Here is a 54038-nt window from a genome sequence, read left to right as displayed (position 1 = left end):
GGGCCAGTAGACCTTCGTGAAGATCTCCAGCGATTCCCGGCGCTGCCCGGCGAGCGCCTTGCCCAGCACCGTCTCGGCGCCGGTGTTCGCATACGTGTCGGCGGTGTCGAACGTCGTGATCCCCGCATCCAGTGCGGCGTGGACGGTCGCGATCGCGTCGGTGTCGTCCACCTGCGATGCGTGGGTCACCCAATTGCCGTAGGTGATCTCCGAGACCTTGAGTCCGCTGTTGCCGAGATATCGATAGTTGACCATCCCTCAACGGTAGCGGCGGTGCGGCGCTCCCTGCTGCGGGTCAGTCCTCGGCCGGCGTCGCCGCGGCGGCGGCCGCGTCCTCGGTGGTGGCCACCAGCTGGCCGCACGCTCCGTCGATCTCCTTGCCGCGCGTGTCGCGCAGCGTCGTCGGGATGCCGGCGTCGTTCAGCCGGCGGACGAACTCGTTCTGAACGCTGACCTCGGAGGCGGTCCAGATCGAGCCCGGCGTCGGGTTCAGCGGGATCGGGTTCACGTGCACCCACCCCCGGCCGCGCGCGTTCAGCTTGTCCGCGAGCAGATCGGCGCGCCAGGCGTGGTCGTTCATGTCCTTGATCAGCGCGTACTCGATCGACACGCGACGTCCGGTCTTGTCGAAGTAGTTGCGGGCCGCGTCCAGGGCCTCATCGACCTTCCAGCGGGAATTGACCGGAATCAGCTCGTCGCGCAGCTTGTCATCGGGGGCGTGCAGCGACAGCGCGAACGTCACCGGGATGTCCTCGTTCGCGAGCTTGTCGATCGCCGGCACGAGTCCGACGGTCGACACGGTGATGCCCCGCGCGCTCATCCCGAGCCCGTGCTTCTTGTCGGTCATGACGCGCACCGCCTGCATGACGCGGGCGTAGTTGGCCAGCGGCTCGCCCATCCCCATGAACACGATGTTGCTGACCCGCTCGGCGGAGTGGTCGTCCTTCTTCTTGCCGCCCAGTCCCCCGTCCGCGATGAGCCGGTTGGCGCGGACGATCTGCTCGACGATCTCGGCCGCAGACATGTTGCGCGTCAGGCCGGCCTGTCCGGTCGCGCAGAACGGGCAGTTCATGCCGCAGCCCGCCTGCGACGAGACGCACAGCGTGATCCGGCCGGGGTAGCGCATCAGCACCGACTCGACGAGGGCGCCGTCGTGCAGCTTCCACAGGAACTTGATGGTGTCCCCACGGTCGGTCTCGAGACGTCGCACCTCCGTCAGCAGCGGGGGGAGCATCCCGTGGACGAACTCTTCGCGACCCGCCGCGGGCAGGTCGCTCATCGCGGCCGGGTCGTGCGTCCAGTGCGTGAAGTAGTGGGTCTCCAGCTGCTTGGCGCGAAAGCCCGGCATCCCCAGCTCCTGCACCTTGGCGACGCGCTGCTCGGGCGTCAGGTCGGCCAGGTGCACCGGGGGCTTGCCGCGCTTGGGGCTGGCGAACTGCAGGAGCGGACGTCCGGTGGCGTCCTTCTTCTGCGACCAGCCTTCGGTCTTGGGCCGCACCTGCGGCGCCGCGCCGGCCGCCGTCGCCGGACGCACCTGACGAATGGGGGTCTCGGGCGTGGCGGTCATCCTTCCAGGGTAGGGGACGCACCTGCGCAACACCTGGCGGACGCCGGCGACGCCCCGGTCGTCGGCGGCATCCTGCTCACCGACAACGAGCGCCGACGCGCACCGGGCGGCTACCGGGTGGAGGGCTGCGCGCCCAGGTTCACGAGGTTGCCGTCGAGGTCGCGCACCTGAGCGACCCGCTCACCCCAGGGCATGTCGCTCGGCGGCTGCACCGTCGTTCCGCCGTGGCGCGCCCATTCCGCGTGCACCGCGTCCACATCGTCGACGTAGAACCACAGCGCCACCCGGTCCCCCGAGGTCGGCGCGTCCGGCACGCGCCCGATGCCCAGCGCTTCGCTGCCGAGCCGCAGCGAGACGTAGTCGTCCTCGGCGCCGCTGGCGAAGCGGTACTCTACGGTCGCGCCGAGGGCGTCCTGGTAGAACCTCACGAGCCGGGGCAGGTCGCGCGAGTTCAGGATCGGAAACAGGGACCGCACTCCCATGCCGACACCCTACGTCGCCCGGCCCGGCTCCGCGAGAGCGGATGGGCGCCGCGAAACCCAGCGCGTTCACCCCTGTCTCGCGGCAGGTATCCGGTCTCGCCGCCGGCAGCGGGCGCGCGGGGCTACAGGAAGATGTCCGGGAACAGGCGCTCGTCGGGGGTTCCCGGCACGGCCGCGTACAGCGCGAAGTCGGTTATCCCGGCATCCGTGAGCACGTCCTCGACGATGAGGGTCTGTCCGGTGTACTCGCGCGCCGGGCGGGTGAGCACCTCGTACGCGGCATCCGCGTAGATCCGGGGCGTGCGGCTCGCTGCCATGACCTGCTCGCCGCCGAGCAGGTTCTGCACGGCGGCGGTGGCGATGGTCGTCCGCGGCCAGAGCGTGTTGGCCGCGATCCCGTCCGTGGCGAACTCGGCGGCGAATCCGAGGGTCACCATCGTCATGCCGTACTTGGCCAGCGTGTAGCCGGTGTGCGCGCCGAGCCACTTCGGATCCAGGTTCAGCGGCGGGGACAGCGAGAGGATGTGCGGGTTCTCGGCGGCGCGCAGGATCGGCACCGCCGCCTGCGACAGCATGAAGGTGCCGCGCACGTTCACGTCCTGCATGAGGTCGTACTTCTTCGCGGTCAGATCGAGCGAACGCGACAGGTCGATGACGCTGGCGTTGTTCACCACGATGTCGATCCCGCCGAACTCCCCCTGGGTCTTCAGCACCGCCTCGGTGATGTCATCGTCGTTGCGCACGTCGCCGACGATCGGCAGCGCGTTGCCCCCGGCCGCACGGATCTGCTCCGCCGCCGTGTGGACGGTGCCCTCGAGCTTCGGGTGCGGGGAGTCGGTCTTGGCCAGCAGCGCGATGTTCGCGCCGTCCGCGGCGGCGCGCAGGGCGATCGCCAGACCGATGCCGCGGCTGCCGCCGGACATCAGGATCGTCTTGCCGGCCAGGGGCTTGTCTGTCATCGGTCGTCCTTCGGTCAGGGGCGGAGGCTCGACGCCCGGTGATGCCGGGGTCTGGGTTGCATGTCCCACTTGTTGTCGGCTGCCCGGCCCCCGGGCAACAGAAAGTGGGACACGCAGGTCAGGTCATGGGCGGGGGGCGGAGGTGCGGGATGCCGCGGCGAAAGCCGCGACGCGGGCCTGGGCATCCGGCGTCGCCAGGGCGGCCCCGATCGTGCGGGCCTCGTCCTCGAGCTGCGCGACCACCGTGCGTTCGGGCGCGGTGCGGACCAGGCGCTTGGCCTGCCCGTATGCCGCGCCGGCGCCGGCAAGCCAGAAGCGCGCGACGGCCTCGGCGCGCGGCCGCACCTGGTCGGGGGCGACGGCTTCGGCCACCAGACCCCACTCCACCGCTTCGGCGGCGCTGAGCAGCCGATCCTGCAGCACGAGCTGCAGGGCGCGGCGCTGTCCGACCGCGCGACCCAGCTGGGCGGTGACGGACAGATCGGGGGTGAGCCCCATGTTCGCGTACAGACTCCCGATCCGGGAGTCCTCCCCGACGACCGCGTAGTCGGAGGCGAGCAGGATGCCCAGGCCGCCGCCGGCGGTGGTGCCCTGAGCGGCCGCGACGACGGGCTTGGAGGATTCGGTCAGCGACAGGATGCCGCGGTTGATCACTCCGGCCAGCTCGGCGATGCCGTCCGCCGAGAAGCCGCCGGCGGCCATCGACAGAACGTCGCCGCCCGCGCAGAAGGAGGGGCCCTCGGCATCCAGCAGGATCGCCCCGACGTCGTCACGGTCGACGACCTCTGCGGTGATCCGCTCCCACGCCCGCGCGGTCGCCTCGTCGAAGGCGTTGAGCCGCGCCGGGCGGTTGAGGGTGATGCGGCCGAGACCGTCATCGACGGAGAACAGGATGGGTTCGGACATGTGGGCTCCTTAGCTGGGTGCCGTGCAGATCATCTGGGTGCCATGCGGATCGCACCGTCCAGGCGGATGGTCTCGCCGTTGAGGTAGTCGTTCTCCACGATCGCCAGCACCAGTCGCGCGTATTCGTCGGGCCGTCCCAGCCGCGCCGGGTACGGCACCTGCGCGCCGAGCGAGTCCTGGGCGGCCTGCGGCAGCGACGCGAGCATCGGCGTCTCCATGATCCCCGGAGCGATCGTCACCACGCGGATGCCGTAGCGGGCGAGTTCCCGAGCTATCGGCAGCGTCATCGCGTGCACGCCGCCCTTGCTGGCCGAGTAGGCCGGCTGCCCGATCTGGCCGTCGAAGGCGGCCACGCTCGCGGTGTTGATGATGACGCCGCGGTCTGCTACGAGCGCCGAGTCGCCGCCCGCGGCGAAGGGCTCCGTGCGCGACATGACAGCGGATGCCTGGGCGATCACGTTGTACGTGCCGATCAGGTTGACGCGGACGATGCGCTCGAAGGCGTCCAGTGGCGTCGGTGTCCCCTCCCGGTCGAGGACCTTCGCGGGCGGGGCGATCCCGGCGCAGTTGACCAGAACCCGCAGCGGACCTCCGGCGGCGGCCACGCTCACGGCCGCGGCCACCTCTTCGGGGCTGGTCACATCGGCCGGCGCGAATGCGCCGCCGAGTTCTGCGGCCACGTCCGCGCCAGCGGACGAGGGCAGGTCGAGGATCGTCACCGCTGCGCCGGCTGCGGCCAACCGGCGGGCGGTCGCGAGCCCGAGCCCGCTCGCACCGCCGGTCACGAGGGCGGAGGCGCCCGTGATGTCCATGTGCTCTCCTTCGAACCCGCGGCGCGCCGCGGACGGCATTGCGTCCCAGCATAGGTGGAACCGAGTTCCATTCGCGGTCACCGCCGGAAACGGCGATCGCGCGTCTCAGGCTACCCGCAGGTCCCCCGGCCGCGCAGTGCAGCGGATCAGCATCGACGCCTCCCCGGCCGGGGCGGTCGGCGGGGCAGGATGGGTGCATGCCTCAGCGACCGTTCTGGGCGGGCGATCCCCGTGGCGTTGATCCGGGTGCGGCCACCGGCGCGCAGCTCCCGCCGCCCGCCCGCGTGCGGATCCTCGCCCGCGGCGCCGGGCTGGTGCCCCTGTGGCGGAACGAGATCGGCGGAGTGACCTTCCGCACCGACGATGACCGGGTCATCAAGTTCGGCCCCCGCAATGCGGAGACCTCGTTTCGCGATGAAGCGGCGCGACTGAGGTGGGCGTCGGCGTATACATCGGTGCCGCGAGTACTCGAGCTGGGCGGCGACGCGACCCAGGAGTGGATGGTGACGGTGGCGCTGCCCGGGCTCTCGGCGGTGACGCCGCGGTGGCTCGCCGATCCCGCGACGGCCGTGGCCGCGGTGGGGGCGGGGCTCCGGGCGTTCCACGACGCCCTGCCGGTCCGGCTCTGCCCCTTTGTGTGGGATGTGCCCGCGCGAATCGCGAACGCCGCCATGCGCGGCATCCGGGTGCCCGACGCGCTCCACCACCCGCCGCCGGTCGACCGGCTCGTCGTCTGCCACGGCGACGCCTGCTGCCCGAACACACTCGTCGGAGACGATGGGCGGTGGACGGCGCACGTGGATCTCGGTGCGCTGGGGGTGGGCGACCGCTGGGCCGACATCGCCGTGGCGGCGATGAGCACGGTGTGGAACTACGGTCCCGGGTGGGAGGACGCGCTCATCGAGGCGTACGGCGTCGCACCGGATCCGACCCGCCTCGCGTACTACCGGGAGCTGTGGGACGCGACATGAGGCGGCTACACCGGACCGAGGATGAAATTCCACGACCCGGTCAGCACTGCCACCGCCACCGCGGTCGCCGAGATCGCGGCTCCGACGGCCAGCAGCATCCATTCGCGCCAGCCGAATCGCGACTCCCGCGCCCAGGTGCGCGACTCGCTCCCGCCGAAGCCGCGGGCCTCCATCGCCGTGGCCAACGTCGATCCCCGCCGGATCGAGAGGACGAACAGCGCGAACGCCATTCCCACGACCCTGCGCACTCTTCCGCTGTCGGCGACGCCGCGGGCACGCCGGGCCAGGGCGAGCGCGCGCCAGTCGTCGGTGAGCAGGCCCAGCAGGCGCATACCGGCCAGAGCCCCCAGCACGAACCGCGCCGGGAGCTTCAGCAGCTGGGAGAGGCCGTCCGCCAAGTCCGTCGGATCCACCGTGACGAACAGAACGACGGCGGGCAGACCGATCGCCAGCACACGGAAGAACGTGGCCAGGGCGAGCATCAGGGAGCCTTCGCTGATGCGGACCACGAACCATTCGAGGTACACCTCGCCGCTGGACGCGCCGTACAGGGCGATCGTGACCGCCGCCAGCGGCGCGGCGACCCAGATCGGGATGGTCCGCAGCCAGAACTCCCGCGGACGCAGCCCGGCCGCCAGCAGCAGCGGCAGCTCCAGCAGCAGCGCGACCGCGGCCGAGACCGGGTCGATGGTCAGCACGAGCGGCACCGCGATCAGCAGCGCCGCGCCGAGCTTGGCGACGGGGTTGAGGCCGGCGATCGGCCCTGACCGGGCCGGCCGGTCGGTCACCGTCACCCGGCACCGCCCACGGTGAACCGCCGCGCATGCAGGGCTTCCAGCACCGTCTGATCATGCGTGATCGCGACCACGGCGGCACCCTCGTCCCCGTCCGAGCCATCGCGCAGGCGCGCGATGATGTCGACGAGCTCGGCCCAGGTCGCGGCATCCTGCCCGAAAGTGGGCTCATCCAGCACCAGGACCCGTGGACGCGTCGCCAGCATCGCGGCGACCGTGAGCCGCCGCTTCTCTCCCCCCGACAGCGTGTACGGATTCGCATCCGCGAGCGGGGCCAGGCGCAGCCGTTCGAGCAGCTCGTCCACCCGCGCGGCGATCTCGGCCGCAGGCAGTGCGAGCGCGCGAGGACCGACCTCCAGCTCGGCCCGGACGGTGGTGGTCAGCAGCTGGTGCTCGGGGTCTTGGAAGACGGTCCCGATCCGGGTCAGCAGCGCGCGAGAGGGCCACGCGATGGGGTCGCCCGGCACCCCTGCGGACAGACGTGCGGATGCCGCCACCCGCCCGGACTCGGCAGGGATGAGCCCCGCGAGCGTCAACCCGAGGGTGGACTTTCCTGCGCCGTTGGGGCCGACGATTCCGAGCACCTCACCGGCCCTGACCTCCAGATCGACAGGTCCGGCCACCCTGGTGCCGCGCACCCGGGAGACCGCCAGCGACTCCGCCGTCAGGAGCGTGGATCCCGCTCGCCGCGCGGGAGGCGGCGGGAAGGCCGGGGGGATGCCGGGAACCCAGACCCCGCCCGCGGCGAGCTCGTCGCCCCGCGCGCGCAGGACCGCATCGGGCGTGCCGTCCGCGAGGATCCCCTGCTCACCGGACGCGGACGCGCCCACGACCAAGACCCGATCGACGAGCGGCAGCCACACGTCCAGCCGGTGCTCGACCACGACGAGAGTTGCGCCGGTCGCCGCCAGCGCGCGCTCGACCGCATCGCGCACCTCGACGACGCCGGCCGGATCCAGGTTGGCGGTCGGCTCGTCCAACAGGATGACACCGGGCTGCATGGCGAGGACACCGGCCAGCGCGAGCCGCTGCTTCTGTCCGCCCGACAGCGTCGACGTCGACCGATCCAGCGGCACATCCAGCCCCACCGCGTCCATGGCCGCGCGCACCCGCGGCCAGATCTGCGAGCGCGGGACACCGAGGTTCTCGCAGCCGAACGCGACATCATCGCCCACCCGGGCGAGGATCGCCTGGCTGTCCGGATCCTGCAGGACCATGCCCGCGGCACCCCGCGCCCGGCTCGCCGGCGCACCCGCCACCGTCAGTTCCCCGGTGTGCTCGCCCTCATCGTCGCCGCCGAGCACCCCGGCCAGCGCGTGCAGCAGCGTCGACTTGCCGGAGCCGGATGCGCCCAGCAGCAGGACATGCTCTCCCGGCTCGATCCGGAACGAGATGTCGCGCAGTGCCCACCGCAGGCGCGTCGCGTAGCGCCAGCCCCACCCGCGCGCCTCGATCGCCGCGGGAAGGCCGCCGTCCGCCCCCGCCGTCACGTGAGCAGTGCCACGTCAGACCCGCCGCGTCGTGTCCCGGCCCGAGGCGAATCGGCCGAGAGCACCGGTTGCCGCGAGCCCGCGGGCGATGAACCACGAGCCGGCACCGGCGATGAGAGCGCCCGAAACGGTGGTTGCGACGATGTACACGATCGTGAAAGTCGTGTCGGCACCGGCGTACCAGAGGATGCGGTCATTGATGCCGCACGCCAGTCCGGCGCCCGCGCCGGCGAGGACCGCCACCGGCAGCCGCCATACCGCGTAGGCGAAGAGCAGGAACACCAGTTCGGCGCCCAGGCCCTGCACCAGCCCGGAGGCGATCGTCAGCGGCCCCCACTGGTTTCCGATGAGCGCGGAGATGACCGAAGCGACCAGTTCGGTGTACAGGGCCGCGCCGGGTTTGCGGATGATCAGCGCGCCGAGAACGCCGGCGACCAGCCAAGGCCCGGCCAGGAGTCCCTGCAGCCCGGGCAGCAGGGGCTTGAGCAGTGCGCTGGGCGCTTCGTAGCCCACGTTCCAGAGCAGGAACACCAGGGAGCAGGCGACGGCGATGACGCTGGCGACGACGATGTCGACGACCCGCCACCGCCAGACGATTCCCGAGAAACCCCGGCGTGCGGGGCGAGATGCGGACGTGGTGGTACTCAAGGCAGATCTCCTTCCTGCGCTGGCATTACCCAGATCAGGTTCGACGGTCGAAGCGTGTTCGCTTCCTCTCAGCCCGGCACACCGGACTCCCGTGTTGACGCACCGAGTATATAGCCTGGCGCGACACGGGGTAATTTAGGCGAGTGACTCCGGACGACGCCGCCGCACCGACGCGACGTTCCGTGCGCCTGCAGCGCGGTGACGCCCGGTACGCCGACGGCTCATCCGAGACCGCCGCGCCCCCGACCGTCGCCGTGTCGGGCGCTCTGGCCCAGGTGACGGCGGCCGGCCCTCCGTCCTCGTCCACTCCGGCGCCCGCGGTCGGCGCCTCGACCGCCGTCGCGGCGGGATCGCCGATCGGGCCGACGACGACGGCCGCGCTGCGCCAGACCGCCCCGTCCCGGACGGCCAGGCCGACCGCACTGGAGTGGGTGGACGAGCGGACGCTCGTGCTGACGCCTCCTGCCGCTCGCACGCTCGAGGTACCGGCATCCCCGTATGTCGTCGTCGAACCCGATCTGCTCGCAGACGCGCCGCGCCGCTCGCTCTGGCGGGCCGGCGTACTGCTCCCCATCGCGATCATCGCACTCGTGCTGGGCGCGTACTCCGCCACCACGCTGTTGTGGCCGCTGCACGCCGTAGCGCCGACGGTGGAGGCGATGGACGTGCAACCCCTCGCCGCGCCCGCCGCGGCGCTGAGCTGGCCCGCCGAGGGCAGCGCGTCGGTCGCCGTCGCCGGCATCGAGGGCCTTGCCACCTCCACCGTCGAGGCTGCCCCGATTGCGAGCATCACGAAGGTTGTGACAGCGTTGCTGGTGCTCGACCAGATGCCGCTGGCGCTCGGCGAGCAGGGCCCGGAATTCCGCTTCACGGCGCGGGACAACAACGCGTACTGGGGATACCGCGAGAACGGCGAGTCCGCGCTGGATGTGCCGGTGGGCGGCTCGCTCACCGAATACCAGATGCTCGAAGGCATGCTCATCGGCTCGGCCAACAACTACGCCGACCGACTGGCCGGCGCGCTGTGGCCCAACGACGCGGTGTTCGCGCGCGCCGCGAACACCTGGCTTGCCGCGCACGGCGTCCCCGGCGTCACCGTCGTGGAGCCGACCGGGCTGGACCCGCGCAATTCGGCCAGCCCGGACGCGCTGATCGCGCTGGCCCAGCGCGCGATGGCGCATCCGGTGATCGCCGAGATCGTCGCCAAGCCGGCCGTCGAGTTGCCCGGCGCCGGACTGGTGACCAACACCAACGCACTGCTGGCCGATGCCGGGGTGGTCGGGATCAAGACGGGCTCGCTGGACTCCTTCAGCCTGCTCTCGGCGAAGGACATCGTCGTGGGCGAGACGACGGTGCGCGTCTACAGTGCGGTCCTGGGGCAGCCGGACGGCGAGGTCCGGCTGGCCGTGTCGCGGACCCTGTACTCCGAGGTCGAGCTGGCTCTGCAGCCGGTCCCGTCGGTGACCAAGGGCACGGTCGTCGGCCATGTCACCACCGAGTGGGGTCAGAACGTCGCCATCGTGACGGACGACGACGCGAGCGTGATCCTGTGGAACGGCGGTGTCGGCGCCGTCACCACCGACTTCGCGCTGGGCGACGCACGCGAGAAGGGCGCCGCCGTGGGCACGCTCGCGGTGCGCGGTCCGCTGGATTCGACGGGCACGGCACTCGAACTGGCTGCCGACATCGAACCGCCGAGCGCGTGGTGGCGGCTCACCCACCCGCTCGATCTGTTCGGCCTGAACTAGCCGGTCGCACGCACACCGTTCTGCCCGGTGGACCGGAGTGCCAGACTGGGCACCACACTCCGAGGCGCCCCGCATGCGGGCGGACACGGCGAGGGGGACGCGGATGTCCGATGATGGTCAGTCCATGCCGACGACGACACCGCCGCCGCCGACCGACTTCGAGGGAAGACGATCGTACGGGTCGGCAGCGCGCGTGCGTGCCCCCCGATCCAGCCACGGCATCTGGGGTGCCCCGGAAGATCGCGCCGACCCGGTGTCCCTCCTGGAAGATCAGGCCGCCTCCCGCGTCGCAGACCTCGTGCCCGTGCGCCACGGGCGGATGAGCGTCTCGCCCTTCACGTTCTATCGGGGCGCGGCCCTCCTGATGGCGGCGGACCTGGCTCGCACTCCGAGCAGCGGGCTCATCGTCCAGCTCTGCGGGGACGCGCACCTGTCCAACTTCGGACTGTTCGCCTCCGCCGAGCGGAGACTCGTCTTCGACATCAACGACTTCGACGAGACCCATCCCGGTCCGTTCGAGTGGGACCTGAAGCGCCTCGTGGCGAGCTTCGAGATCGCCGGGCGGCACCGCGGCTTCGCGGACGATGAACGGCGGGCGATCCTCCTCGCGGCGGCGCGCGGATACCGCGAGCGGATGCTGGCCGCCGCCGAGGCGACCGTCCTGGACGCGTGGTACGACCATCTGGACGTGGAGGCGTTGCAACGCTGGCTGCGCGAGGAGCAGAGCGCGGAGCGCGCAGAGAAGCGGCAGCTGAAGAGGTTCGATGCCGTCGCGGCGAAGGCCCTCGGCAAGGACCGGATGCAGGCGTTCGCGAAGCTGGTGACCACGGAGGACGGGCGGATGCGGATCACCGCGGATCCGCCGCTGATCGTTCCGGTGGAGGATCTGCTGGAGGGCACCGACATCGACGATCCGGAGGCGGCCGCGCGCGAGATCCTCCGGTCGTATCAGGGCACGCTCCCCCCGGCGGCTCGGCATCCGCTCTCGGAATACACCTACGTGCACATGGCCCGCAAGGTGGTCGGAGTCGGCAGCGTCGGCACCCGCGCGTGGATCGTGCTGCTGCGCGGACGGGACGAATCCGACCCGCTGTTCCTGCAGGCCAAGGAGGCGCAGGCGTCGGTGCTGGAGCGGTTCCTCGAGCCGTGCGAGTACGAGAACCAGGGCGAACGGGTCGTGCGCGGTCAGCGCACCATGCAGGCCTCCGGCGACATGTTCCTGGGCTGGCAGACGGTGAGGGGCGAGGGCGGGATCGAGCGGGACTTCTACGTGCGGCAGCTGCACGATTGGAAGGGCGCGATGGATGCCGAGAAGGCCGTCCCACGGGGCACACTGCTGTACGCGCGAATCTGCGGGGAAACCCTCGCCCGCGCGCACGCGCCGGCGATGTGGCCGAACCCGTCGAAACCCAGTCGATAGGACACCGTCACGGTCACGACTCCGTCGCGGTTGAAGGCGGCGCCGTCGTACCAGGGACTGGCGGGAGAGCCCTCGGTGTACCCGCCGCCGTGGATGTAGACCAGAACGGGCAACGCTGCCGCACCGTCCGGCGACGGTGTGAACACGTTGACGTTCAGGGTGGCCTCGCCGGGCACCGACGGCTCGGGGATCAGCGTCACCTCCCCGGGCTTTTCGCGATGTGCCGTCGCGCCGTACTCGATCGCGTCGCGGACACCGTCCCACGGCTCGGGTGGGACGGGCGCGGCGAAGCGGAGGTCTCCGACCGGCGCCTGGGCGAACGGGATGCCGAGGAAGGCCGCCGAGTCGCCCCGCCAGAAGCCGCGTACCCGGCCGGGTGCGATGGTCACGATCGGGTCGGGATGCTGCGGCACGGGTCGTTCCTTCGGTCGGGAGGTGCAGGGCGGGGGCGGCGGAGTCGGCGCATTCCAGGGCCGCGTCTGAGTCCAGTGTCGCGCGTCCGATCGACCCGCGGGCGCGTCGCCGTCACGTGGTCGCGCGAGCGGCGCGGACCAGCCGACGCTGCCGCATGGCCAGGAACAGCGGGAACGTGAACGCGAACGCCGTGACGGCCGAGCCGAGGACGTACAGCCAGCCGAAGCGCATGCCCAGGCGCCGCGCCTCCACCAGCACGAAGACACTGCCCGCGACCGCCGCGATGAGCAGGTCGACCGTGATGGAGGACACCGCCGGACCGCTGCTGACCAGGTCGCCGATGAAATCGGCCATCTGGATGATGGCCAGCGCGTTGAACCACCAGGTGCCGGCCAGTCCGGCCACCGCCAGCACCAGGTAGGTCAGAGCAAGGGGCGTCCAGTCGCGGGTCATGGCGCCATGATGCCATCCCGGCCGCGCGCGTGTGTCAACCCCTACGCGGGGTGGCGTGGTGAACGTACCGTGGCAGGGTGAACACTCCTGGAGCGACCAATTCCCCCGGCGCGGCACGCCCCTCCGGCAAGCCCCGGTCCCGGGGTGCGGCGGCCACCGGCCTGGATCTGACGCGCCAGATCGCGGTGCTGTGTGCGCTGGGATTCACCCTCGTCGCGGTCCTCGTCGGCGTCGGCGGTCTGGGCGGCACCGAGGTCGACGAGTCGCAGGGCGGCCGGCTCTCGGAGCAGGGGTCCTTCCTCGCCCCGGCCGGGCCCGCTTTCAGCATCTGGACCGTCATCTACGCGGGCCTGATCGGGTACGCGATCTGGCAGGCGCTGCCCGGTCAGCGCGCGTCCGAGCGGCACCGCGCAGTGGGGTGGTGGATCGCCCTGACGATCGTGCTCAACGGTCTGTGGCTGGTGGCCGCGCAGTTCCTCACGATCGAATGGACGGTCGTGGTGATCCTGCTGCTGCTGATCGCTCTGGGCATCACGTTCCACTTCTCGGTGGTCACCCGGACGCCGCGCGCCGGCTTCTGGGATGCGCTCCTGATCGACGGGGTGACCGGCCTTCATCTGGGGTGGGTCACGCTCGCGTCCGTGGCCAACATCGCGGCGTGGTTGACCGGCGTCGTGCCTGAGGCGTGGGCGGATGCCGCGGCGGCGTGGGGGGTCGCGGTGCTGGTCGTCGTCGCCGTCATCGGCCTGGGGATCGCATGGGCGAGCGGATGGCGCATCGCCCCCGGCCTGGCACTGGCGTGGGGCCTGTGCTGGCTGGCCGTCGGCCGGCTGGGCGGGGATCCGCGCAACGGCGCCATCGGCATCACCGCGATCATCGTCGCCGCGATCGTGCTGCTGATCCCGCTCGTGATCGCCGGCCTGCGGCTCCTGCGCCCCGAGCACGACTGAGCCCGCGGCGCCGTCGGCCTCTAGCTGCTGAGGAAGGCGAGCAGAGCCTCGTTGACCTCGTCGGCGTGGGTCCACAGCATCCCGTGCGGAGCCCCCTCGATCTCGACGTAGGTCGCGCCCGGCAGCAGCGTGCGGAACCGGCGCGCCGTGGCATCAATGGGGAGGATCCGGTCGGCCGTGCCGTGCACGATCAGGCTGGGCAGGGCGAGCTTCGCGATGTCGGCGCGGAAATCGGTGGGCCAGGTCAGTGGCGCCGCCGCCAGAGCGGCGTTACCCGCGCGGTTGGCGGTCTGGACGCTGGCTTCCAGCGCCTCCGGCGATATCCGCGAACCCAGGTTCTCGTCCAGGTTGTAGAAGTCGGCGAAGAAGCCGGTCAGGAACGCGTATCGATCGTCGCGGATGGACGTCGCGAAGCCCTCGAAGAACTCCCGCGGCCCGGCGCCCTCGGGGTTGTCGTCCGTCTGCAGCAGGTACGGCTCGAGCGAGCCGAGGAACACCGCTTTGGCCACGCGGTCGCTGCCGTAGTTCGCGAGATACCGGGCGACCTCGCCGGTGCCCATCGAGAAGCCGACCAGCGTCACATCTTCGATGTCGAGGGTTCTCATCAGCGCGTCCAGGTCGGCGGCGAAGGTGTCGTAGTCAGAGCCGCCGCCGGTCTTGCTCGAGGCGCCGAAGCCGCGTCGGTCGTACGCGATCACGCGGTGCCCGGCCGCCACCAGGGCGGCCTGCTGCTTTCCCCAGGACTCCGAGTCCAACGGGAACCCGTGGATGAGCACGACCACCGGACCCTGGCCCTGGTCGGTGTAGAAGAGCCTGATATCGGCGGTGTTCTCGATGCCTACGGTGATGAATCCCACGCGCTCGTCCTCTCCGGCCGAGGCGGCGAATGCTCCGGCATCCCCCCGAACGTATGGGCGTCCGCGCCGTCTGGCCAGGGGCTTGCGGCCGGACCGGCCGCCCGATATCGCGTCCGGCGGAGCGCGGCGGCACGCTGATCCGACGCGCTGCTCAGGCGTCCCGGCCCGCGCCGGCGGAGGGCTCGACCCCCAGGGTGGTGGGAGGAGCGAACCCGGATGTCGCGAAGGCGGTGGCAGCGGCATCCTGCACATCGTCGACCCTGCCCGATGGGACCAGCGCGATCACGGCGCCGCCGAAGCCGCCGCCGGTCATCCGGGCCCCGACCGCGCCCGCCGTCATGGCCGCCTCGACCGCGGTGTCCACTTCGGGCACCGAGATCTCGAAATCGTCGCGCATGGATGCGTGCGATTCCAGGAGAAGCTCACCGATGGATCCGGCACCCCCTGTGCGCAGCGACCGCACCGTGTCCAGCACGCGCTGGTTCTCGGTCACGACGTGGCGGACTCGGCGGTACGTCTCGGCATCCAGCTGCCGGGCGGCGCGCGGCAGATCGGCGACGGTGAGGTCTCGCAGAGCGCGCACCCGCAGAACCTGCGCGCCCCGCTCGCACGCGGCGCGGCGCTCGCGGTAGCCTCCGGTCGCGTGCGCGTGCGTCACGCCGGTGTCGAGGACGACCAGGGCGAGTCCCGCCTCGGCCAGCCGCAGATCGACGACGGTGCCCTCCAGCGAGCGGCAGTCCAGGAGCACGGCGGCGCCCGGCTGCCCCAGCAGCGATGCCATCTGGTCCATGATGCCCGTGGGCGCACCGACCGCATCGTTCTCGGCGGTGCGCGCGGCGGCGGCGAGGGCCACCCTGTCCAGTCCGAGATCCCAGGTGTCGTTCAGGGCGATCGCCACGGCGCACTCGATCGCCGCGGACGAGGACAGGCCTGCGCCGATCGGGACGTCCGAGGCGATCGCCAGGTCCAGGCCGGATGCCGCGTCCGGTCCGGCCGCGTGCAGCAGAGCCCAGGCGACGCCCAGCGGATAGGCCGACCAGGCCGGCACGGTCGGCCGGTCGGCCGTCCCGTGTGCGGGGAAGAGGTCGTCGAGCTCGTCGAGCGCGACCTCCACCGGCGCCCCATCGAAGGTCGAGATGACCCGGATCCGCCCGTCGCCCCGTGCGCCCGCCGCCGCATGAGTGCGCTGCGGGAGGGCGAACGGCAGCACGAAGCCGTCGTTGTAGTCCGTGTGCTCGCCGATGAGGTTCACCCGTCCCGGCGCTGACCAGATGCCGGCGGGCCGGGATCCGAAGGCTTCGGTGAACAGCGTGCGCGCGGCGGCCGAGGCGCTCATCCGGAAACCTCCGCGACCGCCGCACGCAGCGCGGCGGCCGCTTCCTCGGGCAGGACGTCGCCGATCCATGCGCCCATCGCGGCTTCGGACCCGGCGAGGAACTTGAGCTTGTCGGCCGCCCGCCGCGGCGATGTCAGCTCCAGCCTGAGCCGCACGGCGTCCCTGCCGGCGTGGACCGGAGCCTGATGCCACGCCGCGATGTACGGGGTCGGAGTGCCGTACATGACATCGACGCCTCGAAGCAGGCGCAGGTAGAGGGGCGCGAGCTCGTCGCGCTCAGCGTCGCTGGTCGCGGCGAGGTCCGGCAGCGCACGGTGCGGCAGCAGGTGCACCTCCAGCGGCCAGCGGGCCGCGAACGGCACGAACGCCGTCCAGTGCTCCCCGCGCAGGATCACGCGCTCGGAGGCCTGTTCGGACGCGAGGATGCGCGCGAAGAGGTCCGCGCCTTCCCGCTGGATCGCCTCGAGCAGGCGGCGCGTGCGCGGCGGGACGTACGGATACGCGTAGATCTGTCCGTGCGGATGCCGCAGGGTCACGCCGATCTCCTCGCCGCGGTTCTCGAACGGGAACACCTGCGCGACACCGGGCAGCCGGGACAGCACTGCGGTGCGGTCCGCCCATGCCTCGATCACCGTGCGCGCGCGGGTCGGGGTGAGCGATCCGAAGGATCCCTCGTGCGCTGGGCTGAAGCACACCACCTCGCAGCGTCCGACGGCCGTCCGCGCGCGAGCGAGCCCGGGTGCGTCGAGATCGTCGAGCCCGCGCGGTGGATCTGTCGCGGCCGGTGCGCCGGCGGTCGCTTCGGTCAGCGCGGGGCCGAACGCGGGGGAGCGGTTCTCGAACACCGCGACGTCGTACCGCGACGGGATCTCGGACGGATTCGTCGGCGTCTGCGGTGCGAGCGGGTCCAGCTCCGGCGGCGGCAGCACGGCGCGGTCCTGCCGCGCCGCGGCGAGGGAGATCCAATCGCCGGTCAGCACGTCGCGGCGCATCGTGGCCGTGGCAGGCCGGGGCGCCAGGGTGCGGGCATCCACGCCGCGCTCGGCGCCCAGAGCGGTGCCCGGATCATCGAAGTAGAACAGCTCGCGGCCGTCGGCCAGGCGCGTCGTGCGCTTGACGACGCCGGCACCGAGGGTCTCGACCCGCAACGCTCCCGTGTCCACGCTCACACGCTAGTCCGCCGACCCTCCCCGCCCGCTAGCGTGAACCCGTGATCGTCGTCTTCGCCCCCGACTCGTTCAAGGGGACGATCGGCGCAGCGGATGCCGCATCCGCACTGGCGGAGGGCTGGCACTCCGTCCGCCGTCAGGATGAGGCCGTGCTCCGCCCGATGGCCGACGGGGGCGAGGGCACCCTGGACGCGTTCGCGGCAGCCGTCCCGGGTGCCCGGCGCGTGCCGGTGCGCGTCCGGGGACCCGCGGATCTCGAGGTGGATGCGGCGTGGCTGCGGCTGCCGCCGACCGCCCAGGCCCCGGCCGGCACCGCTGTGGTGGAACTCGGTGCGACCTCGGGTATCGAGCTGCTCGAGAACCTCCGTCCGATGGGCGCGCACACCGCCGGTCTCGGGCAGGCGATCGCCGCGGCGCTCGCGGCGGGCGTCTCGCGGGTGGTCGTGGGGCTGGGCTCGTCGGCATCGACCGACGGCGGCACCGGGATGCTGCGGGCTCTGGGGGCCCGCTTCCTCGATGCGCGCGGCGCGGACGTCCCCGCCGGCGGGCAGGGACTCGGGGCAATCGCGGCCGCCGACCTGTCCGGACTGGCCGCGCTGCCGCCCGCGGGTGTGATCGGGCTGGTCGACGTGGTCAACCCGCTGCTCGGCGCCCGCGGTGCCGCCGCCGTGTTCGGTCCGCAGAAGGGCGGCGACCCGGAGCAGATCGCACAGCTGGACGGGGGGCTCGCCCAGCTGGCCCGCCTGCTCCCCGCGGACCCGGGCACACCGGGAGCGGGGGCGGCCGGAGGCGCAGGCTTCGGGTTGCTGGCGTGGGGCGGGTCTCTGGCGTCGGGCGCGGCGACCGTGGCCGAGCTCATCGGCCTGCCCGGGGCGATGCGTGCGGCATCCGTCATCGTCACCGGTGAGGGAGCCTTCGATGGGCAGTCCGCGTCCGGAAAGGTGCCCGCCCACGTCGCGGCGGCCGCCTCCGGTGCGCGCGTCGCGCTGGCGGCCGGACGGATCCAGTCCGGTGCCGACACCTCGGCCTTCGCCGCGGTCATCTCCCTGACCGCGCTCGCCGGAACGCCTGCGTCGGCGATGGCCGATCCCGCCCGGTGGCTGCGGGAGGCCGGCCGGCAGCTCGCGCGCGACCTCGGCTGAGGGCGGCCGTCACCACGGGCGCGTGGTGCTTCCGTCACCACGGGCGCGTGGTGCTTCGCGCGCAGACGGCGTAGACACGAACTGTGAACAGGCAGCGTCCGCTCGAGGTACGGGTGACCGGAGGTGTGATCCGCGGCATCCGCGAGGGCGACACGACCGCGTGGCGTGGGATCCCGTACAGCGCAGCCCCGGTCGGTCCGCTCCGGTTCCGTTCCCCGCGCAGAGTCGCGCCGTGGAGCGGATGCCGGGATGCGGCCGCGTTCGGTCCGGTCGCGCCGCAGGTGCACAAGGGCCAGTTCACCGGCACGCCGCCCGGCGTCCCATCGGCCGAGGACTGCCTGACGGTCAACGTCGTCGCTCCGTCATCGGTGCCCGCCGGCGGAGCGCCGCTGCCCGTGATGGTGTTCATCCACGGGGGCGGGTACACCGCCGGCTCATCACAGGACTTCACCGGCCAGGGGCGCAACTTCGTCGACACGGGCAGGGTCGTCTACGTCAGCTTCAACTACCGGCTGGGGGCGCTCGGCTATCTGGATTTCTCGCGGTACTCGACGCGGCGCCGTCCGATGGAGTCCAATCTCGGACTGCGTGACCAGATCGCGGCGCTGCGCTGGGTGCACCGGAACATCCACCGGTTCGGCGGCGATCCCGGACGGGTCACCGTCTTCGGGGAGTCCGCCGGCGGCAACGCGGTCACCACCCTGATGGGCACACCCTCGGCCCGCGGGCTGTTCGCGCGGGCGATCGCGCAGAGCGCGCCGCCCGATGCGGTGTACTCCCGCGCGACGGCGGCCGGATGGGCCGAACAGTTCGTCGAGATCCTGCGCGGACAGTCGCCGCCGATCGCACCGGGCGGGTCGTCCGCTGTCGGCCTCGACGCGGCGCGCGACGATCCGCTCACGGTCGAAGCGACGGTGGCGCTCCTGACCGGCGCGACCCCGTCCGCCTTGGCGAACGCGGCTCTGGTCCTTCAGGTCCGCACGCCCGCGCAGACGCCGGGGACGTTCTGCCTGGCGCCGGTGATCGACGGGCGACTGGTGCCGCGGCATCCGATCGTGTCCTTCCGCACCGGCACCGCGCACCGCGTGCCGCTGATCATCGGCACCAACGACCGGGAGGGGACGATCTTCCGCGGGCGCATCGACATCCTCCCGAAGTCGGCTCCACGCATCGCGGCCGTGCTCGGACGAGGAACGGCCGTCGGACGCGACCTGATCGCGCGGGCGTACCCCGGTCTTCCCGGTGCGGCGGCGGCCGCTGCGGACTTCGGCGGGGACTACGCGTTCTGGTATCCGTGCGTGGCGGTTGCGGAACGGCATGCCCGCTATGCGCCGGTGTACTTCTACCGCTTCGACGTCGCGCCCCGCCTCATGCGGTGGGCGGGCTTGGACGCCACGCACGGGCTGGAGCTGCTGGCCCTGTTCGAGCAGGGCGATGCGCGGCTGGCGCGGACGATGACCTCGCTCGGCGGACGCAAGGCGTTCGACACGGCCGGGGCCAGGATGCGGGACGCCTGGCTGCGCTTCGCCGCCGTCGGAGCGCCGCCCGAGAGCTGGCCCTCGTACGCCGCTCCGGAGCGGCTCACCCTGATCATCGCGGACCAGGACCGCGTCCAGGCCGACCCGCGTGCCGAGCGGCGTCGCGCCTGGACCGCGCTGCTGCCGCTCGGGTAGTCCCGCGCCGGTCCGATGCTCAGGCCAGAGCGGCCGCGACGACCGCGCGGGCCTCCTCCTGCACCTCGCGCAGGTGCGCCTCACCGCGCAGGGACTCGGCGTACAGCTTGTACACGTCCTCGGTCCCGGAGGGCCGCGCCGCGAACCACGCGTGCTCGGTCACGACCTTCAGCCCGCCGATCGGCGCACCGTTGCCGGGAGCGTGCGAGAGCTTGGCGGTGATCGGCTCTCCGGCCAGCTCGGTCGCGGTGATCGTGTCGGGGGAGAGCTTGGCCAGCTGCGCCTTCTGCGCCGGTGTCGCCGGGGCGTCCACGCGCTGGTATGCCGACGAGCCGAACTGCGCTTCCAGCTCCGCGTAGCGCTGCGAGGGGGTCTTGCCGGTGACGGCGAGGATCTCGGCGGCCAGCAGGCACAGCAGGATGCCGTCCTTGTCGGTCGTCCACACCGTGCCGTCGGTGCGCAGGAACGACGCCCCCGCCGACTCCTCGCCGCCGAACGCCACGGACCCGTCGAGCAGCCCGGGCACGAACCACTTGAAGCCGACCGGGACCTCCAGCAGCTTCCGGCCGAGCGAGTCGGCGACCCGGTCGATGATCATCGAGGAGACCAGGGTCTTGCCGACGGCGGCATCCGTCGGCCAGTTCGGTCGGTGCGAGTACAGGTAGTCGATCGCGACGGCGAGGTAGTGGTTGGGATTCATCAGCCCGGCGTCGGGGGTGACGATGCCGTGGCGGTCGGAGTCCGCGTCGTTGCCGGTCAGGATGTCATAGTCGTTCCGCTTCGCCACGAGCGAGGCCATCGCCGACGGCGAGGACGGGTCCATCCGGATCTTCTCGTCCCAGTCCAGCGTCATGAACCGCCACGTCGGGTCGACATCGGGGTTCACGACGGTCAGGTCGAGTCCGTAGTGCTCGCCGATCAGCGCCCAGTAGTCGACGGACGCACCGCCGAGCGGGTCGGCGCCGATCCGCACCCCGGCGCGCCGGATAGCCGCGACGTCGATGATGTTCTCCAGATCGCGGACATACTGATCGCGGAAGTCGTACTCGCCCAGCGCGTCGGCGTCCAGGTCCTTGAAGGGCGTGCGGCGGACGCCGTCCAGGCCCGCCGCGATGAGCTCGTTCGCGCGGTCGGCGATCCACCCGGTGGCATCGGTGTCGGCCGGCCCGCCGTTCGGCGGGTTGTACTTGAAGCCGCCGTCGCGCGGCGGGTTGTGCGAAGGGGTCACCACGATGCCGTCCGAACGGCCCGGGTCATCCAGCGCGCGCCCGCGGTTGTAGGCGAGAATCGCGTGACTGATAGCCGGGGTCGGAACCCACGAGTCGCGCGAGTCGACCCGCACATCCACACCGTTGGCCACGAGCACTTCGATCGCGCTGCGCTCGGCCGGCAGCGACAGCCCGTGCGTGTCGCGGCCGAGGAACAGCGGCCCGGCGATGCCCTGTCCGTTGCGGTAGTCCACGATCGCCTGGGTGGTGGCGAGGATGTGATCCTCGTTGAAGCTCGTGCTCAGCGAGGAACCTCGGTGGCCGCTCGTCCCGAACGCGACGCGCTGCTCGGGGATGGCGGCATCCGGCTTTCTGTCGTAGTAGGCGGCGATCAGTTCGTCGATGTCGATGAGGTCGGATGCTTCGGCCGGAAGTCCTGCGCGCGTACTCATGTCTTCCAGTCTGCCGGGTACGGCCCTCGCCGGCACCCGGAATCCCCAGATTCCGCCCGCCGCCGCTCGGGGCGGCGCACAACTCCTGCACGATGCCGTGCGCGGGTGCCGGTTCTGCACGGCGGGCGGGGCAGGCCCGCGCGTCGTGCAGGAGTTGTGCGCCGCCGGGTCGGCACCCGCGGGTAGTGCAGGAGGTGTGCGCCGCCGGGTCGGCACCCGCGGGTAGTGCAGGAGTTGTGCGCCGCCGGGTCGGCGCAGCGGTCGCGAGGCCGCCGGGCCGGTCGTGGCTAGGCTATGCGGGTGACCACCGACCCCGACGCCCCGGCCCGCCGCACCTACAGCTACCTGGGTCCTGCGGGGACGTTCACGGAGGCCGCGCTGGCCCAGGTGCCCGAAGCGCGCAACCAGCACTGGCGCTCGGTGCGCAACGTGGGCGAGGCTCTCGCGGATGTGGTGGAGGGTCGCTCGGACGCGGCGATGATCGCGATCGAGAATTCCGTGGACGGCGGTGTCTCCACGGCCCAGGACGCGCTCGCGACCATGCCGGGGCTGCGGATCGTGGGGGAGTACCTCGTCCCGGTCGACTTCGTCCTGGTGGCCCGGCCGGGCACCGCGCTCAAAGACGTGTCGCTGATCGCCGCCCACCCGGTCGCATACGCGCAGTGCCTGCAGTGGCTGACGCGGACGCTTCCCGCGCACGCGCACGTCCCGGCATCCAGCAATGTCGCCAGCGCCATGGGACTGCTCGACGGGACCAGCGACGCGGATGCCGCGATCGCACCCCCTGGGATCCTCGAGCATCACGACCTGACGCTGCTGGCCCGCAACCTCGGCGACAATCCGAACGCCGTGACCCGGTTCGTGCTGGTCGCCCGCACCGTCGCGCCGCCCGCGCCGACCGGCGCCGACAAGACCTCGCTGATCGCCGAGCTGCCCGATGATCACCCGGGCGCCCTGCTGGAGATGCTCGAGCAGTTCGCCACGCGCGGCATCAACCTCTCGCTGCTGGCGTCCCGTCCGATCGGCGATGCGCTCGGCCGCTACCGCTTCGTGATCGACGCTGATGGGCACATCGAGGACGAGCGGATGGCGGATGCTCTGCTCGGACTGCGCCGCTTCAGCCCCAAGGTCATCTTCCTGGGTTCGTATCCGCGGGCGGATCGGGCGATCGTGCGCTACCCCGACCGGTACTCCGACGATGTCTTCGTCGAAGCCCGCGACTGGCTGCGGGGGCTGCTGAGCGGCGAACCCGAGGCCTAGTCACGCCGGCTGCCGCAGTCGCGCCTCCGTGAGGGGTCGCTCGGGCGGACCGGACAGGGCGGAAACCGTCCTCGGCAGTGACCCGAGCCTCGACAGCCCACGTGACACTCCGGCCCCGCACCGTTGCGGCCGCGGCCAGCGGCTCAACCCACTCAGGCCGCGAGCAGCTCCAGGGTCTGAGCCCGACCGGTCGCGGCATCCATCGGCTCACCGTCGAAGGCGCCGCCCACCGGCGAGATCATGACCTCGTCCACGCCGTACATGGCGGCGAACTCCGCGACCTGGGCACGCACGTCCGGTCCGGTGCCGACCAGCCAGCGCCGGCGGGCGGCGGCCATGATCGACTCGGCCTGGGCGTCCGCCTCGACGGTGAGGGCGGCGCGGGCCTGCTCGACCGTCTCGAGCGCGGTCAGCGGCTTGCCGGTGCGCAGACGCGCCATCATGCGCAGCTGCGGCAGCGCCCGCGCTTCGGCCTCCTCGGCATCGGCCGCGGCCACCGCGTTGATCGTCAGGAAGGTCCGCGGCTCCGGGTGGGTCTCGGTGGGCTGGTAGCCGCTGCGGTACAGGTCGAGCGCGCGCTCGAGCCCCTCACCCGAGAAGTGGTTCGCGAACACGTACGGCAGGCCGGTGGATGCCGCCAGCTGAGCCGAGTAATCGCTCGAGCCCAGCAGCCACACCTCCGGCGCGCCCTCCGCGCGGGGGGTCGCGTGGATGCCGTACTCGCCGCCGCTGGCGAACCGGACGGTGGCGCCGTCGGGCGAGACCAGAGAGATGATGTCGCGGATGTGATCGGGGAAGCGTTCCACGTCGGAGGTCGTGCCCGACATCCGCAGAAGCTGGGTGATCACCGGGTCGCTGCCCGGTGCCCGCCCGATGCCGAGGTCGATGCGACCCGGTGCCAGCGCTTCCAGTGCCGCGAACTGCTCGGCGACCACGAGCGGGGAGTGATTCGGCAGCATCACGCCGCCCGACCCCACCCGGATGCGCGCGCTGCGGGACGCTGCCGCCGCGATCAGGACCGGCGGGGTGGTCGACGCGACCGCGGGCATGTTGTGGTGCTCGGCGAACCAGTAGCGACGGTAGCCGAGCTCGTCGGCTCGCGAGACGAGGTTCAGCGACGCGCTCACCGCCTGAGCACTGGTCTGGCCGGTGCGTACGGGCACGAGGTCGAGGACGGAGAGGGCGGGTGCGGGTGCGGTGGTCATCCCCAGGTGCAACCGTTCCGACCGGCCGCGGCATTCCCGCCGGGGCGAGCACGTGCAACCCCGGCGGGCGCACGACCCCGCCTCACGCGGTGGTTTCTCCCAACGCGTCAACGGCGGCGTCGAACACCAGCGTCTGCGCCACCTCGACGGCGAGGTCGTATCGCGGCCCGGCGAGGGCGACACACACGGCCCCGACGACCCGGATGAAGCCGACCGTCACGTCGGATGATGTCACTTCGTAGCAGTCCGGGCTGATGAGCGCCCACTGCAGCGGTGACGACGGTGCGGGCGGGTCTGCCGGGCGTCGGGCGGGGAGCTGCTTGAGCGCATCGGCGGCTGCGTCGCGAGGCAGGTTCGCCTCTCGCGGCGGCGCCACCGAAATCCGCACAATCACGATGCACCCCTCTTCACGGCCGACCTCAACTGTGCCGCGCCCCGGTGGCTCGAGGAGGAGGGTTGACTACGGCCCGGGTTTGGAGTACACCGCGTGGGGTCCTCATGAGGGTCCGACGGCGCGGGCGTGAGCGGCGGCGACCCGGATGCCGTCGGTGAAGGGCTCCCCGTGTCCGGTCAGAACCAGACCCGCACCGGTCGCGGCCAGCTCGTCGAGCGTCGTGAGTGCCACGGCGCTGTCGGCGGTCGCCGCACCGGCGACGATCCGCGGTCCGGTGCCGGCGGTGTACGGGTCGTACGTGACGAGTGCGTCACCGCTGAACAGGATGCCCCGGTCCGCCATGAAGTACGCACAGTGGCCGGCCGTGTGGCCCGGCGACCAGATGGGCGTCAAACCCCCGGGCAGGTCCAGGCGGCTGCCGGGGACCACATCGCTTTTCGCCTTGATGCCCTTGACCCAGAGCGCCCCGGCGGCCGTCATCCGGGCGAGGATTGGGATCGCTGCGGGGTGCTGCACGGGAGACCGGGCACGGGCATTCTCATGCGCGTACCGGTAGGGATGCCGTGCCAGGTCCTGGTCGTCCGGGTGGATGTGCGAGGCGACCCTGTTCTCCCAGCTCAAGCGGTCGCACATGCCGACATGATCGAAATGGCCGTGCGTGAGCACCACCGCCGAGATGTCGAACGGTGTCGCCCCGACGTTCCTCAAGGCAGCGGTCAGGCGTGACCAGCTGCCCGGCAGTCCACCGTCGACGAGCACGATCCCGTCGTCGGCGACGATGAGGTAGCAGTTGACGGCAGCCTTCTCGAGCCGGTAGACGCCGTCCGCGACGACCTCGACGCGGCTCATGACCGGGTCCTGGCGCGTGCGGCGTCCTCGCGCTTCATCCGGTCGCGCACACCGCCTTCGACCGCCGTGCCCGCCTCGGTGGGCGCGAAGATCGAGCCCTGAGTGTGCGGCCGCGGAAAGCCGCGCTGCCGCTCGGCGTCGACGGTCTTCGCGGACAGCCGTTCCGTGAGGTCGGGGAAGATCCGGTGCGAGATGTTCGCGACGCGGGCTTTCCCTCCCACCGGGTGTTCCTCCTTGGGATCGGTACAGGCTGCCACGATCGCGTCGACGACAATACCGGGGTCGTCCATCGCCGCCATCCGAGGCGCATGTCCGGTGTAGTTGGCAGCGTGGTCCCACCAGGGCGTGTCCACGGCCCAGGGCATGATGGTGCCGACTTTGATGGTCTCGGAGACTCCGGCCAGGCGGAGCTCCTCGTTCAGAGTCCTGCTCAAGCTGAGCACCGCGGCTTTGGACGCCGCGTAAGAGGACAGGTAGGCCAGCGGGAGTTCGCTCTCCACAGACCCGACGTTTATCAGGACGCCGCTGCCCTGTGCCAGGAACCGGCGCAGCGCCGCGTGTGCCCCATAGAGGAGGCCGTTGACGTTCACGTCGATCACGCGAGCGTGGGCTTCCACGGGCACGTCCCAGAACGGTCCGAGCGCTCCGATCCCGACGTTGTTCACCCAGACGTCGATCCGCCCGAAGCGGTCGACCGCGGTGGCGGTCAGCCGTGCGATGTCTGGAGCGGCGCTCACATCCGTGGCCACCGGGACGGCGATCCCTCCGCGCTCCGCGATCTCGCCGGCCAGCTGCTCCAGGACCTGGCCGCGACGAGCCGCCACCACCACGTTGGCGCCGAGGTCGCTCAGGCGGACGGCGGCTCCCCGGCCGATGCCGCTGGAGGCACCGGTGATCACGATCGTCTTGCCGTGCACGCTTTCCTTCTCGCTCATCCCGTCATCCTCAGGGACTCGTGCGGCGCTCGCAGCGCCCCTTGCCAAGCCGCGTACCAGTCGCTATATGGGGGCGCGTCGGCACTGGCACAACTGGAGCAGTCGGCGTACGGTGACGGGGTGGGCACCATCTACTACGGTGGATCCGACACGGCGATCCACATCGAAGACCGCGCACTCGCGCACGTGAAGGCGGTCATCGCGACCAAGCTTCGGCGCAGCGAGAGCTTCACGCTTTCGTGGCGGCACTCCGTCGATGAGGCCCCGGGGCGCACGACGATCTGGCTGCATCCGTCCATCCCGTTGCGGTTCGTGTTCGAGGACCCCGAGCCGGTGGAGCTGAGCCGCGAGTGGATCATGCAGCTTGCGCGTTCCGCCAACTCGTCCGGCGGCATCATGCTGGTCGCCGAAGAGTTCGACACCGAACCTTCCCGGATTGCGGCCGACGAAGCCGCAGCCCAGCCCGTGTGACTGGACCGGCGAGCTCATCGCCGCGCGATCCGGACCAGCGCCCGGATCGCGATGACCCCGGCCAGCAGCCACGGCCCCCACACCAGCACGGGGTCCAGCCACGCGTGCTTCAGATCGACGCGTCCACGCCCGACGCGCGAGGACAGCGGACGGTGGCCGCGCTCGCCCAGGACGCCGCTCTCCGTGATCGGATTGTCGGGCCGCCGGGTGGCGAAGGACTTCACATGCGCCGTCATCGCGTCCACTCGGTCGCCGAGAATCAGCAACAGCCAGTGCGCCGCCTGGCCTTCGCTGTAGGTGTCGTAGGCGTACCTGCGGATGACTCCGGCCAGTCCCTTCAGGGGCTGTGCGGTTCCGAACACCGGAGTGAGCCGCAGGTGCTCCACTGATTTCTCGCGTCGGCCCGGGTCGGGCTGCTGGGGAGGCAGATCCCAGTGCGCGCCCGTGACGATGCCGGGCTGCTCGCGTGGGAACGCCGGTCGGTCAGCGGGGTCCAGGTCGACCCCCCAGCCCGGGATGCGGGCGCGCAACTCTGCGGCGCTCGGTGTGGCGCCGGGCTTTTCGGATGTGTAGGGCATGTCGTTCCTTCGCGGTTCGGGGCCGCGCCGTCAGTTCGGCGTGACGACCGTCTTGATGCAGTCATCGAGCTTCGACGAGAAGACGTGATAGCCCTCGGCGATCTCGTCCAGCGGGATGCGGTGCGTGATCAGGTCGCTCGGCGTGATGATGCCGTTGCGGATGTGCTCCCAGAGCCGCGGCCACTGTCGCTTCACGGGAGCCTGATTCGTCCGGATGGTGAGGCCCTTGTTCATCGCGTCACCGAATTTCACGGCGCTGAACAGGGGTCCGTACGCGCCCATCACCGAGACGGTCCCCCCTTTGCGGACCGAGTCGATCGCCCAGTTCAGAGCAACCGGGGAACCCCCCTGCAACTTCAGTTTCGCCGAGGTCACATGCTGGATGACGTGGCCGTCGGCTTCGGCACCGACCGCATCGATCGCGACGTCAGCGCCGAGGCCATCGGTGGCGCGCTTGAGGTGGCGAACGATGTCGCCCACCTGCCCGAAGTTGACCGTCTCGGCGAACGCGAAGGACTTCGCCTTCTCGAGCCGGTAGTCCAGGTAGTCCACGACGATGACGCGGCCGGCGCCCATGAGCCAGCAGGACCGCGCGGCTGCAAGACCGACCGGCCCCGCCCCGAAGACCACCGCGGTGTCACCCTCGACGATGTCCGCCAGCTGGGCCCCGAAGTAGCCGGTGGAGAAGGCATCCGTCAGCAGGAGGGCGTTCTCGTCGCTGATCCCCTCCGGGATGACGGAGGGGCCGACGTCCGCGAACGGAACCCGGACGCGCTCCGCTTGGCCGCCGTCGTAGCCGCCGCTCGTGTGCGAGTACCCGTAGATGCCGCCGACGGCGGTCGCGTTCGGGTTGACGTTGTGGCAGTTGGAATACAGGCCGCGAGCGCAGAAGAAGCACGAGCCGCAATAGATATTGAAGGGGACCATCACGCGGTCCCCGACGTTGACGTTCTGCACGGAGGAGCCGACCTCTTCGATGGTCCCGATGAACTCGTGACCGAAGGTATGGCCGATCCGCGTGTCCGGCATCATGCCGTGGTACAGGTGCAGATCGGAACCGCAGATCGAGGCCAGCTCGACTCGGACGATCGCGTCGTTCGGGTGCTCCAGCCTCGGGTCGGGCTTCTCCTCGACGCGCATCTTGTACGGACCGCGGTAGACCATCGCCTTCATAGCGCACCTCCAGGGAACCCAGCATTACTCAGTCCGCGCCTCGGCCGGAGGGGGTTGCGCCATTCCTGCATCGCGTGCAAGCGCAGCGACCGCGGATCGCGCGGTGAAGCCGACTGGCGGATGCCCGCGGCCAGCGGGGGTCTCCAGACGGCCGTGCTTCACGCTGTCAAGCCCTTGGGACAATCGGAACCCCGGTCCTAGCGTCGGTGCGATCTCAGTCCCTTCTGACTGGATCTCAGTCCCTTCTGACTGGAGCAGCGAAGCATGGACCCGAACACACGCACACAGACCAAGCACCCGCGGACGGCAGTGGCCGGGCCGTACGGCCACCCGTTCCATCCCATCCTGGTGACGATCGGGGTGGGAGTGTCCGGGTGGCTGGGCGGCAAGCTCGCCTACACGTACGGCGTTCGGGTCGCTGAGGAGAAGACCCAGGCCGAAGGACTCCGCTGACCTTGTCCATCCCTGGAAACGCCGGTTCGAGTGCGGGCGACGCCGCAGCAGTCCGGGATCGGGCGCGCGCGGCGATGTCCGGCCGCAACCTGATCTCCGGCATCTTGTTCGGTGTGGGCCTGGTCGCGTTCGTCGATGAGGCGGTCTTCCACCAGATTCTGCACTGGCATCACTTCTACGATCGCGGGACGCCCGCTCTCGGTCTGGTCTCGGACGGGCTCTTCCACGCCCTGAGCTGGGGCGCGACGATCGGCGGCCTGTTCCTGCTCGCGGACCTGCGCCGGCGCGATGCATTCCGGCAGGCACGGTGGTGGGGCGGGGTGCTCCTGGGCGCCGGGGGATTCCAGCTGTACGACGGCATCGTTCAGCACAAGCTCTTCGGACTGCATCAGATCCGGTACGTTCCCGATCTTCTGCTCTACGACATGGTCTGGAACGTCATTGCGGCGCTGCTCGTGGTCGCCGGCATCGTGGTGACCGTGCGCACCCGACCGCGCGCCGGACGGGTGGAGTGACGCGGCATGCACCACGGCTCCAGCGCGTCGCTGAATCCCGATCTGCTCCTGGCCGTCCCCATCGTTCTGGCCGCGGCGATGTACCTCGGTGGAGCGTGGATCCAGTGGCAGCGGGCTCGACCATGGCCATGGTGGCGCACGGCAGCCTGGCTGGCGGGCGTGCTTGCCGCGGCCGCCGGATTCGTCGGTCCGCTCGCGGCCGCCGCGCACGACGACTTCGTCGCACACATGGGCGTGCATCTGCTGGTCGGTATGGTCGCGCCTCTGCTTCTGGTCATCGCGGCGCCGGTGACGCTCGCCCTGCGGTCGCTGCATGTCACACCCGCCCGCCGGCTCGTGCGCCTGCTGTCCAGCCGGCCGGCGCGGGTCGCGTGCGCACTCCCGCTCGCGGCCGTCCTGAACATCGGGGGCATGTGGGTGCTGTACACGACGGACCTCGCTGCGCTGATTCATCAGAACCCGCTCGCCCAGGTGGCGATGTCGGCGCATTTCCTGCTGGCCGGATACCTCTTCACCGCTGCGGTGATCCCGATGGATCCCGCGCCCCATCGCGCCGCCTACCCGGTGCGCGCCGGGGTGCTGATGCTCTTCCTCGCAGCCCACAGCATCCTGGCGAAGGTGATCTACGCCGATCCGCCCTCCGGCGTCGACGCTGCGGTCGCGCAATCCGCCGCGCAGCTGATGTACTACGCGGGCGGCGTCGTGGACGCCGTGATGCTCACCGTTCTCTGTGCGCTCTGGTACCGCGACACCGGGCGTCGACTCGATCGTGCCGCGAGAGGGCCGTGGGGGCGGTTCCGCAGCGACTACCGCCGAACCGCCCCGGAGTCAAGCCCGTCGTGATCCGCCCGCGGGTCCGGGCACCCTGGGCACTGAGACCCCACGGACCGCGGGGGCCCGCTCGAGGAGGCTGAAATGTCGACCGGTCAACTCTCAGCCGAACGGAAGAGCTCACCGGAGCTCGTCTGGATAGGCGACGGCGCGTGGGTCGCCCGCGACACCCGGCTCGCCGAGAACGATCCTCATCGCGTCGTCGCATACCTGGAGTGCAAAGATCACCGCGTCTACGTGCTGTGGGTGCGCGGCCGCAGGGACGTCAGCTGCTTCAACAGCCTGCGTGAAGCGCTGACGGAAATCGCCGCATCCGCTGCGGCATTCGCACTCGAGGCCGCCGGACCCTCCTGAATCGATTGCGCGGCGGCGGGGTGTTGTGCTGATGGCCTCGGGGCGACAATGACCTCAGGGGAGCACTGAGTCAGGGAGCAACCATGTCCTACCGAGTCGGCTACTTCGTCGGGAGCCTGTCCTCCACCTCGATCAATCGAATCCTCTCCAGAGCGCTCATCCGCTTGTCGCCCGATGATCTGGAGTTCACCGAGCTCCCGATCCGTGACCTGCCGCTCTACAGCCAGGACTACGACGCGGACTATCCGCCCGTCGCGAGGCAGCTCAAGCAGGCGATCGCCGCCACCCAGGCCGTGCTGTTCGTCACACCCGAATACAACCGCTCCATTCCGGGGGGACTGAAGAACGCGATCGACTGGGCGTCCCGCCCCTGGGGGGAGAACTCCTTCGATCACATTCCCGCCGCCGTGATCGGGGCATCGGTCGGGTCGATCGGAACGGCCGTCGCGCAGCAGAGCCTTCGTGGGGTCCTCAGCTTCTGCAACGCCCGCCAGATGACCGCACCCGAGGCGTACATCCAGTTCTCCCCCGAGGTCTTCAGCGAGGACGGCTCGGTGTCCGACCCGGACACGGAGCAGTTCCTGCACAGCTTCATGGCTGACTTCCGCGAGCACATCCAGCGGGTTCTGACAGTGCTGCCGCGATAGCAGCCGTCGCGCCGCCGCTGTGTGGTCGGTGCGGGGAGACCCTTTTACTTGCGCGTGGACGGTTTGGCAAGGGCGGAACCGGAGTCAGCTCGGACGCGTAGAAAAGGGGCTCACCGATCCCGCGGATCGGCACCGTAGACCGGCGGCGGCTCTCTCAACGCCTCGGCACAGCCCATTCGGGAGACACACATGAGCACAGACACCTCCGCGAAAGCCGCCCGTGACAAGGGTGCGCCGGACCCGGAACACCCCGCCAAGCCGGATTCGCCCGCAGACCTGCAGAAGCGCTCTTGGAAGTACGTCTTCGGCAAGACGATCCGTGAGTTCTCATCGGATGAGTGCCCCGACATCGCCGCGGCGCTCACCTACTATTCGGTCCTGTCCCTGTTCCCCGGCCTGGTCGCCATCTTCTCCCTGCTCGGTGTGTTCGGGCAGGGTGGGGCGGCCAGCGACGCCATCCTCGAGATCGTCGGGCAGGTGGTCCCCGCCGACACGGCGGACGCGATCCGCGGTCCGATCGAACAGCTGGCAAGCTCCCCGGCTGCCGGCGTCGCCTTGATCAGCGGCGTGGTTCTGGCCATCTGGTCCGCCTCCGGCTACATCGGAGCCTTCAGCCGGGCCATGAACCGCATCTATGAGATCGAGGAGGGCCGTCCGTTCTGGAAGCTGAAGCCGGCTCAGCTGCTGGTGACGGTGGTCGGGATCGTCCTGATTCTGGTGGCGGTGATCATCCTCGTGATTTCCGGTCCGGTCACCGAGGCGGTCGGCGGGGCGCTCGGCATCGGTGACGTGGCACAGACCATCTGGTCCATTGCGAAGTGGCCGGTGCTCGCCTTCATCGTCGTCCTGATGGTCGCGATCCTCTACTACGCGACGCCCAATGCCAAGCAGCCGAAGTTCCGGTGGATGAGCCTCGGGGCGCTGCTGGCGATCCTGGTGCTGGTGCTCGCGACCGTGGCCTTCGGCTTCTACATCGCCAACTTCTCCAATTACGACCGCACGTACGGCTCCCTGGCCGGCATCATCGTGTTCCTCCTTTGGCTGTGGATCGCGAACCTGGCTCTGCTGTTCGGCGCGGAGTTCGATGCCGAGATGGAGCGCGGGCGTCAGCTGCAGGCGGGAATCGCGGCCGAGGAGGAGATCCAGCTGCCGCCGCGAGACACGCGCAAGAGCGACAAGGTTGCAGCGAAGGAGGAGAAGGATGTCGCGGAGGGACGGCGTATCCGTGAACAGCACGAGCCCGGTGCCGGCGACCAGAGCGACGCAGATGACCGAACACCCTCGAGCGGACCGCGGTGAGCGGCGCGGGCACGGACCAACGTCTGACCGTTCCCGAGTCTCGCCGGCATCAGGTCGGAGACCTCGCGTTCCGCGTCCAGTCGTCTGAAGGTCGCGCCAGGGAGCTGCCGCCGTTCGTGTTGATTCACGGCATCGGCGTCTCACACCGCTATTACGACCGCCTGCATCGCGTACTCGCGACGTTCAGTGACGTGCACTCCATCGACCTCCCCGGTTTCGGCGGTCTGCCCGCGCCTGTCGGCGCTCTCAGCGTCGCCGACATGGCCTCTGCCCTTGCCGCGCTGCTGAAGGAGCTCGGGCTGACTCGGGCGGTCCTGGTCGGGCATTCCATGGGGGCGCAATGGGTGGTCGAGCTGGCGGCACAGCATCCCGACCTCGCCTCGCACGTGGTCATCATCGGTCCGGTCAGCGATGACCGGCACCGCACGGCGCTCGCGCAGTGCGTCGCCCTGGCAGTGGACACTGTGGGCGAGCCGCCCAGTGGCAACGCCGTGGTCTTCTCCGACTATCTGCGCTGCCCACCCTGGTGGTACTTCGCGCAGCTGCGGCAGATGGTCAGCTATCGCATCGAGGACCGCGCGGCTGCCCTGACGATGCCCCTCCTGGTGATGAGGGGAGGCAACGACCCGATCGCAGGACTTGCGTGGTGTCATCGGCTCCGTTACCGCGCCGATCGTGCCGAACTGGTCGTGGTCGCCGGCCACCGCCATCTCGTCCACTACACCGCGCCTCGCGAGGTTGCATCCGCGGTGGTCGACTTCGTCGCGCGGCATGCCGCCCAGCCGCGGGACGCGTGAGGCGGCCTTCGTCCGAGCGTCGCCGACGGCACCGACAGGCCGGTATCGTCCGGGCGGAGCGATGCCGACCTGTCGGGCCGAGGTGGGGTCAGCTCAACCGAGCCGACCGAAGGTGGCGTCGATCTCGGCCATCTCCATGGCCGCGGTCGCGGCGATGAGGGCCTGCAGATCCTTGTCCGCGCCGGGAGAGAACTCCTCGAAGCGCTCCGGGGAGATGGTCAACGGCGCTCCCTCGGGAGCCTGCTCGCTGGCATCCAGCTTGGTGCCGTCGTTCGACGGCGACATGCCCTGGAAGATCTTGCCGGCCTCGGACTGGGCGTCCAGGTCGAACGAGTACTGCTTGCTCTGCAGCCCGAGATCCAGGAGCCGCTTGACCTCGGGGAAGCTCTCGGCATTCGTCTTCGGGATGGGCAGCGCGGTGTTCCAGTTGACGCCGAGGGTCTCGAGGGCCTGAGCGTAGGCGTTCTCGTGAGCCTGGTCGCGGACGATCAGGTAGGAGATCGTGGAGCGGGCCATCTTGTTGTCTGTCATCTCGTACAGGCGGCATTTCTGCAAGCGGCCGGTCGACTCCAGCATCAGGTTGTAGAGCAGGTCCAGAACGAGATTGCCGGAGTTGTACACGTAACTGCCCAGCCACGGATTGCCCGCGGCATCGACCGGGAGCGCACCCTGCGCCCCCACGAGATAGTGGTGGATGTTGCTGTGGTCCAGCGCGATATTGAGCGGAATCCCCCCACCCGCCGCGGGAGCGTCGAGGGGGTCGGTCTTCTTGCCCTGGTAGCGAGGGGACCCGTCGAGGAGCCGCGAGATCGTGGTGCCGATCAGCTCGACATGGCTGATCTCCTCGGTGCCGATCCCCTGGATCAGGTCGCGATACGGCTTGCCGTCGGGACCACGGAAATTGATGCTCTGGAACAGATACTGCATCATCGTGCGCATCTCGCCGAACTGCCCGCCCAGTCCCTCCTGCAGGGCGTTGGCCGCCGCCGGATCCGGCTCGTCCTGTTCGATCTCGTTGATCAGTCGCTGAACGTGGAAGTACATGTATTCCTCCTCGGAATGACGGGATATGACTACTTTCCGCCCGCGCAAGATCGACCGCACGGGGCTGGACATCACCGCGGGCGGTCGCCTACTATCCCCCCGCCGACCCGTCCATCGCCTCCCCTTCCGCGCATTATGCATGCCGACAACGCTTTGGCAAGGCCCGTTCCTGGGCGGGGGAGCGAGCGTAGGAATGTCCTCAGTCCGGTGATGCCGCCGGTAACCGAGAGGATGAGCATGTCAGACAGTTATCTCCCGCCGGTGTCAGACGACACCGCCAACAGGGACGAGACGAGCTCGCTTGAGACGGCCAAACAGGAAGCGAGCGATCTGAAGCAGACGGCCGTGACTGAAGCCGGCCACGTGGCGGAGACCGCGAAGAGTGAAGCCGGCGTCGTTGCACGCGAGGTCACATCGCAGGCGAAGGACCTCTACGCGCAGACGCAGCGCGAGCTGAAGGACCAGGCCCAGGTGCAGCAGCAGCGTGTCGCATCCGGTCTGCGCTCGGTCAGCGAGGAACTGGACTCCATGACCGCCAACGCGGAGAATCCGGGACTGGCTGCGGACCTGTTGCGGCAAGCCGCGGGACGCATCTCCGGCGCTGCGGCCTGGCTCGGCGATCGAGACCCGGGATCGCTGCTGACGGAGGTGAAGTCGTTCGCGCGCCGCAGGCCCGGCACATTCATCATCGGCGCCGCGGTTCTCGGCGTGGCCGCAGGCAGGCTCACCCGGGCGCTCGCGGCGAACGCCTCGGATGAGCGGTCGGACTCGGCAGCCGCCGCTCCGGCTTCGCCGACGACCGCGGGCACTGCGCCGACGACGTCCGGCGAGCTCTACGCAACACCACCGACCGTCGAAGAGACGCCCGTGTTCGCGCAGTCGTCTGCCGCTCGGTCGACCGAGCTGCCCCGGGAGGAAGCCCGTGATGTCCGATCCGACTCCTTCTGAGGTCAAGGCGGCCAATACCTCGCTGGGAGAGCTTCTCGGCGAGGTCACCAGGGATATGTCCACCCTGATGCGTCAGGAACTGGAGTTGGCGAAAGCGGAACTCAAGGACTCGGCGTCGAAGGCGGCCAAGGGCGCCGGCATGCTCGCCGGGGCCGCGTACGGGGCGGGCATGACCGTGCTGTTCCTGTCGATCGCGCTCTGGTGGGCATTGGGCACGCTGGTCGGGGGCGGGTGGTCCGGCGTGATCGTCGCCGTCCTGTGGGCGGTGATCGCGCTGATCCTGTTCTCGGTCGGCCGCAAGCAGGTCAAGCAGATCGAAGGCGCTCCGCAGACCGTGGAGTCCATCAAGGAGATCCCTGAGACATTGAAAAGGAATGAGGAGAACCGATGAGTGATTCACCCGATGCCATCCGCGCCGACATCGAGCGGACGCGGCGAGAACTGGGCACCGATGTCGACGCCCTCGCCGACAAGGTGTCGCCCACGAAGATCATGGATCGCCAGACGGACAAGGTGAAGCATGCCTTCGGGTCGGTCCGCGACCGCGTCATGGGCGCCGCCGACGACACCGGGTCCGTGCTGAGTGACGCCGGATCGTCCGCCGGCGAAATGAAGGATCGCGTGGTCGCCAAGGCGGAAGGCAACCCGCTGGCGGTCGGCTTGATCGCCTTCGGGGCCGGCCTGCTCGTCGCGTCGCTGATTCCCGCTTCCTCGAGGGAGAAGCAGGTCGCAGCACAGGTCAAGGACCAGGCCCAGCCGCTCGTGGACACCGTGACGGATGCCGCCAAAGAAGTGGGCGAGCACCTGAAGGAGCCGGCTCAGGAGGCCGCGCAGGCGGTCAAGGCGACGGCCTCGGACGCGGTGGAATCCGTCAAGTCCGAGGCCCAGACCGCGACCGAGGAGGTCCAGGGGCAGGCGCAGGCCGCCCGGGATAACGTCAGCGGCGGTTGAGTGCACCCCCGAAGTGGCGGAGCCGAAGGGGTCTCCGCCACTTCGGGTTTGTCGGGTCACGACACCAGTACCTGCAGTAGCCGTTGCCGTCAAGCCCCAGGCGGCGGCATGCCGAGGGTGGGACCTTTGATCATGACGCCGTCAGTGGCGTCCAGTCCCGCCAGGAGCCAGAATGACGATCACGGACGTCGAAGTCCCGTCGGATGTGTACGCCGATTCACGCGGTCCCGTCAGCGCGCTGTTGCTCGACCTGCTGCACCATGCCGACCCCGCTGGCCCGATCGGTGACTCTCTGCTCGAAGCGACCCGGACGGCGCTCGCCGCATCCCCTGACATCGCCGCCGACGATGACCTGCAGTTCTCCCTGTTCCTGCTCTATGCCTGCGCCTACGGGTCCCTGGACTGGATCGACCCGGACTGGGAGTGGCACACCGGCCTGCTGGATGCTCGGCGGGCGATCGAGTCGGCCTTCGAGTCGGAGCTGCGGCGGAGCGTTGCGATGCCGGAACCGCCGGCCGCCGATGCCGAGGCCATCGCTGCCGCGCTCTTCGCCCTCACCGCCCCGACACCGGGTCCCTCGCTGTCGCGATTCCTGGCCAAGCGGGCAACCCTCGCCCAGGCCCGCGAGTTCCTCGTCCAGCGCAGCGTCTACACGCTGCGGGAGGCGGATCCGCATTCGTGGGCCATCCCACGGCTCACCGGGCGGCCCAAGGCCGCGCTCGTGGAGATCCAGTCCGACGAGTACGGCGGGGGGCGTCCGGAACGCATGCACGCCGAGATCTTCGCCCGCACCATGCGCGGAGCCGGCCTGGACCCCACCTACGGCCGCTACGTCGACCTCGTTCCGGCGGTGACCCTCGCGTCGCAGAATGCGATGTCGATGTTCGGGATCAATCGTCGGCTGCTGGGTGCGATCGTGGGCCACCTGGCGGCGTTCGAGATGACGTCGTCGCTTCCGAACCGCATGTACGGGGACGGATTCCGCCGGCTCGGCTTCGGTGCCGACGTCACGGAGTACTTCGACGAGCATGTCGAAGCCGACGCGGTGCACGAGCAGATCGCCGCGCGCGACCTCGCCGGAGGCCTCGGTGAGGACAGGCCAGACCTGATCGCCGACATCTTCTTCGGGGCAGCCGCCTGCCTCGCTCTGGACGATCGAGTGGCGGACGGCATGCGCGCCGCCTTCGAGGGGGGACGCAGTTCGCTGAGGCCGGGCGCAGAGCTTCCGGCGCGCGTCCATGAGTGAGCGCGACATCGAATACGTGCTTCCCCTGCGCCGCCACGACACGATCGGGGAGGCTGAGCTCGTCCGATATCTGGAGTGGCTCAGCGGCCGCGTCGAGGTGACCGTCGTGGACGGGTCAGCCTCGGACCTGTTCGCCGGCCTTGCGCGCGTCCTGCCGGCCGAGGTCCGCCACCTCGCACCGCGGCATCCGGGTCTGAACGGCAAGGCCCGGGGCGTGCTCACCGGTGTGGAGGCCGCCCGACACGAGTTGATCGTGCTGGCCGACGACGACATCCGCTACGACGAGGCCGCCCTGGCGGCAGTGGCCGACCGCCTGAGCGATGCGGACCTGGTCCGGCCGCAGAACCTGTACAGCTCGTATCCCTGGCACGCACGTTGGGACACCGCCCGGATGCTGGTGGCGCGAGCCTTCGGCGGCGACTACGGCGGGACGCTCGGAGTGCGACGCTCGACGCTCCAGGCTGCCGGGGGCTACAGTGCCGACGTGCTCTTCGAGAATCTGGAGCTCGAGCGCACCGTCCGCTGCGTCGGGGGAAAGGTGGACGTGGCGCGGGATGTGTACGTCCTGCGCCGCCCGCCGACGGCGCGGCACTTCCTCGGACAGCGCGTGCGGCAGGCGTACGACGACCTCGCCCAGCCCGGCCGTCTCCTCACCGAGCTGGCCATCCTGCCGCTTGTGTCCGCAGGCGTGGCACAGCGGAAGTGGCCGCTGCTTGCCGCGCTCGCCGCCGCGGTCGTGGGCGTCGCAGAGGTCGGCCGCCGCAGGGACGGTGGCGCACGCCGGATCCCCGTCGGCACGACTCTGTGGGCGCCGCTGTGGATCCTGGAGCGCGCGGTATCCGTCTGGCTGGCACTGATCGCCCGTCTGCGCGGCGGAATCGTCTACGCGGGTGCGCGCATCCCCTCCGCCGGCACCCCGCTGCCGATCCTGCGCCGCCGGATCGCCGGAATGAGGAGCGCTTCGGATGGCTGATGACCCGATCCCGCAGATCACCGCCTGCAAGGACGGTCCGCTGCTGGTGCGCGGTGCGGTGCAGATCGTGGGCGACGACGGACAGGTGGTCGAGCACTCCCGCCGCACCGTCGCGCTGTGCCGATGCGGCGCGTCGGCCATCAAACCCTGGTGCGACGGCACCCACAAGCTGATCCGGTTCGCGACCACCGACCCGACCACGGCACCTGCGGGGTGACCGGCGGCCGCGGCCGTGTTCCGTACCGGCCGCGGTGCGCACCGGTTCGGCCGGGCGGGGACGTCTAACCCGGCGGATCCCTGCGTTCAGCGGAGTAGATGGTGACCGCCGCGGGGTCGAACGTGAAGCGGACCGCGGTGCCGATCATGAGCTGCGCATCCGCGACCGCGGCGGGGGTCAGGTCCGCGGCGATCGTGTCGGATCTGACCCGGATGATGTCGCCTCGCGGCTCGAGATCGAGGATGCCGCCGGTGAGCCGGTTAGGGCCGGGCGCCTCCGGCTGATCGAGTGCGACGCGCACGGCCGTGGGGCGGATGGTGGCCGCCACGCGGGAGCCCAGCGGAGCATCCGTCGGGACGCTGCTGAAGATCGGCGCGCCGGCGTCGGTCACCATGCCCTCGCGGGTGCGGGTCCCGGTCAGGAGATTGAGGGCGGCCAGGCCGGCGGTGAACGCGGTCCGAGGTCGATCCAGAGTGTCGCGCGTGGGTCCCTCCTCGATGATCCGCCCCCGGCCCAGGACGATAACCCGGTCGGCGAGGGTGAGCGCATCGAGGATGTCGTGGGTGACGATGATGGCGGTGCGATCCCGCAGCACCCGCAGCAGCGTCCGGCGGATGGCCGGGGCGACGGCGATATCCAGCGCAGCGAGCGGCTCGTCCAGGAGCAGCAGATGCGGATCCGACGCGAGTGCGCGGGCGATCGCGACGCGTTGCGCCTGTCCGCCGGACAGGTCGGCCGGCCGGCGGGATGCGAACTCGACGGCATCCACTTCGGCCAGCCAGTGCAGCGCAAGCGCGTGCGCCTTCGCCCGGCGCAGTCCCTTGCTGCGGGCGCTGAAGGCCACGTTCTCCAGCACGCTCAGGTGCGGGAACAGGTCCGCGTCCTGGGAGAGGGTCGAGACGCCACGCGCGTGCGGCGCCGTCCAGTGCTTTCGGCCGGCTCCCAGATCGAAGAGGGATCGTCCGTCGAGCTCGGCTCGTCCGGTGTCGGGCCGCAGCAGGCCGGCGAGGATGTTGACCAGGGTCGACTTTCCGGCGCCGTTGGGTCCGAGAACGGCGATCGTCTCGCCGGGCTGCGCGTGAAGCCGGAGGTCGAACCCGCGTGCGGCGATGGCGGCGGTGAAGGCGAGCGTCATGCGCGGGCCGCCCGTCGCAGCGGCGCCGCGCTGCCCGCCTGGTGTGCGAGCCCGACGACGATCACCGCGACCACGATCAGCACGAGCGAGAGGGCGACCGCCGCATCCGGGTCGACTTCGCGCTGCAGGTAGATCTCCAACGGCAGTGTCCGCGTGGTGCCCTGCAGACTGCCGGCGAAGGTGAGCGTCGCACCGAACTCGCCCAGCGCTCGCGCGAAGGACAGCACGGCGCCGGAGATCAGCGCGGGCAGGACCAGCGGGACGGTGATGCGGCGCAGCACTGTGGTCGGATGCGCGCCGAGCGTCGCGCCGATCGCCTCGTACCGGGTGCCGACGGTGCGCAGCGCTCCCTCCAGGCTCAGCACCAGAAAGGGCAGCGCAACGAAGGTCTGGGCCAGCACCACCGCTGTGGTGGAGAAGGCGATGTCGATGCCGAGGAACTGGAATGTCGCACCCAGCAGTCCGCGTCGCCCGAAGGTGGACAGCAGCGCGATACCGCCCACGACCGGTGGCAGCACGAGCGGCAGCAGCACGAGCGAGCGCAGTACCCGCTGCCCCGGGAAGCGGGACCGCGCGAGCACGAGCGCCATCGGGACGCCGAACGCGACGCACAGTGCGGTGGCCGCGATCGAGGTGCGCAGGCTCAGCCACAGTGCGGCCAGCGCGGACTCGGATGTGACGAGGGGGAGGAACTCCGCCCAGTTGACCCGCACCAGCATGGCCACCAGCGGCAGCAGGACGAAGAGCGCGCCGATCGCGGCGACGCCGACGACCCAGCGCGGGACGCCCGCGAAAGAGGTGTGCGCGGCCATGTCCACTCGCTACGGCAGACCGAAGCCGGCGGCGGCCAGGGCGCTGCGTCCGGACTCGCTCAGGATGAAGTCGACGAACGCCTTCGCGACGGCGGGGGTGCCGGCATCCGTCAATGCGGCGATCGGATAGATGTTGGCCGCCTGCTGCGCCCGATCGATCTCGATTCCCTCGACCGCAGCGCCGGCGGCCCGGACGTCGGTCGCGTAGACCAGGCCGGCGTCGGCTTCGCCGGAAGCCACCTTCCCGAGCACGTCCGTGACGGAGGACTCCTCGCTGACCGGTGTCAGGGGCACACCGGCGATCGCGGCGACCCGGGCTGCCGCGGCGCCGCACGGCACTTCGGGAGCGCAGACCACCAGCTTCACCCCCGGCGCCGCCAGGTCTGCGAACGTCGCGATCCCGGCAGGATTGGGGGCCGGCACCGCGATCTGCACGACGTTGGTCGCGAAGGCGACCGGCTCACCGGCCACCAGGTCCGCGTCCGCGATCTTCGCCATCGTGCTCTCGTCCGCTGACGCGAAGACGTCCGCGGGCGCGCCCTCGAGGATCTGCGTCGCCAGATCGCTCGACCCCGCGAAGCTCACGCGCACGGTCGTCCCGGGGTGATCCCGCTCGAACGTGGCGGCCAGCTCGGTGAACGTCGCGTTCAGCGAAGCGGCCGCGAACACGGTGATCGAGCCTTCGATCCCCGTGTCGGACTCGGGCGCAGCCGACCGATCGGCCGTGCCGGCTGCGCAGCCCGCCAGTCCCGCCGCCAGCGCAGCGGCGATGAGGATGCCGGTGCATCCGGTCCGGCGGGCTCTCATCAGGATGGGGCCCCGGCTTGGGGTGTTTCCACCAGCACGGTGGTGGCCTTCACCACCGCGACCGCGACGGAGCCGGGTTCCAGGCCGAGCTCCCGGACGGCTTCCGTGCTCATGAGCGAGACGACCCGGTGCGGACCGCACTGCAGCTCGACCTGGGACATCACCGTGTCGGAGATCACCTCGGTGACGAGCCCGACGAATCGGTTGCGCGCAGATCGGCCGATCTCGGCGGGATCGGCCGGCAGGACGGCGTTCTTGCGGGCCAACCGGGCGAGCTCCAGCCCGTCCACCGTCGTCCGCCCGGACGGGTCGCGCGTGCGGGAGAGAATCCCGTTCTCGATCCAGCGGCGGACGGTGTCGTCACTGACGCCCAGGTAGACCGCGGCATCCTTGATCCGAATCCGGGACATTCCCCCAGTGTAGGTCCGCAGACGCGGAACACAAGGTGAGGTCCTGCCGCGCATGCGGTTTCGAACCGGGGCGCGGCGCGGCGCGGGAAGCGGTGCGGTCACTCTTCGCGGGCGGTCAGCTCCGGCTTGAGGGTCATCCAGTTGACGCGACTGAGCTCAGCGGCGCCTTCCGCGTCTGCCACCGCGCAGCGCTCGATGATCGCGCGATGCTGGCGCACGGAGTCGCGCCCGGCCATCGAGGCGAATCGCTGCCGTTCGGCACGCCGGATCAGCGGCGTCACCTGCTCGAGCACCTCGGCGATCATCGCGTTGCCGCTGGCCCGGACGAGCACGTCGTGGAACTCGTCATCCGAGTTCATGGCCGCGTCAACGTCGAGCACTTCGAGCGCCGTCGCGAGACGGTCATTCGCGGCGGCCATGGTGGTCAGGTCGCTGTCGGTCAGTGCCGGGACCGCCGATCGCGCCGCGAGTTCGTGCATCGCGGCGGCGATGCTCTGCGCGTTGCCGATGTTCTTCGGGTCGACCGGAGCGACCGTGGTCGCGCGGCCGGGCTGGGCGACGACCAGACCCGCCTGCGCGAGACGCAGCAGCGCCTCCCGGATCGGCGTGCGGCTCACGCCCAGCCACGCCTCGAGCTCCTGGTCCCGGAGCCGCTCGCCCGGCTCGAAGGTCCCGTCCACGATCGCATCCCGCAGTGATCGATACACGTCATCGCGCAGGAGCGAGCGAGCGTGCATGTTGCTGGCGGAAGGGATCGGCATCCGTTCATCCTATCGCTCTATATATTGCATATCGTCGCGCCGCGCGGGTGCCCGCGGCGTCGCCGTGCCGGCCCGGGTTGAGGGCGCAGGGCCCCGGACCGGTCGCGCCTCAGCCAGGGGGACGATGCCCTGCGTCTGGCGGGGAACGTCGCGAGCAGATCCGGATACCCGAACGCGGGCTGCTCATGCTGCCCGGGCCTATCGCTCGTCAGGGTGGGGCCGGTATAACTGGGTCCGTCAACAGCTGAATGGGGGAAGCATGTCCGACACGTCCGAATCCACGGCCCCGGCGGCTGCCACCGGCGCGCCCGTGGCCGATAACGTCGTCATGGTGCACGGCGCGTATGCGGACGGCTCCTCGTGGGCCGACGTGATCCCGCTGCTGCAGGCCGCCGGGTGCAACGTCACCTCGGTGCAGAACCCGTTGACCTCGCTCGCGGACGACGCGGCCGCGACGCGCCGGGTCCTCGACCTGCAGAACGGCCCGACCGTGCTGGTCGGACACTCCTGGGCGGGCACCGTGATCAGCGAGACCGGCGGCCACCCGAACGTCGTCGCTCTGGTCTTCGTCGCGGCGCGTGCGCCCCGGGCGGGTGAGGACTACGGAGCGCTCGCCGCGCAGTACCCGCCGGCCCCGGCCAGCGCCGGCCTCGTACACACCGACGGATTCGCCCAGTTGAGCGAACAGGCGTTCCTGGAGGACTTCGCCAACGGCGTCGACCCCGTGCGCGCCAAGGTGCTGTACGCCGTCCAGGGCAGGATCTCGGACTCGCTTTTCTCTTCGCGGACCACCGCGGCCGCCTGGCAGGACAAGCCGTGCTGGTACGCGGTCTCGCTTCAGGACCGGACCACCACCACCGCACTCGAACGCTTCCTCGCTGCGCGGATGAACGCCACGACGATCGAACTCGACAGCGGGCACCTCTCCCTCGTGACGCACCCGCAGCAGATCGCCGACCTCATCCTTCAGGCCACCGGGCGTTCCGGCGGTACCGCCGGCTGAGGAACCCTCGCCGCAGGCGGACCCGCCCGGAGCGGGCCGCCGCGCAACGTGGCCGGACGGCTGTCAAGCCCCTCGAACCGGGCGGCACCGGCTCATAGCGTGGGGATATGACGCAGCTCAACGGAAAACGCATCGCCTTCCTCGCGACGGACGGGTACGAGGACAGCGAACTGACCTCGCCCTGGCAGGCAGTGACGGATGCCGGTGCGATCGCGACCATGGTGGCACCCGACGCCGGATCCATCGAAGGCAAGAACGGACACGCGCAGCAGGTCGATGTGGTCTCCGCCGACGCGGAGGCCGCCGACTTCGACGCCCTGGTGCTCCCCGGCGGGGTCGTCAACGCAGACCACCTGCGGATGGATGCCGCCTCGGTCGCCTTCGCGAAGGAATTCTTCGACCAGCACAAGCCGGTGGGAGCGATCTGCCACGCGGCGTGGACGCTGATCGAAGCCGGAGTCGTCGACGGACGCACCCTGACCAGCTACCCGAGCCTGATGACCGACCTGCGCAACGCCGGAGCGACGTGGGTGGACGAGGAGGTCGTCGTCGACGCCGGTCTGGTCAGCAGCCGGACTCCCGATGATCTTCCGGCTTTCAACGAGAAGGTGATCGAGGAGATCGCCGAGGGTCCGCACGAGGATCAGACCGCGTGAGGTGACCTCGAGGGGTTGTACGGCGCCGGAGGGGTGCCGGTCGGGGTGACAGGAGCAGAGGAGCAGGGATGACCGCACGGTTCGGGTACACATTGATGACGGAGCAGAGCGGACCACGCGAGCTGGTGCGGTACGCGGTGGAGGCCGAGGCCGCGGGCTTCGATTTCGAGGTCTCCAGCGACCACTTCACCCCTTGGCTGACCAGCCAGGGCCATTCCCCGCACGCGTGGACGATGCTCGGAGCCGCCGCCAACGCGACATCCACGGTGGAGCTGATGACCTACGTCACCTGCCCGACGATGCGATACCACCCTGCGATCGTGGCGCAGATGTCGGCGACGCTGCAGCTCCTCTCCGAGGGACGGTTCACCCTCGGACTGGGCTCGGGCGAGAACCTGAACGAGCATGTGATCGGCGAGGGGTGGCCCTCGGTCCAGGTGCGGCAGCTGATGCTGCAGGAGGCGATCCACATCATCCGCCAACTCCACACCGGTGAGCTCATCACCTGGGAGGGCGACTACTTCCGGGTGGATTCCGCGCGGATCTGGGACGTACCCGAGCAGGGCGTGCCGATCGCGGTCGCGGTCTCGGGCGACAGCTCCATCGACAAGTTCGGCGACCTGGCCGACCACCTCATCGCCGTCCAGCCCGCGGGCGATCTGATCACGGGCTGGGAGCAGACGCACGGCGCGGGATCCCGGAAGATCGGTCAGATGCCGATCAGCTGGGACCCGGACGAGAAGACCGCCATCGAACGCGCGCACGACCAGTTCCGCTGGTTCGGCGGCGGCTGGACCGTGAATGCCGACCTTCCCACGCCGGCGGGCTTCGAGGGTGCCAGCCAGTTCGTGCGATTGGACGACATCGCCGAGGCGATGCCCTGCGGACCCGACCTGGACAAGATCGCCGAAGGCGTCCAGGAGTACCTGGAGGCGGGGTTCACCGATGTCGCGCTGGTTCAGGTGGGCGACGAGGCGCAGGCACGGTTCCTCGATGAGGCCGCGCGGCCGCTGCTGGAGCGACTGCGGAGCCTCTGATCCGCGAGGAGCCCGCTGCTCGCCTGTCGCAAAGCGCGCCCCGCATCGGCGTGTTGTGACAGGGGAGCCCGGAGTGCGGGGGCCTAGGTCGAAATGCCCTGCCGCCGCTGGGGTCGCGGTCGTACTCTGGTCGCAGTCGCCCCCGGACCCCGGTCGGCTCCACTGGTATGACATGTCCGGGAGGAACCATGGCCACCTACAGGATCGAACCGGCGTTCGACTCCGTCGACGTCGCGCTCGGGGTGTTCGATGACGAGGGGACGCAGTTCGCGGCCGGGCCGATCGACCGCGTCCAGGCCGTGACCCCCGCACCGGAGGCGGGCGCTGCGGAGCAGCACCCCTGACGGCGACCGAGGCAGCGGCGGAGGTTCTGCGCACTCGCAACCACCGCGAGCGGGCCCCTCGTCTGGTGCGGAGACCCGCGTTATCCTGACGCTGGAGGTATTCGACGATGCACGCAACTGTGGGAGATCGCGTCCGTATCCACGGGCGCACGGTCGGCGCGGCCGAGCGCGTGGGTGAAGTCATCGAGATCCGCGGCAGCCAGGAGAATCCGCTGCTGGTGGTCCGGTACGACGACGGCCACGAGACGATCCTCGCGCCCGGAGGCGACTGCGAGATCCTGCACGCCGGCTGAGAGCCGGCCGATCACCAGCCGCTGCGCGTCGGAGAGTGGCCCTCGCGGGCATCATCCGGCATCGCCATCTCGGCACGCACTCCGAGCAGTCGGATCGGCCGATCCCGCTCGATCTTCTCCACCAGCTCCATTGCCTTGGTCAGCACGGTGTCACGATCGAAGGTCGACGCGATCTTCTTGGTGAACGTCTTGGTCAGGAACGGCGCGTAACGCACTTTCAGGCCGAGGCCGACGACAGGCCGTCCCTCCGCCGCCACGTCGTCCAGCACCTGGGTGAGCAGTTCGCGCGCCGCCCGCTCGATTTCGCCGCGATCGCTGAGGTTCTGCTGGAACGTCGTCTCGCGTCCGTGCCCGCGGGGCACCCAGGGCGTGTCGTCCACGACGGATGCGCCCTCTCCGCGGCCCAGCTGCGCATACCAGGGGCCCATGCGCGGGCCGAACTCGGGCATCAGGCTCGCGGGATCGGCGGCCGCCAAATCGGCCACCGTGAGGATTCCGAGACCCACCAAGCGCTTGGAGATCCTGCTGCCGACTCCCCACAGGTCGATCGTCGGCCTGGGTCCCATCACGTCGAGCCAATTGTCCGCGGTGAGGCGGAACACCCCGCGCGGCTTGCCGAAGCCGGTCGCCACCTTCGCTCTGACCAGAGTGTCCCCGACGCCCACGCTGCAGTGCAGCGCAGTGCTGTCCAGGACCGCGCGCTGCACCTGGCGCGCGTACTGCTCGGGATCGTCGGTCTCGATCCCGATGAACGCTTCGTCCCACCCCAGCACCTGCACCACCGCGCCGGGCTGAGCGCGGAGGGTCGCCATCACCTGCTCGGATGCCGCGGTGTAGGTCTCGGCATCCACCGGGAGGATCACCGCCTCGGGTGCCTTCCGCGCGGCAAGGCGCAGCGGCATCCCCGAGCCGACTCCGAATTCGCGGGCTTCGTATGACGCGGTGGACACCACGGCGCGCTCGGTCGGGTCGCCCCGACCGCCGACGATCACCGGTCTGCCGGCGAGCTCGGGATGCCGCAACACCTCGACGGCAGCGATGAACTGGTCGAGATCGACGTGCAACACCCACCGGCGACGGTCCTGACTCATGCGGACAGTCTGCGTCCTCGCGGCGCGCGGGGCCACGGACCCGCTCGTCGGACTCCCCGGAGGTCGCCCGAGAGCGGGATGGTGATCATCACCGCGAGTCCCGGGATGATCACCATCCACGTCCAGAACACCGTGCGCCTGCCCGCGGTGCTCTCCCGCTCCCGGGTTCATCGAGCGGTCGAACCTCCTACGCCTGGACCTCGCCGCGCCAGGCGCCGCTTTCGGCCCCGCGGCTCTCGATGAACTTCTTGAAGTTCTTCAGATCCTTCTTCACCGCGTGCGATCCTGCCCCGACCAGCGAGCCGACCTTCTCCAGAAGGCCCTCCGGCTCCCAATCGAGCTGGACGGTGACACGGGTGGAGGTGTCCGTGAGCTTGTGGAACGTGACGACACCCGCGTGGTGCGTCTCGCCTCCGGTGCTGTTCCACGCGACACGCTCATCGGGGTGCTGCTCGGTGATCTCGGCGTCGAACTCCCGCTCCACGCCGCCCACGCGCACCTTCCAGTGCGTGTGGGTCTCATCGACCTGCGTGATCGATTCCACTTCGTCGAGGAACTCCGGAAAGCTCTCGAACTGGGTCCACTGGTTGTAGGCCGTGCGGACCGGAACGTCGACGTCGATGGTTTCGATGATCTGCACCATGCGGGTGCTCCTTACTGATGGATCGGATGGGTCCCACCCATTCAGCCGCACCCCGGCCGATCGAGGGGAGGGGTTGACAGGGGCGCCTCTAGCCGTGGCCGCGGGGGGATGTCAAGCGCGTGCGCATCCGACCCCGGCGCCCTAGCCTCGAGACAGGAGGTGCCCATCCCCGAGACCGCACCCGTGACATCCCTCGCCCCCGGCACCGCCCCCGGTCCGTTGATCGTCGAGGCGATGGCGCGCGCCGACACCGTGCCGGGGTTCGGGACGGATCCCGTTGCCACACTCGGCTGGTGCGTCGACATCGCTGGACGCGCTCCACGGCTCGGCGGGGGGAGCACGCGGCAGCTCTGGGAGCTGTTGGCCGCCACCGCCGCCCGCGACGTCTCGGCGGCGCGCATGCTGGAGCCGCATCTGGACGCACTGGGCATCCTCCGGCAGTGGGGCGATGCGGCCCCCGACCGGGCGGACACCCTGCTGGATCCCGTGCACGCCGACGAGGCATCGACGTGGGGCGTCTTCGCCGCCGAGGCGCGGGACATGACGCTGACGGCGTCCGAGGGGGCGGGAGCGTGGCGGCTCAGCGGGCGGAAACCGTGGTGCTCGCTGGCGGGGCAGCTGAGCCACGCGTTGGTCACCGCATCGGTCGACGACAGCCGTCGCGGCCTGTTCGCCGTCGAGCTGGATTCACGCGGGGTCCGCCCGCACGGCGGCCCGTGGTTCGCGCGCGGACTGGCCGATGTGGTCAGCGCCCCGGTGGATTTCGACGACGTCGCCGCTGTGCAGATCGGTCCGGCGGACTGGTACCTTTCCCGGCCGGGATTCGCGTGGGGTGGCATGTCGGTGGCGGCCGCGTGGTGGGGTGCGGCCGTCGGCCTGGCCGAGACGCTCCGCGCGGCCGCCGGGGCCGACCGCGCCGATCAGCTCGCGCTGGTGCACCTGGGACGGGTGGATGCCGCGCTCTGGGCCGCACGAAGCGTTCTGGCTGAAGCAGCCGATCTCATCGACGCGGGCGAGTCGGACCGGATCGGGGACCGTCTGCTCGCCGAACGCGTCCGCGGCGTCGTCGTCGACGCCGCGACCCTGACGCTGGCCGAGGCCGACGCCGCCCTGGGCCCGGCACCACTGATCGCCGACGAACGCCACGCCCGGCGGGTGGCGGATCTGCACCTCTACCTCCGTCAGCATCACGGTCTTCGCGACACCGCTCGGGCCGGCCGCCTCATTCTCGAGGCGGCGGCTGGATGACGGCGGCATTCAGTCATCTCGACGCGGGAACACCGGAACACGTGTGGCGGGCAGAGAAGCGCTTCGGCGCGGTCCGCACCCTGGATGACGACGTGGACCAACTCTTCGTGGTGGCCGCGCACCCCGATGACGAGACTCTGGGCGCCGGCGCGCTGATCCGCCGGGTGCACGAACGCGGGGGGCGGGTCACCGTACTCGTCGCGACGGACGGTGAAGCGTCCCACCCGCTCTCCAGTACGCACTCCCGCGCCGACCTGCGCGCGATCCGCCGGGACGAGGTGGTCAGTGCGCTGGACGCACTCGCCCCCGGCGCGAACGTCCTGTTCCTGGGTCTGCCGGACGGGGCGCTCCGCGAGAACGCCGACGAGCTCGAGGCGCGGGTGGCGGAGGCCGTGGACGCGGCGGGAAACCCCGCCGATCGCTGCCTGATCGTCGCACCGTGGTCAGGCGACCGGCACCGGGACCATCGGGTCGCCTCCGCCGCCGCTGCCCGGGTCTCCGCGCCGCGCCGCATCCGGCATCTCGGGTACCCGATCTGGCTGTGGCACTGGGGAGGGCCGGAGGACGTGCCGTGGCACCGCGCGGCCGCGCTGGCGCTCACGCCCGACGAGCACTCCCTCAAGGCGCGGGCGGTGCGCCTGCACGTCTCCCAGATCCGGCCGCTGTCCGAGGCCCCCGGCGACGAGGCGGTCGTGCACGAGGCGATGCAAGCGCATTTCGCGCGTGACACCGAGTTCTACCTCGCCGAGGACGCCGCGGACACGCAGTCCCTTCCGCCCGAGTGGTTCGCGGACTTCTACGCCCGCCACGAGGACCCGTGGGGGTTCGAGACGCGATGGTACGAGGAGCGCAAACGCGCTCTGCTGCTGGCCAGCCTGCCCGCACGGTCCATCGGGCGAGCCCTGGAGGTCGGCTGCTCCACCGGCCTGATCACGCGCGCGCTCGCGGCCCGAGCCGACAGCCTGGTCGCGATCGATCCGTCGCGTGTCGCCGTGCAGTCCGCGCGCGCACGGGTCGGGGATGACCCCACCGTGACGATCGTCCAGGGCAGCGTGCCGGGAGACTGGCCGGCCGGTGCCTTCGACACGATCGTCCTGTCCGAAGTCGGCTACTACCTCTCCGAGACCGACCTGGCGAGCACGATCGCGCTCATCGAGGCCGCACTGGCCGAGGACGGATGCCTGATCGCCTGCCATTGGCGGCACCCGGTGGCCGAGTACCCGCTCTCCGGGGACCAGGTGCATCACGCCCTGAGATCGGTGACCTCGTGGCAGCGGCTGGTCTTCCACGAAGAAGAGGACTTCCTGCTCGAGCTCTTCTGCCACGGCACGGCGGTGTCGGTCGCGCACCGGGAGGGGCTGCGGTGACCGGGGAATCCATCGCGGCGATCGTGGTCGTCGTTCCCGTGCACGATGAGGCAGCGCTGCTCGAAGCCTGTCTGACTTCTCTGGGCACCGCGGTCGCGGCGGCAGGCGTGCGCTGCGAGGTGCGGGTCGTCCTTGATGCCTGCTCGGACGGCTCAGCGGGGATCGCGGCGCGGCATCCCTTCCCGGTCATCCATGCCGATGCCAACGCGGTCGGCGCGGCGCGCGTCCAGGGCATCGACGCGGCGCTGTCCGCGCTGTCCGAGGTGCCGACCCCACGCATCTGGATCGCGAACACGGATGCCGATTCCCGCGTGCCCGCGAACTGGCTGGTGGCGCAGCTGGAGCTGGCCGAGTTCGGTGCGGACGTGGTCGTGGGAACCGTGCGACCCGACTTCGACGATCTGACCCTCAGCCATCGCCGGCTCTGGCTGGACACGCACATCCCCGGGGCTCCGAACGGTCATACCCATGGCGCGAACCTGGGGCTGCGCGCCAGCACCTATCTGCGGGCGGGAGGTTTCGCCGAGGTGGACGAGCACGAGGACGTCCGGCTGGTCGATGCGTGCCGCGAGAACGGCGCAGTGGTGCGCGCCACGGACGCCGCCGAGGTCGTCACATCCGGGCGCTTGTTCGGGCGCACCCCGGGCGGGTACGCGGGCCATCTGCGCGACCAGGACCGGCTGCTCCGCCGCGTGCAGACGTCGCCGCACACGCGGCGCGAGGCATCGTGACCGGCTGGACCCGGCCGCGCCCTCGCGCCGTGACGGATGCTGTGATGCGCGGTACCGTTGTCCGAAGGAACGGGGAGGTTCCGCGTGAGTGATTCGTTCGCCGCGGCGTTGGAGGCGATCGACCGCGCGCAGGACCAGCCCGAGGGCTTCTGTGCGGCGTTCGTCCAGGCCTTTCCGGTCACCGGCGCCGCCGTGTCGACCATGGGCGACCTTCTGGGCAGCGAGACCGTGGCCGCGAGCGACCGCTGCGCTGCGCGCATCGACGAGGTCCAGTTCGATCTCGGCGAGGGTCCGTGCTGGGACGCCGTCCGGACGGGGACCGCCGTGCTGCAGCCGGACATCACCGCGACCGGCCCGAGCCTGTGGCCGGCCTTCACCGCAGCGCTCCGACCCGAGGACATCAGCTCGCTGTTCGCCTTTCCGCTCCTGGTGGGACCGCTTCGTTTCGGTGCGATCGACCTGTACTCGCGCGTGCCCGTTGCGCTGGACGGCGACCAGACCAAGCAGGCCGGCGCGATGGCGGAGATGGTTGGTCGACACCTGCTGCGACGCGCCCTGACCTCGATCGGCGAGGCACCGGAAGGACCGGGGAACGCGTATTCGCGCCGGCTCATCCACCAGGCGTCGGGTGTCGTGCTGGCGCAGACCGGTCTGTCCGCGGATGATGCGCGACTGGTGATCCAGGGCCAGGCCTTCGCCGCCTCGCGGGCCATGATGGATGTCGCTCAGGACGTCATCGACGGGCGCCTGCGGTTCGCGCGTGAAGGAACACGGATCGAGGTCGTCGAATGATGCGGTTGACGCGCGACGGGCGCCTCCTGCAGACCTTCGCGCGGCTCGCCGACACCCTCGTCGATGACTACGACGTGGTGGAGCTGCTGCAGGTGCTGGTGGACACCTGCCGCGATGTGCTCGAGATGACCGCCGCCGGCATCCTCCTGGCGGGTCCGCAGGGTGAACTGGACCTCGTCGCCTCCACGAGCGAGACGCGGAGCTTCGCCGAGATGATGCAGCTGGGCTCGGACGACGGTCCGTGCCTGGAGTGCTATCGCACCGGTCGCCACGTCGCCGTCCCGGATCTGGCGGCGTCGTCGCCGGCGTGGGTGCAGTTCCGGGCGAGCGCCCGCCGGCAGGGGTTCCGCGCGCTGGACTCGTTGCCGCTGCGGCTGCGGGACACCAGCGTCGGTACGCTCAGCCTGCTGCGCTCCTCGGCCGGCGATGCGCCGGCCGAGGACATCGTCGCAGCCCAGGCCTTCGCCGACGTGGCGACGATCGGCATCCTGCACGAGCGGGCGATCCGCGAGAGCTCGATATTGAGCGAGCAGCTTCAGTCGGCGCTGAACAGCCGCGTCGTGATCGAGCAGGCCAAAGGCGTGGTGGCGCACACCCGGGGTGTGCCCATCGACGAAGCATTCACGTTCATGCGGCAGTATGCCCGCGCGCATCAGCTGAGGCTCGGTCTCGTGGCGGCGCAGATCGTGGAACGACGGATCGAGATCTAGCAGACCCCTGTCGGCCCGGGCAGGAAGCGCCTGCGATGCGTTCGTGGCAGGGAACGGCACGATCCACCGCGTCCGATTCAGCGTCGGCCGGCGGATCGGTCTCGCGGTCACCTTCGATGACCGGATCGAGGAGGACCTGGTCGAGCCCGACACGATCCTGGCCACCCCCGGCAAAGACGCGCGCGCTCGAAGGCCCGCGTGCACAGCGGATCCCCGCTCGCGTTGTCGCGACCATGGATCCGATGGACCGGGACGCGGTGATCTGAGGCGCCACGGCGCTCGCCGGAGGCGATCAGGCCGGAGGCGCCTCCGGGTCGAGGGTCTTGAGCATGTCTTCTTCGACCGCGTTGTCCGCGTCCAGCTGCTCCTCGGTCGTCTCGTCACCGCCGAGCGGGGCGTCGTCTTCGCCGGCAGCGGAAGCGTCGGGTCCATGAGTGGTCATAGGGCAACGCTACGCTCGTCGTCGCCTTAAGCAACGCCCCATAAGCAACGCCCCATACGGCGCGGTCCCGATGCCGCCCGCGGTGCGGAAACTATGGTGTCGGGTATGGACGACTCCGCCCGGATCCCGGCATCCACCTCCCTGTCCGCCTGGCTCGACAAGCTCGCCCAGCCCGACGGTGCGCCCGGCGGCGGCGCCGCGTGCGGCGTCATGCTGGCTCTCTCCGCCGCACTGCTGCGCATGGTGGCCGAGTACACCCCCGACGATGACCGCGCCACCGCGTGCGCGGCACGGCTCGTGGACCGTCGTCTCACCGCACTGGATGCCGCGGAGGCGGACGGCGTCAGCTCTGCGGAGCTGGGAGCGGCCCTGCGCGTACCCGGCGAGGACCCCGCGCGCGACGATCGGGTTCGGGATGCCGCCATCCGTGCCGCGCAGTCATCCGGCGCGCTCGGCGCCGTCGGGGTGGACATGGTCGACGAGCTTCGCCTGCTCCGCGAGATCGGCAACCCGCACCTCGCCGCGGATCTCGCCGTCGCGGGCGAGGCGCTGTCCGCGGGCATCGCGGGCGCGTCGATCAACCTCCGTGCGAACCTCCAGCTCGCGGGGGCGCACGGTGGCGCGGGCGACGCGCAGGCCGAGCTCGAGGCCGCGGTGGAGCGCATGCGGGCGGCGCGGGATGCGGCCTCCGGAATCGCCGACGAGACGGCGGCACGGTACGAGCATCGCTGATCCGCGGCGGCGGCGGGGCGTCGCCGGAACTCCAGCGACGCGATCCCGTGCACGTCGCGGATCCGTCGAGGGAATCCGTCCGTGTCCACCGAAGTGAGGACAGACAGTGACGTGTGGTCTTCTTAGGGTTGATACAGCAGGACCGCCCGCTCGACGGGCGCCATGAGATCGGGTGCCCCGCAGGGATCGCCCGCTCCATCGAAGAGAGACCCCCGGTAACCCCCCGGACCGGGGGTCTCTTCCTCTTTTCCGGACCGCGGACCCCGGCTGCTACAGGCCCTTGCCGCCGGTGACCGGCAGCACGGCGCCGGACACGTAGGAGGCGTCCTCGGACGCCAGGTAGACGTAGGCGCCGGCGAGTTCTGCCGGCTGGCCGGCGCGACCCAGCGGCGTGTCCGCGCCGAACTCGGCCAGTCGCTCGGCGGACCAGCCC

At 70.6% G+C, this 54038-nt stretch carries 62 protein-coding genes, 1 pseudogene and 1 riboswitch (2 of these 64 only partly in view); of the genes and pseudogenes, 32 read left to right on the top strand and 31 right to left on the bottom strand.

Annotated elements, in window-relative coordinates; all coding sequences use genetic code 11:
* The 6 genes from QNO12_RS15140 to QNO12_RS15115 all read right to left on the bottom strand — a co-directional run.
* Positions 1-255, bottom strand: partial view of an aldo/keto reductase family protein gene (locus tag QNO12_RS15140; protein ID WP_257501329.1) — the 5' end (the start) only. The gene continues 753 nt to the left of window position 1, outside the view; 255 of the gene's 1008 nt are visible here — the first part of the coding sequence; its start codon is at positions 253-255; the stop codon falls past the left edge of the window.
* Positions 256-295: 40 nt separating this feature from the next.
* Positions 296-1567: a dual-specificity RNA methyltransferase RlmN gene (rlmN, locus tag QNO12_RS15135; RefSeq protein ID WP_257501330.1), complete on the bottom strand. Its 1272-nt coding sequence runs from the start codon at positions 1565-1567 to the stop codon at positions 296-298.
* A 110-nt stretch (positions 1568-1677) separates the two neighbouring features.
* The gene (locus QNO12_RS15130; protein ID WP_257501331.1) at positions 1678-2049 is read right to left on the bottom strand and encodes a VOC family protein; all 372 of its coding nucleotides are present in this window, start codon (positions 2047-2049) and stop codon (positions 1678-1680) included.
* Positions 2050-2171: 122 nt separating this feature from the next.
* Entirely contained in the window at positions 2172-3008 is an 837-nt protein-coding gene (locus QNO12_RS15125) for an SDR family oxidoreductase (RefSeq protein ID WP_257501332.1), read from the bottom strand.
* A 123-nt stretch (positions 3009-3131) separates the two neighbouring features.
* Positions 3132-3914 carry an enoyl-CoA hydratase/isomerase family protein gene (locus tag QNO12_RS15120; RefSeq protein ID WP_257501333.1) on the bottom strand — a complete coding sequence of 261 codons (783 nt, stop codon included), beginning with the start codon at positions 3912-3914 and terminating at the stop codon, positions 3132-3134.
* A gap of 29 nt (positions 3915-3943) precedes the next feature.
* Positions 3944-4726, bottom strand: a complete 783-nt coding sequence (locus QNO12_RS15115) for an SDR family NAD(P)-dependent oxidoreductase (RefSeq protein WP_257501334.1) — start codon at positions 4724-4726, stop codon at positions 3944-3946.
* A 197-nt stretch (positions 4727-4923) separates the two neighbouring features.
* Here QNO12_RS15115 and QNO12_RS15110 point away from each other — a divergent pair, with 197 nt between their 5' ends.
* A complete protein-coding gene (locus tag QNO12_RS15110) occupies positions 4924-5697 on the top strand; it encodes an aminoglycoside 3'-phosphotransferase (protein WP_257501335.1) in 774 nt (257 codons plus the stop codon).
* Between the two features lie 5 nt (positions 5698-5702).
* On the opposite strand, the gene QNO12_RS15105 is transcribed toward QNO12_RS15110, so the two are convergent.
* The 3 genes from QNO12_RS15105 to QNO12_RS15095 all read right to left on the bottom strand — a co-directional run bounded on the left by QNO12_RS15105 (position 5703) and on the right by QNO12_RS15095 (position 8629).
* On the bottom strand, positions 5703-6491 hold the full coding sequence (locus QNO12_RS15105; protein WP_257501336.1) for an energy-coupling factor transporter transmembrane component T family protein: 789 nt from the start codon (positions 6489-6491) through the stop codon (positions 5703-5705).
* The gene (locus QNO12_RS15100; protein ID WP_257501337.1) at positions 6488-7981 is read right to left on the bottom strand and encodes an ABC transporter ATP-binding protein; all 1494 of its coding nucleotides are present in this window, start codon (positions 7979-7981) and stop codon (positions 6488-6490) included. Before QNO12_RS15100 ends, QNO12_RS15105 begins: the two co-directional genes overlap by 4 nt.
* A gap of 15 nt (positions 7982-7996) precedes the next feature.
* Positions 7997-8629, bottom strand: a complete 633-nt coding sequence (locus QNO12_RS15095; RefSeq protein WP_257501338.1) for an ECF transporter S component — start codon at positions 8627-8629, stop codon at positions 7997-7999.
* A riboswitch (TPP riboswitch) is annotated at positions 8624-8732 on the bottom strand. (Overlaps the previous gene by 6 nt.)
* A 40-nt stretch (positions 8733-8772) precedes the next feature.
* Between QNO12_RS15095 and QNO12_RS15090 the strand changes: the two genes are divergently transcribed.
* Positions 8773-10377, top strand: coding sequence for a D-alanyl-D-alanine carboxypeptidase (locus QNO12_RS15090; protein WP_257501339.1), 1605 nt, complete (start codon positions 8773-8775; stop codon positions 10375-10377).
* A gap of 124 nt (positions 10378-10501) precedes the next feature.
* Positions 10502-11797 carry a DUF2252 domain-containing protein gene (locus tag QNO12_RS15085; RefSeq protein ID WP_257501340.1) on the top strand — a complete coding sequence of 432 codons (1296 nt, stop codon included), beginning with the start codon at positions 10502-10504 and terminating at the stop codon, positions 11795-11797.
* Positions 11798-11826: 29 nt separating this feature from the next.
* On the opposite strand, the pseudogene QNO12_RS15080 reads toward QNO12_RS15085, so the two are convergent.
* Together QNO12_RS15080 and QNO12_RS15075 are read right to left on the bottom strand one after the other, a co-directional pair.
* Positions 11827-12186 (bottom strand): annotated as a pseudogene (locus QNO12_RS15080) (carboxylesterase family protein); the annotation flags it as partial.
* Between the two features lie 136 nt (positions 12187-12322).
* The gene (locus QNO12_RS15075) at positions 12323-12664 is read right to left on the bottom strand and encodes a DUF2834 domain-containing protein (protein WP_257501341.1); all 342 of its coding nucleotides are present in this window, start codon (positions 12662-12664) and stop codon (positions 12323-12325) included.
* A gap of 77 nt (positions 12665-12741) precedes the next feature.
* Here QNO12_RS15075 and QNO12_RS15070 point away from each other — a divergent pair, with 77 nt between their 5' ends.
* The gene (locus QNO12_RS15070) at positions 12742-13614 is read left to right on the top strand and encodes a TspO-related membrane protein (protein ID WP_257501342.1); all 873 of its coding nucleotides are present in this window, start codon (positions 12742-12744) and stop codon (positions 13612-13614) included.
* A gap of 20 nt (positions 13615-13634) precedes the next feature.
* Here the strand turns inward: QNO12_RS15070 and QNO12_RS15065 are convergent, their stop codons facing one another.
* The 3 genes from QNO12_RS15065 to galT form a co-directional block, all read right to left on the bottom strand.
* Complete coding sequence (locus QNO12_RS15065) at positions 13635-14471, bottom strand: alpha/beta fold hydrolase (RefSeq protein WP_285178076.1); 837 nt, start codon at positions 14469-14471, stop codon at positions 13635-13637.
* A gap of 151 nt (positions 14472-14622) precedes the next feature.
* The gene (gene galK, locus QNO12_RS15060) at positions 14623-15807 is read right to left on the bottom strand and encodes a galactokinase (RefSeq protein WP_257501343.1); all 1185 of its coding nucleotides are present in this window, start codon (positions 15805-15807) and stop codon (positions 14623-14625) included.
* On the bottom strand, positions 15804-16970 hold the full coding sequence (gene galT / locus QNO12_RS15055; RefSeq protein ID WP_257501344.1) for a galactose-1-phosphate uridylyltransferase: 1167 nt from the start codon (positions 16968-16970) through the stop codon (positions 15804-15806). Before galT ends, galK begins: the two co-directional genes overlap by 4 nt.
* A gap of 47 nt (positions 16971-17017) precedes the next feature.
* On the opposite strand from galT, the gene QNO12_RS15050 reads away from it, so the two are divergent.
* Both QNO12_RS15050 and QNO12_RS15045 read left to right on the top strand, forming a co-directional pair.
* Complete coding sequence (locus tag QNO12_RS15050) at positions 17018-18118, top strand: glycerate kinase (protein WP_257501345.1); 1101 nt, start codon at positions 17018-17020, stop codon at positions 18116-18118.
* Positions 18119-18201: 83 nt separating this feature from the next.
* Positions 18202-19791, top strand: coding sequence for a carboxylesterase/lipase family protein (locus tag QNO12_RS15045; RefSeq protein WP_257501346.1), 1590 nt, complete (start codon positions 18202-18204; stop codon positions 19789-19791).
* A gap of 19 nt (positions 19792-19810) precedes the next feature.
* Here QNO12_RS15045 and pgm read toward each other — a convergent pair whose 3' ends face one another.
* Positions 19811-21451, bottom strand: coding sequence for a phosphoglucomutase (alpha-D-glucose-1,6-bisphosphate-dependent) (gene pgm, locus QNO12_RS15040; RefSeq protein WP_257501347.1), 1641 nt, complete (start codon positions 21449-21451; stop codon positions 19811-19813).
* 300 nt (positions 21452-21751) lie between these two features.
* On the opposite strand from pgm, the gene pheA reads away from it, so the two are divergent.
* Positions 21752-22711, top strand: a complete 960-nt coding sequence (gene pheA / locus QNO12_RS15035) for a prephenate dehydratase (protein ID WP_285178075.1) — start codon at positions 21752-21754, stop codon at positions 22709-22711.
* A 152-nt stretch (positions 22712-22863) separates the two neighbouring features.
* On the opposite strand, the gene QNO12_RS15030 is transcribed toward pheA, so the two are convergent.
* The 4 genes from QNO12_RS15030 to QNO12_RS15015 form a co-directional block, all read right to left on the bottom strand.
* Positions 22864-23916, bottom strand: coding sequence for an MsnO8 family LLM class oxidoreductase (locus QNO12_RS15030; RefSeq protein WP_257501349.1), 1053 nt, complete (start codon positions 23914-23916; stop codon positions 22864-22866).
* A gap of 82 nt (positions 23917-23998) precedes the next feature.
* Positions 23999-24310, bottom strand: coding sequence for a hypothetical protein (locus QNO12_RS15025; RefSeq protein ID WP_257501350.1), 312 nt, complete (start codon positions 24308-24310; stop codon positions 23999-24001).
* Positions 24311-24412: 102 nt separating this feature from the next.
* Entirely contained in the window at positions 24413-25159 is a 747-nt protein-coding gene (locus QNO12_RS15020; RefSeq protein ID WP_257501351.1) for an MBL fold metallo-hydrolase, read from the bottom strand.
* Positions 25156-26094, bottom strand: a complete 939-nt coding sequence (locus QNO12_RS15015) for an SDR family NAD(P)-dependent oxidoreductase (protein WP_257501352.1) — start codon at positions 26092-26094, stop codon at positions 25156-25158. The genes QNO12_RS15020 and QNO12_RS15015 overlap by 4 nt, the downstream gene beginning before the upstream one ends.
* 120 nt (positions 26095-26214) lie before the next feature.
* Here QNO12_RS15015 and QNO12_RS15010 point away from each other — a divergent pair, with 120 nt between their 5' ends.
* Positions 26215-26565: a DUF7882 family protein gene (locus QNO12_RS15010; protein ID WP_257501353.1), complete on the top strand. Its 351-nt coding sequence runs from the start codon at positions 26215-26217 to the stop codon at positions 26563-26565.
* A 14-nt stretch (positions 26566-26579) separates the two neighbouring features.
* Here QNO12_RS15010 and QNO12_RS15005 read toward each other — a convergent pair whose 3' ends face one another.
* Both QNO12_RS15005 and QNO12_RS15000 read right to left on the bottom strand, forming a co-directional pair.
* Positions 26580-27143 (bottom strand): hypothetical protein, encoded by a 564-nt coding sequence (locus QNO12_RS15005; protein WP_257501354.1) that lies wholly within the window; start codon positions 27141-27143, stop codon positions 26580-26582.
* Positions 27144-27173: 30 nt separating this feature from the next.
* Entirely contained in the window at positions 27174-28316 is a 1143-nt protein-coding gene (locus QNO12_RS15000; protein WP_257501355.1) for a zinc-dependent alcohol dehydrogenase, read from the bottom strand.
* 264 nt (positions 28317-28580) lie between these two features.
* On the opposite strand from QNO12_RS15000, the gene QNO12_RS14995 reads away from it, so the two are divergent.
* The 7 genes from QNO12_RS14995 (at position 28581) to QNO12_RS14965 (ending at position 33212) form a co-directional block, all read left to right on the top strand.
* The gene (locus tag QNO12_RS14995) at positions 28581-28769 is read left to right on the top strand and encodes a DUF2231 domain-containing protein (RefSeq protein WP_257501356.1); all 189 of its coding nucleotides are present in this window, start codon (positions 28581-28583) and stop codon (positions 28767-28769) included.
* Positions 28770-28771: 2 nt separating this feature from the next.
* Positions 28772-29284: a DUF2243 domain-containing protein gene (locus QNO12_RS14990; RefSeq protein ID WP_257501357.1), complete on the top strand. Its 513-nt coding sequence runs from the start codon at positions 28772-28774 to the stop codon at positions 29282-29284.
* A 6-nt stretch (positions 29285-29290) separates the two neighbouring features.
* A complete protein-coding gene (locus tag QNO12_RS14985) occupies positions 29291-30127 on the top strand; it encodes a cytochrome c oxidase assembly protein (protein ID WP_257501358.1) in 837 nt (278 codons plus the stop codon).
* Positions 30128-30199: 72 nt separating this feature from the next.
* On the top strand, positions 30200-30469 hold the full coding sequence (locus QNO12_RS14980) for a hypothetical protein (RefSeq protein ID WP_257501359.1): 270 nt from the start codon (positions 30200-30202) through the stop codon (positions 30467-30469).
* Positions 30470-30552: 83 nt separating this feature from the next.
* Positions 30553-31116, top strand: coding sequence for an NADPH-dependent FMN reductase (locus QNO12_RS14975; RefSeq protein ID WP_257501360.1), 564 nt, complete (start codon positions 30553-30555; stop codon positions 31114-31116).
* A gap of 189 nt (positions 31117-31305) precedes the next feature.
* Positions 31306-32415, top strand: coding sequence for a YihY/virulence factor BrkB family protein (locus tag QNO12_RS14970; protein WP_257501361.1), 1110 nt, complete (start codon positions 31306-31308; stop codon positions 32413-32415).
* Between the two features lie 116 nt (positions 32416-32531).
* Positions 32532-33212 (top strand): alpha/beta fold hydrolase, encoded by a 681-nt coding sequence (locus tag QNO12_RS14965; RefSeq protein ID WP_257501362.1) that lies wholly within the window; start codon positions 32532-32534, stop codon positions 33210-33212.
* Between the two features lie 93 nt (positions 33213-33305).
* Here the strand turns inward: QNO12_RS14965 and QNO12_RS14960 are convergent, their stop codons facing one another.
* A complete protein-coding gene (locus tag QNO12_RS14960; protein WP_257501363.1) occupies positions 33306-34256 on the bottom strand; it encodes a manganese catalase family protein in 951 nt (316 codons plus the stop codon).
* A 135-nt stretch (positions 34257-34391) separates the two neighbouring features.
* Between QNO12_RS14960 and QNO12_RS14955 the strand changes: the two genes are divergently transcribed.
* The 6 genes from QNO12_RS14955 (at position 34392) to QNO12_RS14930 (ending at position 38591) form a co-directional block, all read left to right on the top strand.
* On the top strand, positions 34392-35204 hold the full coding sequence (locus QNO12_RS14955) for a hypothetical protein (protein ID WP_285178071.1): 813 nt from the start codon (positions 34392-34394) through the stop codon (positions 35202-35204).
* Positions 35182-35595: a phage holin family protein gene (locus QNO12_RS14950; RefSeq protein WP_257501472.1), complete on the top strand. Its 414-nt coding sequence runs from the start codon at positions 35182-35184 to the stop codon at positions 35593-35595. The genes QNO12_RS14955 and QNO12_RS14950 overlap by 23 nt, the downstream gene beginning before the upstream one ends.
* The gene (locus QNO12_RS14945; RefSeq protein ID WP_257501365.1) at positions 35592-36155 is read left to right on the top strand and encodes a DUF3618 domain-containing protein; all 564 of its coding nucleotides are present in this window, start codon (positions 35592-35594) and stop codon (positions 36153-36155) included. Before QNO12_RS14950 ends, QNO12_RS14945 begins: the two co-directional genes overlap by 4 nt.
* Before the next feature lie 172 nt (positions 36156-36327).
* Positions 36328-37401, top strand: a complete 1074-nt coding sequence (locus tag QNO12_RS14940) for an iron-containing redox enzyme family protein (protein ID WP_257501366.1) — start codon at positions 36328-36330, stop codon at positions 37399-37401.
* Positions 37394-38374, top strand: coding sequence for a glycosyltransferase family 2 protein (locus QNO12_RS14935; RefSeq protein WP_257501367.1), 981 nt, complete (start codon positions 37394-37396; stop codon positions 38372-38374). The genes QNO12_RS14940 and QNO12_RS14935 overlap by 8 nt, the downstream gene beginning before the upstream one ends.
* Positions 38367-38591: a CDGSH iron-sulfur domain-containing protein gene (locus QNO12_RS14930; RefSeq protein WP_257501368.1), complete on the top strand. Its 225-nt coding sequence runs from the start codon at positions 38367-38369 to the stop codon at positions 38589-38591. The genes QNO12_RS14935 and QNO12_RS14930 overlap by 8 nt, the downstream gene beginning before the upstream one ends.
* A 64-nt stretch (positions 38592-38655) precedes the next feature.
* Here QNO12_RS14930 and QNO12_RS14925 read toward each other — a convergent pair whose 3' ends face one another.
* The 5 genes from QNO12_RS14925 to QNO12_RS14905 form a co-directional block, all read right to left on the bottom strand.
* Complete coding sequence (locus QNO12_RS14925; protein ID WP_257501369.1) at positions 38656-39726, bottom strand: sulfate/molybdate ABC transporter ATP-binding protein; 1071 nt, start codon at positions 39724-39726, stop codon at positions 38656-38658.
* Complete coding sequence (locus QNO12_RS14920) at positions 39723-40538, bottom strand: ABC transporter permease (protein WP_257501370.1); 816 nt, start codon at positions 40536-40538, stop codon at positions 39723-39725. The genes QNO12_RS14925 and QNO12_RS14920 overlap by 4 nt, the downstream gene beginning before the upstream one ends.
* A 9-nt stretch (positions 40539-40547) precedes the next feature.
* Positions 40548-41345 carry a molybdate ABC transporter substrate-binding protein gene (gene modA / locus QNO12_RS14915; protein ID WP_257501371.1) on the bottom strand — a complete coding sequence of 266 codons (798 nt, stop codon included), beginning with the start codon at positions 41343-41345 and terminating at the stop codon, positions 40548-40550.
* Positions 41345-41755, bottom strand: coding sequence for a TOBE domain-containing protein (locus tag QNO12_RS14910; RefSeq protein WP_257501372.1), 411 nt, complete (start codon positions 41753-41755; stop codon positions 41345-41347). Before QNO12_RS14910 ends, modA begins: the two co-directional genes overlap by 1 nt.
* A 98-nt stretch (positions 41756-41853) precedes the next feature.
* Positions 41854-42516 (bottom strand): GntR family transcriptional regulator, encoded by a 663-nt coding sequence (locus QNO12_RS14905; protein WP_257501373.1) that lies wholly within the window; start codon positions 42514-42516, stop codon positions 41854-41856.
* A gap of 259 nt (positions 42517-42775) precedes the next feature.
* Here QNO12_RS14905 and QNO12_RS14900 point away from each other — a divergent pair, with 259 nt between their 5' ends.
* The 5 genes from QNO12_RS14900 (at position 42776) to QNO12_RS14880 (ending at position 45849) form a co-directional block, all read left to right on the top strand.
* Entirely contained in the window at positions 42776-43519 is a 744-nt protein-coding gene (locus QNO12_RS14900; RefSeq protein WP_257501374.1) for an alpha/beta fold hydrolase, read from the top strand.
* A gap of 107 nt (positions 43520-43626) precedes the next feature.
* Complete coding sequence (locus QNO12_RS14895) at positions 43627-44175, top strand: type 1 glutamine amidotransferase domain-containing protein (RefSeq protein ID WP_257501375.1); 549 nt, start codon at positions 43627-43629, stop codon at positions 44173-44175.
* A gap of 68 nt (positions 44176-44243) precedes the next feature.
* A complete protein-coding gene (locus tag QNO12_RS14890; protein WP_257501376.1) occupies positions 44244-45212 on the top strand; it encodes an LLM class F420-dependent oxidoreductase in 969 nt (322 codons plus the stop codon).
* Positions 45213-45400: 188 nt separating this feature from the next.
* Complete coding sequence (locus tag QNO12_RS14885; protein WP_257501377.1) at positions 45401-45556, top strand: hypothetical protein; 156 nt, start codon at positions 45401-45403, stop codon at positions 45554-45556.
* A 107-nt stretch (positions 45557-45663) separates the two neighbouring features.
* The gene (locus tag QNO12_RS14880) at positions 45664-45849 is read left to right on the top strand and encodes a DUF1918 domain-containing protein (RefSeq protein ID WP_257501378.1); all 186 of its coding nucleotides are present in this window, start codon (positions 45664-45666) and stop codon (positions 45847-45849) included.
* An 11-nt stretch (positions 45850-45860) separates the two neighbouring features.
* On the opposite strand, the gene QNO12_RS14875 is transcribed toward QNO12_RS14880, so the two are convergent.
* Together QNO12_RS14875 and QNO12_RS14870 are read right to left on the bottom strand one after the other, a co-directional pair.
* Positions 45861-46940, bottom strand: coding sequence for a DNA polymerase IV (locus QNO12_RS14875; protein ID WP_257501379.1), 1080 nt, complete (start codon positions 46938-46940; stop codon positions 45861-45863).
* Between the two features lie 187 nt (positions 46941-47127).
* The gene (locus QNO12_RS14870) at positions 47128-47583 is read right to left on the bottom strand and encodes an SRPBCC family protein (RefSeq protein ID WP_257501380.1); all 456 of its coding nucleotides are present in this window, start codon (positions 47581-47583) and stop codon (positions 47128-47130) included.
* 159 nt (positions 47584-47742) lie between these two features.
* Between QNO12_RS14870 and QNO12_RS14865 the strand changes: the two genes are divergently transcribed.
* The 5 genes from QNO12_RS14865 to QNO12_RS14845 all read left to right on the top strand — a co-directional run bounded on the left by QNO12_RS14865 (position 47743) and on the right by QNO12_RS14845 (position 52431).
* Entirely contained in the window at positions 47743-48831 is a 1089-nt protein-coding gene (locus tag QNO12_RS14865; protein ID WP_257501381.1) for an acyl-CoA dehydrogenase family protein, read from the top strand.
* Positions 48828-50198 carry a bifunctional PIG-L family deacetylase/class I SAM-dependent methyltransferase gene (locus tag QNO12_RS14860; RefSeq protein WP_257501382.1) on the top strand — a complete coding sequence of 457 codons (1371 nt, stop codon included), beginning with the start codon at positions 48828-48830 and terminating at the stop codon, positions 50196-50198. The genes QNO12_RS14865 and QNO12_RS14860 overlap by 4 nt, the downstream gene beginning before the upstream one ends.
* On the top strand, positions 50195-50929 hold the full coding sequence (locus tag QNO12_RS14855) for a glycosyltransferase family 2 protein (RefSeq protein ID WP_257501383.1): 735 nt from the start codon (positions 50195-50197) through the stop codon (positions 50927-50929). The genes QNO12_RS14860 and QNO12_RS14855 overlap by 4 nt, the downstream gene beginning before the upstream one ends.
* An 84-nt stretch (positions 50930-51013) precedes the next feature.
* Complete coding sequence (locus QNO12_RS14850; protein ID WP_257501384.1) at positions 51014-51721, top strand: GAF and ANTAR domain-containing protein; 708 nt, start codon at positions 51014-51016, stop codon at positions 51719-51721.
* Positions 51721-52431: a GAF and ANTAR domain-containing protein gene (locus QNO12_RS14845; protein WP_257501473.1), complete on the top strand. Its 711-nt coding sequence runs from the start codon at positions 51721-51723 to the stop codon at positions 52429-52431. The genes QNO12_RS14850 and QNO12_RS14845 overlap by 1 nt, the downstream gene beginning before the upstream one ends.
* A 292-nt stretch (positions 52432-52723) precedes the next feature.
* Here QNO12_RS14845 and QNO12_RS14840 read toward each other — a convergent pair whose 3' ends face one another.
* Positions 52724-52873, bottom strand: coding sequence for a hypothetical protein (locus QNO12_RS14840; protein ID WP_257501385.1), 150 nt, complete (start codon positions 52871-52873; stop codon positions 52724-52726).
* A gap of 105 nt (positions 52874-52978) precedes the next feature.
* Here QNO12_RS14840 and QNO12_RS14835 point away from each other — a divergent pair, with 105 nt between their 5' ends.
* Complete coding sequence (locus QNO12_RS14835) at positions 52979-53605, top strand: cyclodeaminase/cyclohydrolase family protein (RefSeq protein WP_257501386.1); 627 nt, start codon at positions 52979-52981, stop codon at positions 53603-53605.
* A 270-nt stretch (positions 53606-53875) separates the two neighbouring features.
* Here QNO12_RS14835 and QNO12_RS14830 read toward each other — a convergent pair whose 3' ends face one another.
* Positions 53876-54038, bottom strand: the final stretch of a protein-coding gene (locus QNO12_RS14830) for an SDR family oxidoreductase (protein ID WP_257501387.1). It continues 722 nt past the right edge of the window; the window shows 163 of its 885 coding nt (coding positions 723-885); the start codon falls outside the window, past its right edge; the stop codon is at positions 53876-53878.

This window comes from Microbacterium sp. zg-B185, assembly GCF_030246885.1.
Classification (GTDB): Bacteria; Actinomycetota; Actinomycetes; order Actinomycetales; family Microbacteriaceae; genus Microbacterium.
This window is presented reverse-complemented; position numbering and strand designations above follow the sequence as displayed.

Bases quoted from the DNA above. Each gene is read 5' to 3' on its own strand.
- rlmN (WP_257501330.1), bottom strand. From the start codon at position 1,567: ATGACCGCCACGCCCGAGACCCCCATTCGTCAGGTGCGTCCGGCGACG.
- QNO12_RS15130 (WP_257501331.1), bottom strand. From the start codon at position 2,049: ATGGGAGTGCGGTCCCTGTTTCCGATCCTGAACTCGCGCGACCTGCCC.
- QNO12_RS15125 (WP_257501332.1), bottom strand. From the start codon at position 3,008: ATGACAGACAAGCCCCTGGCCGGCAAGACGATCCTGATGTCCGGCGGC.
- QNO12_RS15120 (WP_257501333.1), bottom strand. From the start codon at position 3,914: ATGTCCGAACCCATCCTGTTCTCCGTCGATGACGGTCTCGGCCGCATC.
- QNO12_RS15115 (WP_257501334.1), bottom strand. From the start codon at position 4,726: ATGGACATCACGGGCGCCTCCGCCCTCGTGACCGGCGGTGCGAGCGGG.
- QNO12_RS15110 (WP_257501335.1), top strand. From the start codon at position 4,924: ATGCCTCAGCGACCGTTCTGGGCGGGCGATCCCCGTGGCGTTGATCCG.
- QNO12_RS15085 (WP_257501340.1), top strand. From the start codon at position 10,502: ATGCCGACGACGACACCGCCGCCGCCGACCGACTTCGAGGGAAGACGA.
- QNO12_RS15075 (WP_257501341.1), bottom strand. From the start codon at position 12,664: ATGACCCGCGACTGGACGCCCCTTGCTCTGACCTACCTGGTGCTGGCG.
- galK (WP_257501343.1), bottom strand. From the start codon at position 15,807: ATGAGCGCCTCGGCCGCCGCGCGCACGCTGTTCACCGAAGCCTTCGGA.
- pgm (WP_257501347.1), bottom strand. From the start codon at position 21,451: ATGAGTACGCGCGCAGGACTTCCGGCCGAAGCATCCGACCTCATCGAC.
- QNO12_RS15030 (WP_257501349.1), bottom strand. From the start codon at position 23,916: ATGACCACCGCACCCGCACCCGCCCTCTCCGTCCTCGACCTCGTGCCC.
- QNO12_RS15020 (WP_257501351.1), bottom strand. From the start codon at position 25,159: ATGAGCCGCGTCGAGGTCGTCGCGGACGGCGTCTACCGGCTCGAGAAG.
- QNO12_RS15015 (WP_257501352.1), bottom strand. From the start codon at position 26,094: ATGAGCGAGAAGGAAAGCGTGCACGGCAAGACGATCGTGATCACCGGT.
- QNO12_RS15005 (WP_257501354.1), bottom strand. From the start codon at position 27,143: ATGCCCTACACATCCGAAAAGCCCGGCGCCACACCGAGCGCCGCAGAG.
- QNO12_RS15000 (WP_257501355.1), bottom strand. From the start codon at position 28,316: ATGAAGGCGATGGTCTACCGCGGTCCGTACAAGATGCGCGTCGAGGAG.
- QNO12_RS14995 (WP_257501356.1), top strand. From the start codon at position 28,581: ATGGACCCGAACACACGCACACAGACCAAGCACCCGCGGACGGCAGTG.
- QNO12_RS14985 (WP_257501358.1), top strand. From the start codon at position 29,291: ATGCACCACGGCTCCAGCGCGTCGCTGAATCCCGATCTGCTCCTGGCC.
- QNO12_RS14980 (WP_257501359.1), top strand. From the start codon at position 30,200: ATGTCGACCGGTCAACTCTCAGCCGAACGGAAGAGCTCACCGGAGCTC.
- QNO12_RS14975 (WP_257501360.1), top strand. From the start codon at position 30,553: ATGTCCTACCGAGTCGGCTACTTCGTCGGGAGCCTGTCCTCCACCTCG.
- QNO12_RS14970 (WP_257501361.1), top strand. From the start codon at position 31,306: ATGAGCACAGACACCTCCGCGAAAGCCGCCCGTGACAAGGGTGCGCCG.
- QNO12_RS14960 (WP_257501363.1), bottom strand. From the start codon at position 34,256: ATGTACTTCCACGTTCAGCGACTGATCAACGAGATCGAACAGGACGAG.
- QNO12_RS14955 (WP_285178071.1), top strand. From the start codon at position 34,392: ATGCATGCCGACAACGCTTTGGCAAGGCCCGTTCCTGGGCGGGGGAGC.
- QNO12_RS14950 (WP_257501472.1), top strand. From the start codon at position 35,182: ATGTCCGATCCGACTCCTTCTGAGGTCAAGGCGGCCAATACCTCGCTG.
- QNO12_RS14945 (WP_257501365.1), top strand. From the start codon at position 35,592: ATGAGTGATTCACCCGATGCCATCCGCGCCGACATCGAGCGGACGCGG.
- QNO12_RS14940 (WP_257501366.1), top strand. From the start codon at position 36,328: ATGACGATCACGGACGTCGAAGTCCCGTCGGATGTGTACGCCGATTCA.
- QNO12_RS14935 (WP_257501367.1), top strand. From the start codon at position 37,394: ATGAGTGAGCGCGACATCGAATACGTGCTTCCCCTGCGCCGCCACGAC.
- QNO12_RS14930 (WP_257501368.1), top strand. From the start codon at position 38,367: ATGGCTGATGACCCGATCCCGCAGATCACCGCCTGCAAGGACGGTCCG.
- QNO12_RS14925 (WP_257501369.1), bottom strand. From the start codon at position 39,726: ATGACGCTCGCCTTCACCGCCGCCATCGCCGCACGCGGGTTCGACCTC.
- QNO12_RS14920 (WP_257501370.1), bottom strand. From the start codon at position 40,538: ATGGCCGCGCACACCTCTTTCGCGGGCGTCCCGCGCTGGGTCGTCGGC.
- modA (WP_257501371.1), bottom strand. From the start codon at position 41,345: ATGAGAGCCCGCCGGACCGGATGCACCGGCATCCTCATCGCCGCTGCG.
- QNO12_RS14910 (WP_257501372.1), bottom strand. From the start codon at position 41,755: ATGTCCCGGATTCGGATCAAGGATGCCGCGGTCTACCTGGGCGTCAGT.
- QNO12_RS14905 (WP_257501373.1), bottom strand. From the start codon at position 42,516: ATGCCGATCCCTTCCGCCAGCAACATGCACGCTCGCTCGCTCCTGCGC.
- QNO12_RS14900 (WP_257501374.1), top strand. From the start codon at position 42,776: ATGTCCGACACGTCCGAATCCACGGCCCCGGCGGCTGCCACCGGCGCG.
- QNO12_RS14895 (WP_257501375.1), top strand. From the start codon at position 43,627: ATGACGCAGCTCAACGGAAAACGCATCGCCTTCCTCGCGACGGACGGG.
- QNO12_RS14890 (WP_257501376.1), top strand. From the start codon at position 44,244: ATGACCGCACGGTTCGGGTACACATTGATGACGGAGCAGAGCGGACCA.
- QNO12_RS14885 (WP_257501377.1), top strand. From the start codon at position 45,401: ATGGCCACCTACAGGATCGAACCGGCGTTCGACTCCGTCGACGTCGCG.
- QNO12_RS14880 (WP_257501378.1), top strand. From the start codon at position 45,664: ATGCACGCAACTGTGGGAGATCGCGTCCGTATCCACGGGCGCACGGTC.
- QNO12_RS14875 (WP_257501379.1), bottom strand. From the start codon at position 46,940: ATGAGTCAGGACCGTCGCCGGTGGGTGTTGCACGTCGATCTCGACCAG.
- QNO12_RS14870 (WP_257501380.1), bottom strand. From the start codon at position 47,583: ATGGTGCAGATCATCGAAACCATCGACGTCGACGTTCCGGTCCGCACG.
- QNO12_RS14860 (WP_257501382.1), top strand. From the start codon at position 48,828: ATGACGGCGGCATTCAGTCATCTCGACGCGGGAACACCGGAACACGTG.
- QNO12_RS14845 (WP_257501473.1), top strand. From the start codon at position 51,721: ATGCGGTTGACGCGCGACGGGCGCCTCCTGCAGACCTTCGCGCGGCTC.
- QNO12_RS14840 (WP_257501385.1), bottom strand. From the start codon at position 52,873: ATGACCACTCATGGACCCGACGCTTCCGCTGCCGGCGAAGACGACGCC.
- QNO12_RS14835 (WP_257501386.1), top strand. From the start codon at position 52,979: ATGGACGACTCCGCCCGGATCCCGGCATCCACCTCCCTGTCCGCCTGG.